We start from the raw sequence: 57,671 nt of genomic DNA on the forward strand, positions 1-57,671 counted from the left end.
ATTCGGTATTGGCAATATTAAAAGATAAAGATATCGATGGTTTTTTATCTCCTTTGCTGCCATTAGTAAATTTTTGGTATTGTGCTAGTTTAGATCATCCAAGAAGTGCATTAGGAAAAAATTTAATTAAATATTTACCAAATTCTGCTAAATTATTTCAAAATATTCCAGATGCTTTTGTTGATGCATTTTATAATGCTTGTCAAGATGATATTATTTTAGTTTTAGGATCTTTTATGACTGTTTCAGAAATATTATTTTTTATAGAAAATGAGCAATTTTTTAAAACAGAACATTTAAAAATATAATGGTAAAATAAAATTTGAAAATATATATATTGATTTAATAATTTTTGTATAGAATTGTATATATTATAAAAAATAAAATATTTTGAATATTAAATTATTAATATTGAATCAAGTCTTAAGATATATTAATATTATCCCAAGACTAGATATAAAAACATGTTTTTTATTATTATATATTTTTAAAATTAATATATTATTTTAAAAAATATATAATATATTGATTATAAATATTTTTATATTTTTTTATATATAAATGAATATAAAAATATTTTTAATGTTCAAACATGGCTGAAATAGATTCTTCATTACTAATTCTTCTGATTGCTTCTGACAACATACCTGCTAATGTTAATGTTCTTACATTTGGTAAATTTTTTATTTCTGCTGTTAAAGGAATAGTATCTGACACAACAACTTCATCAATACATGATTGTTTTAAATTTATTAGTGCATTTCCAGAAAAAATAGGATGTGTTGCGTAAGCAAATACTCTTCTAGCTCCTCTTTTTTTTAACGCTTCAGCAGCATGGCAAATAGTTCCGCCAGTATCAATAATATCATCTACTAGAATACAATCTCGTTCTGCAACATCTCCAATAACATGCATGACTTTTGATATATTAGAATTTGTTCTTCTTTTATCAATTATAGCCATGTCAGTGTCATATAACAATTTTGCAATTGCTCTAGCTCTGATAACTCCTCCGATGTCAGGAGAAACTACAATTGGGTTTTCTAGATTAATTTTTAACATATCTTCTAATAAAATTAAGCTACCAAAAACATTGTCTACTGGAACGTCAAAAAAACCCTGAATTTGTTCAGCATGTAAATCTACGGTTAATATTCTATCTACACCAATACTCGAAAGAAAATCAGCAACAACTTTAGCAGTAATAGGAACACGTGCTGAACGAACTCTTCTATCTTGTCTAGAATATCCAAAATAAGGAATAACAGCAGTAATTCTTCCTGCAGAAGCACGTCTTAAAGCATCGATGATAACTATTAATTCCATTAAGTTATCGTTTGTTGGTGCACAAGTAGATTGAATAATAAAAATATCTCCACCACGAACATTTTCATTGATTTGCACACTTACTTCTCCATCACTAAACCTTCCAACTGAAGCTTTTCCTAAATTAGTATATAATCTATCAGCTATAGATTTAGCTAATTCTGGTATAGCATTGCCAGAGAATAATTTCATATCTGTCATAAAAAACCTTGAATTGTTATCATTAATGATATTTATTATTAAATTTATTTTTGTATGTTATATATGATAAATATATATCAATAACAGATTTATAGAAATAAATTATATTAATAAATTCAATTGTATGTGATTAATATTGTTAAGCGTTATAGATATATATTATGCAATTTTGATATATTTTCTATGATTATTGTATTACTTGATGAATAAATTTTATTTTTTTGATATATATAATATGATGAATTGTGTATTTTATTTTTTTATCTTTGATTATTAATATATATATGAATATATATATTGGATTTTTTAATTAATTATTAATATTCTTATTTTAAAAATATTAATCAAAAAATTATTTTATATTTTATTAATTTTTGAATTATTATTTTATAATATTATTTAATGATATAAAAATATTTTTTCAAAATAATATAGAAATTATATTTATTCTATTTTTATTGCAGTTTGTTTTGATAATAATTGTAATATTACAATTTAATTATTTAAATTAATTTTGATTAAAAATTTAGATTTTCACACGTTTGATTAATTTTATAAATAATCGATTCATTTATTATAAATTATATAATCTTTTGAAATATAAAATATTATTGATATAATTATACTATTTTAGTGATATTAGTATATTCTCCTGTTATATATTGTTGAGTTATTGAGATTTAATATTAACATAATATATATATATTTAGATTTAATTTAATGATGAATGATAGTAATATTAATTCATACACATTACAATGGAATAGGTTATATATAAGAATGAAAAGTTCTATTGTTATAAAGTTAGAAACTTTAATTCATAGATATAAAGAATTAGAACTTATGCTTGCAAATTCTACAATTATTAATAATCAAGATCAGTTTCAATTATTATCTCGTGAGTATTTAGATTTATCAGAAATTTCTAATTGTTTTATTGAATGGAAACAAATAATAAATGATATTCAAACATATCAAGATTTATTAAAAGATTGTGAGTTAGCTACTTTAGCTAAAAAAGAAATTGAAATAGCTAAAAATAAAAAACTGTTATTAGAAAAACAATTAAAAATATTATTATTACCTCAAGATCCAAACGATCAATTAAGTTGTTTTATTGAAATCCGTGCAGCAACCGGTGGTGATGAAGCAGCAATTTTTGCAGGTGAATTGTTTAAAATGTATGCTCGTTATTCTGAATTTTGCCATTGGAATGTAGATATTGTTAATGTTAGTTTAGGAGAAAAAGGTGGCTATAAAGAAATTATTGCTAAAATTCAAGGGAAAAATGTTTGTGGAAGATTAAAATTTGAATCAGGAGGACATCGCGTGCAACGGATTCCACAGACTGAATCACAAGGTAGAATTCATACTTCTACTTGTACAGTAGCTATTATGCCTGTTGTACCAGATACTAAAAAAATAATAATTAATCCAAGTGACTTAAAAATTGATACTTTTCGTTCTTCAGGAGCAGGAGGTCAACATGTTAATACTACTGACTCAGCTATCAGAATTACTCATATACCAACTGGATATGTAGTTGAATGTCAAGATGAACGCTCACAACATAAAAACAAAGCTAAAGCATTATCTGTTTTATCATCTAGAATTTATTCTGCAGAAGTAGCCAATCGTCATGAAAAAAATTCTTTAATTCGTAAAAATTTATTAGGTACTGGTGATAGATCCGATCGTAATAGAACTTATAATTTTCCTCAAAATCGAGTAACAGATCATAGAATTAATTTAACATTGTATTCTTTAAATGAAATTTTAGAAGGTAAATTAGATATTTTAATTGATCCTATTATACAAGATTATCAAGCTAGTCAGTTTTCTTCTTTGTCTCATGTAGATAAAAAATGAATATTTCTAATTGGTCAAAATTAGCTTATCAAAAATTAATAAATGTTCATAATTGTCAATTAGATATAGAAGTATTATTAATGTTTGTATTAAAAAAAAATAAAAGTTGGATCATTGGTTTTAATGATTATCAATTATCTTTAAAAGAAATCAATCAATTAGATCAATTGTTAATAAGACGTTCATTAGGTGAACCGATCGCTTATTTAATAGGTGAAAAAGAATTTTGGTCACTTGTTTTTAGAGTATCAAAAGATACTTTTATACCAAGACCGGATTCTGAGATATTGGTGGAATTATGTTTACATAAATTATGTGATGTAAAGAGAGCAAAAATATTAGATTTAGGCACTGGGTCTGGTGCTATTGCTATATCTATTGCATATAATAAAAATGACTGTCATGTTGTTGGAGTAGATTATCAACAAAAAATATTGTCTGTTGCACAATATAATGCTAATAAATTGAATATCAAAAATATTAATTTTATATTAAGTGATTGGTTTTATTCTTTAAAATCATGTATGTTTGATATTATTGTAAGTAATCCACCATATATTAGTTATAATGAATTTTCTTGCATACAATCTGTTTTAAAGTATGAACCAATGAATGCTTTAGTTTCTAATTATAATGGTTTAGCTGATATTCAATATATTATTAATAATGCTAGTAATTATTTATATAATCATGGATGGTTATTAATTGAACATAGTTGGAATCAAAAAATAATGGTACAAAAAATATTTTTTCAAAATAATTTTATCAATATCAAAACATACAAAGATTTTGGTAAAAATGATCGTGTAACAATTGGGCAAAAAATAATAAATAAATAATTTATTTTAAAATAAAATTTATTTTTTAAAAATTTTCAAAAGGAAATTATATGATACCTATATCTAATATTAATTACATAAAAAAATCTTTATTTGAATCCATCATCGCTGTTTTTACTTCTATTAGAAAAGATTTCCCAGTAGAGTATGTAACATTAGAATTAGAGTCTAGAATTCAAGAAGCTAAAGATTATATTTGTAATGAAATTAAATTAGATAAAAAAATAAATAAATTATTAGAATTATTTTACCAAAAGTGGTGTTTTGGAGCTGCTGGTGGAATATATAAAATTTCGGATGTATTATGGATTGATCATGTATTAAAGACTCGTCAAGGAACAGCAGTTTCTTTAGGAGTAATATTATTACATATTGCAGAACAATTAAGTTTACCTTTGGAACCAGTGATTTTTCCTACTCAATTACTTTTAAGATCTGATTGTTTAGATATTAAAAATTGTTTAATTAATCCATTTAATGGTGATATTTTAGATAAACATACTTTAAGTGTATGGTTAAAAGGTAATATTAGTCCTACATCAGAATTGTGTGAGAATGATTTGCAAAAATCTAGTGTATCTAATGTACTTAAAAAAATATTAGATATATTGAAATCTGCATTAATGGAAGAAAAAAAAATGGAATTAGCATTAAATGTCTCTAATGTATTATTAATAATTAATCCAAATGATCCTTATGAAATTCGTGACAGAGGTTTGATTTATGCTCAATTAGATTGCGATCATATTGCATTAACTGATTTAATATATTTTGTAGAACATTGTCCAGAAGATCCTATTAGTGAAATTATAAAAGTACAAATCCATGCCATTGAACAAAAAAAAATTACTTTACATTAAATTAGATATATATATTGCATATATATTGTATATATGCAATATATATATCTAATTTAAATTTTAATATTATTAAAGAAAATTTTTATTAAAATAAATATTTATTATTTAAGAAGAAATTGATTTATTTTTGTAATTGGCATCATTCTTTTATGTTTGGTTTGATTGTATAATGATTCTATTTTTTTTTTACTAATTTTATTAATGTTTTTTCCTTCTAAATAATCATCAATATCATTGTAAGTAATTTTTAAGATTTCTTCATCTGTTTGATTAGGTTTTTCATCTTCTAAATCAGGTTTTGGATCTTTAAGATATAAATGTGATGGACAATTTAATGTTTGTAGTAATTTTTTACCTTGTTTTTTATTAAATCTAGCAATTGGATTAATATCTGAAGCTCCATCTCCAAATTTTGTAAAAAATCCAGTAATATACTCTGCAGCATGACCAGTCCCTACAACTATACCTTGATACATAGAAGCAATACTGTATTGTATTTTCATTCTTTCTCTTGATTTTTGATTTCCACGCACATAATCTGAAATTGTAATTCCTGATTTTTTTAAAGATAATTCACTCATTAATATTGTATCTTGAATATTTATTGTATATGTATAATTGGGTTGAATATATTTCAAAGCATCTTGACAATCTTTTTCATCATTTTGTATTCCATAAGGCATACGTACAGCAATTAAATTATATGATAAATCATTTTTTTTAGTTCTGATTTTTTGTATAGCCATTTGACATAATTTTCCTGTTAATGTGGAATCTTGACCACCACTAATACCTACTACAAGAGTTTTTATTTTTGGGTTTTGATTTAAATACAATTCAATTAAATTAATACATTTTTGAATTTCTTTTTTTGAATTTATTACTGGTTTTACATTTAATAATTTTATGATGTATTTTTGCAAATTCATGTTTTCTCGTTATAGTTATGTTAATGTATGTTAATTAAAAATATTTTTAATTTTTATATAAAAATTATAGTAATAATAAATAATTTTTTACAAAAAAATTGATTTTAAAAAAAAATAAATTATTGCATATATAAAACATTTTTAAAATTGTATCAATATTTTTAAAAAAGATTTAGTATTGTTATAATATGTATTATATTGCACTAGATTAAAAAAAAATATGTGTTATTATTATTTTTAATAAAGATTTAATGGTTACTAGATAAAAAATAAATTTTATTTATGGTTAATAATTACATATATTTATGAAAAAAAAAAAATTAATATTGGTTTTAAATTGTGGTAGTTCTTCTTTAAAATTTTCTATTATTAATCCAGATAATGAAATCTGCTATCTTTCTGGAATAGCAGAGTGTTTATATTTAAATAATTCACAAATAAAATGGAATTGCAATAATATACAATATCAAAAATTATTTTTAAATCCTATGTCTCATGAAAATATTTTTGATTTTATTTTGAAAAAAATTTTTATTACTGAAAAAGCAATTTTTTCTCAAGTGGTAGCAATAGGACATAGAGTAGTGCATGGTGGTATAAAATTAACAAGTACTACTATTATTAATAATAAAGTCATTAATGAAATTAAAAAAGCAATTATTTTTTCACCTATTCATAATCCTGTAAATTTAATGGGTATTCAATTAACATTAAATACATTTCCTGAATTATCAAAAAAAAATGTAGCTGTCTTTGATACTGCTTTTTACAAAAATATTCCAAAAAAAGCATATTTATATGCTATTCCTTATTATTTATATCATGATTATGGTATTAGAAGGTATGGCGCTCATGGAATTAGTCATCAGTATGTTATGTATCAAACATCAGTCATATTAAATAAAAAAATAAATCAATTAAATATGATTAGTTGTCATTTAGGTAATGGCTCTTCTGTATCTGCAATTTATAAAGGTATTTGTGTAGATACATCTATGGGTTTAACACCATTGGAAGGGTTAGTCATGGGAACTAGAAGTGGTGATATAGATCCTTCTATTATTTTTTTTATGTATAAAAAATTAAAAATATCTATAAATGAAATTAATACTATTTTAACATTTAAATCTGGTTTATTAGGATTAAGTAATATTAGTAGTGATTTCAGGGATGTAGAATCACAATATTATATTAACAAAAAAGCAAAATATGCTGTGGATGTTTTTTGTTATCGTTTAAAAAAATACATTTCTTCATATATTTCTTTAATGAATGGTGTATTAGATGGTATTGTTTTTACTGGTGGAATTGGAGAAAATTCTCCTTTAGTCAGAAAATTAAGTATAGATAATTTGTCATTAATGGGTTTAATCTCTATCGATGAAGAAAAAAATAATAATTTTAAAAAACAAAAAAATCATTTTATTAATACTAATGGTAGTATTCCAATATTAGTTATTCCTACAAATGAAGAACTAGCTATTGCTAAAAAAACAAAAAAGTGTATTAATGTACAATCTATTCAATGAAGTTTATAATAAATTATCTATTGTATAATTATTTTGATTAAGAGAGTTATGATGTCACGTGTTATAATGTTATTGCCATTAGGAGATAGTGTTGGTATAAAAACTATTACTTTAGGTTTAATTCAAGCTATTCAACAACAAAACCTAAATATTACTTTTTTTCAACCTATTTCTAATAATGTTATTTCTAATAATTGTTTAGACACAATTTTAAATGCTATTAAAGATGATAAATCAATTAATATTATTCCATCTATTAAGAAAATTATTTTAAAAAATATTTATGATCGTAATCAATATACTTGCATGATGGATAAAATATTTGAATATTATAATTTAAACATTGGAATTTCAGACGTAATATTAATTAATGGATTAACAGTCAAAAATACTAATCCTTTTATAAATAAAATTAATTATGAAATTGCATGTAATCTTAATGCTGAAATAATTTTTGTATCTGTTTTACAAAATCATAAATATTTTAATTTAAAACAAGAATTAAAAATGATTCATAATTTTTATGGAATTGATAAAAATCTTAATATTATAGGTATCATTGTTAATCAAATTAATCAATGTAGTACAATAAAAAATAATACAAATGATTTTACTGTAGATAATTATTTTAATATTGTTCCATTTAATCACTATGATATTAATTCCTTTATAAAAAATAGTAATATTAAATTATTAGCTCATATTCCTTTGAATATGCAATTGATACGTATTTCAGTTATGAATTTATTAAAATATTTGAAGTTAGATATTATTCATGATAATAGTACGAGTTTGTGTATAATTCAATTTATATTTTTACTAGAATGTTATGCTAGTGATATATTAAAAAATTTAAAGCATAATTCATTAGTAATTATATCTTTTTATAATATTGTTGTTTTAAAAAATTTATTGCATGATTTTCAAACACATCTAAAAATCAGTTTATTAGTTATTACTAATGTTAATTTATCTGAATTTTCATCTCAAAACTGGATTCAACAGATTAAAAAAACGTGTCTTTCAGTTATTATTACTCCTCAAAATACTTTAAATTTTTTATTTGATTTGAAAAAAGTTCATTTTAAAACAAAAGATACTCAATCATTATTTTTTGATGCTGAAAAAAAAATTATTGCTAATTATATTGATAAAGATTGGGTAAAATCATTAAAACAACCAGTTGTTAAAAATAATTCGTATTTGTCACCGATAGAATTTCGTTATCATTTGAGAATGTTAGCAAAAAAATCTTTGTTTAAAAAAATTGTTTTACCTGAAGGACATGAACCTAGGATTATTAAAGCAGCTATTTTTTGCTATAAGAATAATATTGCAGATTGTATTTTATTAGGAGATAGAAAAAATATCTATAATATTGCATCAAAAAATAATATTCAATTAGACGAAAAAATAAAAATTTTAAATCCAAATATAATTAGTAAAAATTATATTGATCTTTTGATAAAATTAAGACAACATAAAGGCATGAATAAAATTATTGCTAATAAACAAATTAAAAATAATATTATTTTAGGAACGTTAATGTTACAAAATGGAGATGTAGATGGACTAGTAGCAGGTTCTGTTACGACAACAGCAGAGAGTATTAGACCAGGATTACAATTAATAAAAATGGATAAAAAGTATTCTTTAGTTTCATCAGCTTTTTTTATGTTATTGCCGAATAGAGTTTGTATTTATGCTGATTGTGCTATTAATGCAGATCCAGATTATAAACAATTATCTGAAATAGCCATTCAATCTGCCGAAACTGCTATTTTATTTGGAATAGAACCAAGAATAGCAATGATTTCTTATTCTACTGGTCAATCAGGTTTTGGTGACAAAGTAAAAATAGTTAATCAAGCTACAGTATTGTTAAAAGAAAAATATCCAAATTTAGTTGTTGATGGACCTATGCAATATGATACTGCTATGACATTAGATATTGCAAAAATAAAATTACCTAATTCTAAAGTAGCTGGAAAAGCTAATATTTTAATTTTTCCAGATTTAAACACAGGCAATACAACATATAAAGCTGTTCAACGTTCAGCTAATATCATGTGTATTGGTCCAATGTTACAAGGTTTAAAAAAACCGATTAATGATTTATCGAGAGGAGCTTCAATAGAAGATATAATTTATACTATTGCATTAACGGTAGTACAATCCAGCTCTTTGGATAAAAATAAGATATAATATCATCAGTTATATTAAATTTAATTTATATTAATTATTTTTATCTATTAAACTACTTTAATTAATTATATTTTTATTTGAATATCACTCATCATAATACAACAACAAGGAAAAACTTCTTCAGGATAAGCAAAAGCTATTGGTTGAGTTATTATATATTTTATTTGACCTTTAATCAAAATGACTTTGCATGCTCCACAAAAACCATATCTGCATTGAGCATTGATTTTAATTTTATAATTTTCTAAAATTTTTAATAGTATTTTGCTATTATGAGAAATAATTTTTTTATTTTGTCCTATTATTGTGATGGAATATTTTTTCATACTATAATTCAAATTTTTTAAAATCATGTTCATGTATAGAAGAATCAATTTGACCGACTAAATAAGAACTAATTTCAGTTTCTTGTGGAGCGACTTGTACATTATCTGATGTTAACCAAGAATTAATCCATGGAATTGGATTGGATGATTGATTATGAAATATTGGTTTTAATCCTATTGATTTCATTCTAATATTAGTAATATATTCAATATATTGACATAAAATTTCTTTATTTAAACCTAACATAGATCCATTTTTAAATAAATACTCAGTCCAGTTTTTTTCTTGATTAGCTATTTTTAAAAATAGTTCCGATGATTCTATTGTTAATTCATCAGCAATATCAGCCATTCCTTCTTTGTTGTAATGGTTTTTTAATATATTAATTATATGTTGTGTTCCTGTGAGATGTAATGCTTCATCTCTTGCAATTAATCTTATAATTTTTGCATTCCCTTCCATTATTTCTCTTTCAGCAAAGGCAAAAGAACATGCAAAACTAACATAAAATCTTATAGCTTCTAGAGCATTAACGCTTACTAAACATAAATATAATTTTTTTTTTAAATCATATAAATTAATATTAATTTTTTTATTATTAATAATATGAATACCTTCGCCTAGTAAATTCCAATATTGAATCATTTTTATTAAATCATCATAATAATCAGAAATATCTTTTGCTCTTACACTAATATATTGATTATTAATAATATCATCAAATATTAATGATGGTTGTGTAACAATATTTCTAATGATATGTGTATAAGATCGAGAATGAATAGTTTCTGAAAAAGACCATGTTTCAATCCAAGTTTCTAATTCTGGGATAGAAATAATTGGTAAAAAAGCTATATTAGGGCTTCTTCCTTGAATAGAATCAAGTAATGTTTGATATTTTAAATTACTAATAAAAATATGTTTTTCATGATCTGGTAATTTTTGAAAATCAATTCTATCTTTTGATAAATCAATTTCTTCTGGTCTCCAAAAAAAAGATAGTTGTTTTTCAATTAATTTTTCAAAAATAAGATATTTTTGTTGATCATATCTAGAGATATTCACTGATTGACCAAAAAACATAGGTTCTTTTAATTGGTTGTTGTTGTGTTTAGAAAAAGTACTATATATCATTTTATTATCCTAATTAATATAAGAATATATAATTTTTATTAAAATATATTTTTTATTCATATTAATATACAATGTTCATATTATATATGACATGATCCACTAGCACAATTATCATCTTTCATAATATTGTTAGAATTGTCTATATGAAAATTATCTTGAGCTCCATCTCTTGTGTTTTGATAATATAGAGTTTTTAATCCTAGTTTATAAGCAGTTAACAAATCTTGTATAAGATTTTTCATAGGTATTTTATTGTGTAAAAATTTTTTTGGATCATAGTTAGTATTTGCAGATATTGATTGATCAATAAACTTTTGCATAATTCCTACTAGTTGAAGATATCCAGTATTATTTGGAAAATCCCATAATAATTCATATTTTGTTTTTAATTTATTAAATTCTGGAACGACTTGTTTTAACATACCATCTTTAGACGATTTTATACTAATATATCCTCTTGGTGGTTCAATGCCATTAGTTGCATTAGATATTTGTGAAGAAGTTTCAGAAGGCATTAATGCTGATAAAGTAGAATTACGTAATCCATATTTTTTAATTTTTTTTCTTAAATTATCCCAATTTAAATGTAATGGTTCATTACATATTGTATCAATTTCTTTTTTATATGTATCTATAGGTAAAATTCCTTTATAATAATTAGTTTGGTAAAATAAAGAACAGGATCCTTTTTCTTTAGCTAATTGACATGAAGCAAGTAATAAATAATATTGAAAAGCTTCAAAAGTTTGATGAGTTAATTTATTTGCACTTCCATCAGAATATTTAACATCATTTTTGGCTAGATAATAAGCAAAATTTATTACTCCTATTCCTAAAGATCTTCTATTGATAGCAGATTGTTCAGCAGCTAATATTGGATATTGTTGGTAATCTAAAACTGAATCTAAAGCTCTTACCATGAGATTAGACAATATTTCAATATCTTGAAGATTATCAATATTTCCTAAATTAATAGCTGATAATGTACATAATGCAATTTCTCCATTTTTATCATTAATATCATTAAGTGGTTTAGTTGGTAATGTTATTTCTAAACATAAATTAGATTGTTTAATTGGTGCCAATTTTGGGTTAAATGGACTATGTGTATTACAGTGATCAACGTTTTGTATATATATTCTCCCAGTAGATGTTCTTTCTTGTAAAATGATTGAAAATAAGTCAATGGCTTTGATTTGTTTTTTTCTTAATTTTGGATCAATTTCATATTGATGATATAATTTTTCAAATTTTTTTTGATTAGAAAAAAAAGAATCATATAGATCTAATACATCTGATGGACTAAACAATGTGATATTTTTACCTAAAATCATTCTTTGATACATTAATTTATTAATTTGTACTGTATAATCTAAATGTCTTACTCGGTTTTCTTCTATTCCTCGATTATTTTTAAGTACTAATAGATTTTCTATTTCTAAATGCCAAATAGGATAAAAAATAGTAGCAGCACCACCGCGCACACCACCTTGTGAACATGATTTTACTGCACTTTGAAAAAGTTTATAAAATGGAATACATCCAGTATGAAATGCTTCTCCTCCTCTAATAGGACTTCCTAAAGCACGTATTTGACCAGCATTAATACCAATTCCAGCTCTTTGAGATACATATTTAATAATAGAGCTAGTAGTAGCATTAATTGAATTTAAACTGTCTGAACATTCAATTAGAACACATGAACTAAATTGTCTAGTAGGTGTTCTTACTCCAGACATAATAGGAGTAGGTAGAGAAATTTTAAATGTAGAAATAGCATTATAAAATTGTTGAATATATTGCATTCTAGTTTTACTAGGGTACTTAGAAAACAAACATGCAGAAATTAAAATATAAAGAAATTGAGCACTTTCATATATTTTTCCAGTAATTCTGTTTTGTATTAAATATTTACCCTCTAATTGTTTTACTGCTGCATAGGAAAAATTCATATCTCTCCAATGATCTATAAAGGAATTCATAATAGAATATTCAGATTTGTTGTAAGATGATAATAATTGTTGATCATAAATTCCTAATTTGACCATTTTTGTCACATGAGTATATAATTTTGGCGGTTCAAATTGATTATATGCTTTTTTTCTTAAATGAAATATAGCTAATCTAGCAGCCATATATTGATAATCTGGACAATTTTGAGATATTAGATCTGCTGCTGCTTTTATAATTGTTTCATGGATATTGATTGTACTAATTCCGTCATAGAACTGTATTCTTGATTTTATTTCTACTTGAGACACTGATACATTTTTTAATCCTGCAGCAGCCCAATTTAAAACTTTATGAATTTTTTCTAAATTAATCAGTTCTTTTTTGTTATTCCTTTTTGTAACAAATAAAGTTTTTTCCATATAGTTAATTCCTATTTATATGATAATTGAATTTCTATTAAAAAGACATTCACATTATTTTTTATTTGATAAAAAATATTAGTGTATTTTTTAAATTGATTATTAATTTTTAATTTGATTAAAAATTATCATATTATGATTTTATAATTAAAAGATTTTTTATTAAAAAGATTATAAAAATTAATATTTTGAAATTAAATTATATATAGTTATATATAATATTTTTTAAAAAATAATAATACTATCATTCAAAATATTATTTATGAATCAAATGATATTGATAGATGTATTATATTTAATTAGTTTAATTATATTAATTAAAAATTGGATATTTTTATTTTTTATGATATTAATATTTTTTATAAAAAATTTTCTTTAACTCTTTGTAAAGCTACAACTTTTTCTTTCATTGATGTTCTTATTAAAATTACACCTTGGGTATTTCTGCCTAATATTCCAATTTCGGATACTCTGATACGTACTAATTTACCTGCATTGGTTATCATCATAATTTGATCTTGTTCTATTACTTGAATTGCTGCGATAACTTTTCCATTTTTTGGTGTAACTTTTATTGCTATTATTCCACGTGTAGCACGAGATTTGATAGAAAATTCAGAAATATTAGTTCTTTTCCCATAACCTTTATTTGTAACAATTAGAATATCATTATTATTTCTTGGAACGATTAATGATACCACTTTATCTTCTTTATTAATTTTTATGCCTTTAACACCGGATGCATTTCTTCCCATTGTTCTTACTGATTTTTCGTAAAATTGAACCGCTTTTCCAGAAGCGGTAAACAGCATAATATTATCATGTCCATTAGTTAAAGCAATACCAATTAATTCGTCATTCGATTTTAAATTAATTGCGATTATACCTTTACTTCTCGGTTTTTTAAATTCTTTTAAACAAGTTTTTTTAACGATACCACAAGCAGTTACCATTAAAATATTAATAATATTATTTTTATATTTATGTATAGGTAAAATTGCTGTAATACGTTCATGAGGTCTTAATGGGAGTAAATTAACGATTGGTCTACCTCTAGCATGTCTGCTAGATTCAGGTAATTGATATACTTTTAATTGGTAAAGAATACCTTTACTTGAAAAACATAGAATTGTATCATGTGTATTAGTTACTAATAGTATTTCAATAAAATCTTTTTCTTTAGTTTTGGCAGCTGTTTTTCCTTTCCCTCCTCTTTTTTGAGCTTCATAATCAGATAGTGGTTGATATTTGACATATCCTGTATGAGATAAAGTAATTACCACATCTTCTTTGTTTATCATATCTTCTATATTGATATCGGTTATATTTGTTTTAATTTCTGTTTTTCTTTGATCTCCAAAGTTATTTTTAATAATTATAAGTTCTTCTCTAATAATCTTCATCATATAATTATTATTATCTAAAATTTTTTCTAAATTATGTATTTTTTTAATTAAAAGATTTTGTTCTTCAAATATTTTTTTATGTTCTAAATTTGTTAATTTATTTAAACGTAGTTCAAGTATAGATTGTATTTGTTGTTCAGTAAAAAAGTAATATGCATGATTTACTGTTCTTTTTTTAAATAATTCTTTATTATTTGATGGTTTATCGTTTAAAGGATAGCGAATATTATTTTTTATTATCCATGATCTTGATAAAAATTTTTCTTTAGCTTCTTTAGTATTATTAGAGGATTGAATTAATTGAATAATTTGATCAATGTTATTTAGTGCAATTATTAATCCTTGTAGAATATGAGTTCTTTCTTTAAATTTTTTTAATTCGAATATACTACGACGAGTGACTATTTCTTGGCGATGATTAATAAAATATTTAATAATTTTCATTAAAGATAATGTTTTGGGTTGACCATGACAAAGTGCTACCATGTTAATACCAAAAGATATTTGCATTGGGCTTAATGAATATAATTGATTTAAAATTATTTCAACAATAGATTCTTTTTTAATTTCTATAACAATTCTCATACCTTCTTTGTCAGATTCATCTCTTAAAGCTGTAATACCTTCAATTCTTTTATCTTTAATTAATTCTGAAATTTTTTCAATTAATCTTGATTTATTTACTTGATAGGGTATTTCATATACTACAATAGAAACTTTTTTTGTTTTTTGATGAGTTTCTATTTTATGTCTAGCTCGAATAAAAATTTTACCTTTTCCTGTTTGATAGGCTTCTTCAATTCCAGTTCGACCATTAATAATACCTGCAGTAGGAAAATCTGGTCCAGGAATATATTTTAGTAATTGTTTTAATGTGATATGATTATTATCAATATATGCAATGCATCCTGAAATAACTTCATTTAAATTATGAGGTGGTATATTAGTTGCCATCCCAACAGCAATTCCTGAAGATCCGTTAATTAAAATATTTGGTATTTTTGTAGGTAGTACATTAGGTATATATTCTGTTTCATCATAATTAGGTATAAAATTTACAGTATTTTTTTCAAGATCGTTAAGTAATTCATGGGATATTTTTGACATACGTATTTCAGTATATCGCATAGCCGCAGCAGTATCTCCATCTACTGAACCAAAATTCCCTTGTCCATCTATAAGTACGTATCTTAAAGAAAATGATTGTGCCATTCTTACAATTGCATCATATACAGCAGAGTCTCCATGAGGATGGTATTTTCCAATTACATCTCCAACAATTCTAGCTGATTTTTTGTATGGTTTATTCCATATATTGTTTAGAATATGCATAGCAAAAAGAATTCTACGATGAACTGGTTTTAAACCGTCTCTAACATCAGGTAAAGCTCTTCCAATTATAACAGACATAGCATAATCTAAATAAGATTTTTTTAATTCTTTTTCGATATTGACCTTTAAAATTTCATTTGATAGGTCTTTCATAGAGTTATAATCTCTTGTTATTTAATTCTTAAAATAAAATATGTTTATTGATAAAAGATCAATATTTTATTTTAAGAATATTGATCGTTAATAATATTTTTATTATTAATTTTTATGTAAACATTTTTATTCATTTATTGGGATTAATTTTATCACATTGCTGTCAAATTTTTCAAGATTAGATAAAAAAGTTATGAAAATATTAATTTATTGATATTTTATTTTTGATTTAATACATATAAATTTTTTGATAAAATTTATATGTATTATTGGTTAATTATTTTATAAATTAGTTTTATTGATTTTTGTTGTGTTTAATATTAAAAATTTATTATTAAAATATTTTATTTATTTTAAATTTTGATATAAATAAAAACTCAATTATTATTGAGTATAGATTTAATATGTATATAATGACATATATCATGATTAGTAATAGTTGAAAAAATTAAAATATTATTTTAATGATTATTTAATTTTTAAATACAATTAATGTAAAAATAAAAATTAATTTTTTAAAAAATTATTTTTTGCTACAATAATATAGTTTTTAATCCTTTTTAGGAATTATTATGAAAAATGAAGAAAAACAATTAATAGAAAATTTATTTCATAAATTGAGCAAAGTAGAACAAAAATCAGATTTAAGAAATAGATCTGCTGAACAATTAATTCATTCTTTTATTAAAAATCAATCTAATGCTCCATATTATATGACTCAAACAATTTTAGTACAAGATACGGTGTTAAAAAAATTAAATAAACGTATTATTGAATTAGAGCAAAAAATATCTGAATATGAAAATGAATTAAGTCAAAAATCAAAAAATACTGGTTTTTTATCTAATATATTTAAAAAAAATTATGATTCAACTACTAAAAACGCATCATATCATCGTGAAGATGATGGTTCTGTTCGATCATCTAATCGTTCTGTTTTACCTTCTAGTTCTAGTGCTTCTAATACTGGTCCCGGTTTATCTTCTATTGGTAATAGTTTTTTAGGTAATGCTTTACAAACAGCTGTAGGGGTTGCAGGTGGTATGGTAGTTGGAAATATGTTAATGAATTTTTTTAAACATGAGAAACCAGAAGAAGAAATATTAACTTCATCTAACGATTCATTAATTGATCATACTGATTATGAAGAGTTTGATATATTAAACAATAATCCTTATAATGTTGTTAGCCAAGATCAAAATTTTTTATCTGATAATAATGATTTTTTTGATTCTAATGATATTCATCATATAGAATCAGACGATTATTATGAAGATAATAATGATGATGATCTTATATAATTTATAGTATATATAATTATTTAATTTATAGAATATATAATTATTTAATTTATAGAATATATAATTATTTGTGCATATTATTTTTAATTATAATTGTTTAAAAACAATTATAATTAAAAATAATATGCACAAATAATTATATATTCTATAAATTAAATAATTATATATTCTATAAATATTTTTTTAAATATAAAGATATTCCTTTTTGACTAGTTTCTATTCCAGGTTCTCCTTTTTCCCAATTAGCAGGGCACACTTCTCCATTTTTTTCGTGAAATTTAACAGCATCAATAATTCTTAATATTTCTTTTATATTTCTTCCAATTGGTAAATCATTAATAGATTGATGTCTAATAATCCAATTTTTATCAATGAAAAAAGTAGCTCTCAGTGCTACACCTAAATCAGGATGTTCAACTCCATATAATTTTTGTATGTCTCTTTTTATATCAGAAATCATAGTGAATTGCATGGGACCTATTCCACCTTTTTGAATATTAGTATTTCTCCATTTTTCATGAGAAAATACTGAATCTATAGAAACTCCAATTAATGTTACTTGTCTTTTTTGAAATTCTGAATATAAAGCATTAAATTCTATTAATTCGGTAGGACAAACAAAAGTAAAATCTAATGGCCAAAAAAATAATACGCATCCTTGATGAGATGAATTTTGTTTTTTAAAATTGTAATTTTGAATAATACTTCCATCATTTAAAATTGCAGGTGCAGTAAAATCAGGAGATAATTTACTAACTAAAATCATATTTGTTCCTTAATGGATAGCAATAATATTTATTTCTATAATATATAATTAGATATCAATCTATACAGTATAATAAATGCTGTTTATTAAATTTGAAAAATATATTTTTAATATTTATTTTGATTATATTGTGAATATAATTATTATTATCATATAATTGTACTATAAAAATAATGTTTTTATATATTTAATATATTTAATTTAGAGTGTATACAATGCTTAAAATTAATAATATGACTTGGCAAGATTTATTTTTGAAAACAAAAAATTGGATAAAATTATTACATATAATTCAAAAAAAAAGAAAACATAAAATTATTTACCCTATAGATTCAAAAATATTTCAAGCATTTTTTTTAACTCCTTTTAATTTACTAAAAGTAGTTATTTTAGGTCAAGATCCTTATTGTCAATTCAATCAAGCAAATGGTTTGGCTTTTTCGGTTAATAAAGGTGTAAAAATACCTCCTTCTTTGATTAATATATATCAAGAATTAAAAAATGATTTAAAACAATCAAACATTGCTCAACATGGTTGTTTAGATTATTGGGCTAAACAAGGTGTGTTTTTATTAAATACTATTTTAACTGTAGAACATGGTAAACCTGGGTCTCATATTGATTTAGGATGGAAATATTTTACAAATCAAGTTATTCGTTTTATTGATCAAAATCATATTGGTATTGTTTTTTTATTATGGGGTAATCAAGCTATTAGTACAAGAAATATTATTTGTTCAGGTCGAAATTATATTTTAACTGCTTCTCATCCATCACCATTATCGGTGTATCGTAGTTTTTTTGGATGTCGACATTTTTCAAAAACTAATAAAATATTAGTCAAAAATAAAATAAAACCAATTGATTGGTTATTAAATTAATTTTTTAAATAGATTTTTAATAATTAATATTATAAATTTAAATATAATATTATTATATAATATATTTAACAATTACAAAATATTTAATATTTTTAACATAAAAAGACATAATTGTTATTTTTATTTATTTTTTTTTTATTCTAATGTTACAATGGCTTTTCTTAATATTTCTTTTTGAAAAATATATCCAATTTTTTCAATAGATTTAATGTATTGAGTATCATTTACATTATTTTCTGTATTTAATATTGTTTGATGTAATTTGGGATTAAATATTTTTTTTTGACAACCTTCTTGTTGTAAGCCATATTTGTTCAATGTATCTAATAAACATTTTAAAGTTAAAATTAATCCTTGATGAATAGTATTATTTTGAAATTCTTTATTTGTATTTAATTGTATAATATTTTGCATATCATCAATGATAGGTATTATTTTTTTGATAAATTTTTTATTTTCATTTAGTTTTAGTTGATTAATATTATTAATTGATTGTTTTCTAATGTTTTCTATTGTAGCTTGTGTTCTTAATTTAGTATCATGAATTTTTTTTTCAAATTTTATAATCTCTTTTTTTAAATTATTTTTTTGTTCTTTTTGAGTAATCAATATCGTTTGTTCTTTTTTTATTGTTTGTTCATCAATATTAGAACAAGAATGTTCATTAATTTTTTCTTTGTTCATATTCATAATAGTTCCTATATTTTTATTTATTTATTATGGGGTTTAGAAGAATTTTTTCAAGAATATTTTTATAATTTTATATATATTTTTATTGAGACAAGTTGTTTAAAATGAAAAAAAAATTCTATTGTATAGGTATTATAGGAAGACCACGAGACAATCGTGCATTCATAATACATAAAAAATTATATTATTGGTTATTAGATCAAGGATATAAAGTAATTATTGAAGATAAAATATCTAATGAATTAACACTAAAAAATTCTCAGATAGCTACATTAACAGAAATTGGTAAATTGTGTAATTTAGCAATAGTAGTAGGTGGTGATGGAAATATGCTAGGAGCTGCACGTATATTGTCTTGTTATCCTATTAAAATTATTGGTATTAATAAAGGAAACTTAGGTTTTTTAACAGATTTAAATTTTAATACTGTATTTCAAGAATTATCTGAAATTTTATCAGGTTCATATATTCTAGAAGATAGATTTATATTAGAAACGATAGTATTAAGTAAATTTTCTCATTCTCAAACAAGTACTGCTGTTAATGAAGTTGTTATACATTCTGAAAAAGTAGCTCATATGATAGAATTTGAAGTTTATATTGATGAAAAATTAGCTTTTTCTCAACGTTCAGATGGGTTGATTATTTCTACTCCAACAGGATCTACAGGATATTCTTTATCAGCAGGAGGTCCTATTCTTTCCACATCATTAGATGCTATTGTATTAGTTCCAATGTTTCCACATACTTTATCAGCACGTCCTTTAGTCATCAGTAATAGTAGTGTGATCTTATTAAAGTTTTTAAATATGCAGAATAGATTAAAAGTAAGTTGTGATAGTCAAATTGTATTATCAGTAGATTTACAAGATATGGTTTTGATTCGTCGAAGTGCTAATTATGTTCGTTTTATTCATTCTAAAAAATATAATTATTTTGATATGTTAAGTAAAAAATTAAATTGGTTTAAAAAAGGTTGAATAATAAATTTTTATTGATCTATATATTTATATGATTATTAAAAGATACTGTTATTTATTGTTTGATAATTTTATTCAAAAATTTTAATTTGATTAATTTTAAAATTTATTTTTATTAAAATTAATATTTTTGAATAAAATTATTTTTAGTATTAAGAAAATATTTTAATATTACATAAAATATTATAAAAATGATTTATAGATAATGGTGGAGCTGGCGGGATTCGAACCCGCGTCCAAAAATTCTTATAACTTTAGTACTACATGCTTATTCTGTATAAATATTTATATTCATTTTTTTTTGTACAGACACATTAAAAAAAATATAACTTAAAAAATATTTTAGTATAATAGCTTATAAGTATCACTAATAATACGATCTCTTGATTAATGACCTTCTTTTTTTCTAATATTAAGAGAAAAATTTAGAAAAGAAGGGCTTTTACAGTTTATTAAGCTGCTAAAGCGTAGTTTTCTTGTTTTTCAGATATTTTATTTTCGGTTTTTAGCGAGGCAACCGATCCTCGGCATGCACTTAGGTTTTCAGATTTTTTGTCAAATCCATAATCAGCCCCTAATCTTTATATTAATTTGATGTTTTATAATAAATTTTTTTTAAAAAATATTCTAACATTTTTTTTTTTTTTTTTCTACAAATAAATTATATTATACATAATATAATTTATTATTATTTTAAACAGGTAATAAGATATATATATATGATATTAAAATTATTTGTAATTTTATTAATTTACTAATATTATTGATTTTAAATAAATTATATTTTATTATTTTTTTAAATATTATCCATGAGAAAAATATATGAATATTAATGAAAAAATTAAAGAACAAATAAATAACCATCCTATTTTGTTATATATGAAAGGTTCTCCTAAATCACCTAGTTGTGGTTTTTCTGCTCAAGCAGTACAAGTCCTTTCTTCTTTTGATAAACGGTTTGCTTATATTGATGTTTTAGATAACCCTGATATTCGAAAAGAATTACCAAAATATGCTAATTGGCCTACTTTCCCTCAATTATGGATTAATGGTGAATTAATAGGTGGTTGTAATATCATATTAGAATTATTTAATAATGGTGAATTAAAAAAAATGATAGATCAAATAGAAATAAAATAATTTTTTATTTTTTTAATTATATTTTTATAGATATGAAATATATATTTAATATGTATAATGATTTTTGGTATTAATTTAATATTTTTTTATAAATAATTTTTATTAATATTTCTATATTTATATTATTGTTTTTAAATATGATTTATATTACATTTTTGTATTTATGGGTATTAGGTTGCACCGGCCAACCACCTAATGTTTTCCATTTATTAACTAATTCACAAAATAAATTAGCCGTTTGTAAAGTATCATAAAGAGCTGAGTGGGCTTGGTTGATATCAAACACCAATCCTACTGCTTTGCAAGCTTTTGCTAAGACTGTTTGACCTACCACTAATCCACTTAAAGATGCAGTATCAAAAGTCACAAAAGGATGAAATGGATGATTTTTAATACCTACTCTATTTATAGCTGCCATAATAAAGTTATAATCAAACATTGCATTATGTGCTACTATAATTGCTTTTTTACATTTTTTTTCTTCTATTCCTTGATGAACTAAATCGCATATTTTTCTTATTGCTTCTTTTTCACTAATAGCTAATCTTAATGGATTAAAAGGATCAATTTTATTAAATGCTAAAGCTTCAGGATTTATAAAAGATCCTTGGAATGGTATAATATGAAAATGTAATAAAGATTCTTTTTTTATCCATCCTTTTTCATCCATATTTAAAGTAATAGCAGCAATTTCTAGTATTGCGTCTTTTTGAGAATCAAATCCAGCAGTTTCCACATCAATTACTACTGGATAAAAATTTCTAAATCGATTTTTTAGACTATTCATTTTTTGATTAATTAACATTATATGCTCTATATTTTTATATATTTTTATAGTAATTATATGTTTAATTTTTTGTTTTTAGTTTTTGAAAATTAACATAATGTAAAAAAAATAACAATATATATATAATAAAATATTTTTTTTAAATTTTTATATTATATAGATTAAGTTGAGAAAAAATATTTTATTTTGATAATTTATTATTATATTTTATATGTAGATAAATTATTTTGTATCTTAATTTCAAGATAATTATATGATACATTTTGTTTTTAATATGATATAATTATTTTAAAAATAAGGCTTTTTATTTTAATCAAATTAGATTTTTATAAAATATTAAATATATCAATTAAATTTAGGATTTAATCATGAGTTACAGTTTACCTGTATTACCATATAAATATGATTACTTAGAACCATATTTTGATGCTTTAACCATGAACATACATTATAATAAACACCATCAAAATTATATTAATAATACTAATAATATATTAGAATCTATGAATTTTCCTAATATTAAAGCTGAAATATTAATTAAAAAATTAGATGACATTCCATTAGTTAGTCAAAATAATTTACGTAATAATCTTGGTGGACATGTTAATCATTGTTTATTTTGGAATGGATTGAAAATTGGTACTGTATTAAAAGGTAATTTAAAAGAAAAGTTAATCAGTACATTTAATAATATTCAACAATTTCAAAGTGAATTTGAAAAGATAGCTTTATCAAGGTTTGGTTCAGGATGGATTTGGTTAGTTTATCATGATAATTGTTTAAAAATCATTTCTACAGCTAATCAAGATAATCCATTGATGGGGGAATCTTTAACTGGAGTATCAGGTGATCCTATTATTTGTTTAGATTTATGGGAACATTCTTATTATTTACAATATCAGAATAGACGTTTAGAATATGTACAGGCTTTTTGGAACGTAGTTAATTGGGATGAAGCATCTAGACGCTACAATGAATGTTTATAATATATAATAATAATTGAATATATATTTTATTAATTGAAGGTTTTTTGAAAAAAATAAAAATGATAGTTGGATTAGCTAATCCAAATAATTTATATTGCAAAACACGTCATAATATTGGATCTGTTTATATTTATTTATTAGCTAATCATTACAAATTAAAATTAAAAGAAGAAAAAAAATTTTTTGGATATACTGAAAATATTTATTTAAATAATGAAATAGTACGATTATTAGTACCTAATATATTTATGAATATTAATGGTAAATCCGTTTTTTTAATGTCATCTTTTTATAATATTAATCTCGATCAAATTTTAATTATACATGATGATCTTGACTTAATTCCAGGAGTTATAAAAATAAAATATGGTTTTGGAACTAATGGTCATAAAGGATTGAAAAATATTATTTCTTATTTTAAGAATGGTGTTAGTTTTTATCGAATAAGAATTGGCATTGGTCGTCCCAATCAATTAGGTGAAATACCGAATTATGTTTTATCTATTCCAAACAAATATGAATTAAATTTAATTTATCAATCAATGAAAAAAACTATTTTTTTTATTGAAAATTTTATTCGAGAACCAAATTTAAAAAATTTTAGTAATTGATTTAATTATTATTTAAATTTAAATAAATACATAAATATTTACTTATAAAAATAATTTACTTATAAAAACATATGATATTGTTATTTTGATATATTATTTAGGTTGATAAAATATATGCATTTTAAGTGTGGAATTATAGGTTTGCCCAATGTAGGAAAATCTACTTTATTTAATGCATTAACTGCTACAAAAATTTTAGTTGCAAATTATCCTTTTTCTACTATAAAACCTAATATAAGTACAGTCCCAATATTAGATCAAAGATTAAATGATATTGCAAAAATTGTTTTACCTAAAAAAATTATAACTAATTTTATAGAATTAGTTGATATTGCTGGTTTAGTAAAAGGAGCTTCAAAAGGAGAAGGTTTAGGTAATAAATTTTTAAATAATATTAAAGATACTGATGCGATCATACATGTTGTTCGTTGTTTTCAAAATCATTCTATTACACATGTTTATGGTAAAGTGGATCCGATTAAAGATATCGAAATTATTAATTTAGAATTAATTTTATCAGATATAGATATTTGTGAAAAATTTATTTTAAGAATTAAAAAAAAAAATAAGCTTGAAAATAAAGAATTTAATATAGAATTAAATATAGTCAATCGTTGTCTAGATCATTTAAAAAAATTTAAAATGTTAAGATTATTAAAATTAACTGTAGAAGAAAAGAAAAGTATTTCTCATTTACGTTTATTAACATTTAAACCAATGATGTATGTAGCAAATATCAGTGAAAAAAAATATGATCATGATTTACTCAAAAATGTTTTACAATTTGCAAAACAAGAAAATTCAATAGTTATTCCAATATTTTTATTACAAGTATCAGAAGAATCAAAAAAAATTAAACATAAAATTATGAATAATAATGATCATTTTAATTTTTTTAGTTCTAATTCTATTTTATCAGAAATTATTTCTTTAGGTTATAAATTATTAAATTTAAGAACATTTTTTACTGCAGGAGTTAAAGAAGTACGGGCATGGACAATGTCACAAGGTAGTACTGCTAAAGAAGCAGGAAGAGTAATTCATAGTGATTTTTATCATGGATTTATTCGTGTCAAAGTTATCAAGTATGAAGATTTTATTTTTTACAAAGGTGAATTAGGAGTTAAATTAGCTGGTAAAATACGCACTGAAGGTAAAAAATATATTGTACAAGATGGAGATATATTAAATTTTTTATTTAATTTATAAATTTATAACGAAATTTATATTTGATAGTTTTGATAGAGAGGATGAATTGTTTTTTCCTCTCTATTTTAATTTGACAGATTTATTTTTTTAATAAAAATTGACGTAATTTATTGAAATCAGGTTTCATTTTATGAGATAATAAAGGTAAATGGTTTCTTTCTTCAAGAGTTTTAGGTAAAATAATTATTTTTTTTAAAATATTTTCTACTGATTGTTTAAACTTAGCAGGATGTGCAGTTCCTAAAAATAAACCAAACTCGTCTTTTTGAACACTTTTTTTTAATAATCTGTAAGCTACAGCAGCATGAGGTTCAGAAATATAACCTAAATGATCTAGTTTTTTTAAAGTTTTTATGGTTTCATTATCTGAAACTCTACCAAATCCTAAATCTTTTAAATTCCAATTATTAATTTTAAATAATTCTTCTACACGAGGCCAGTTATTTGGTTGACTAATATCCATTGCATTAGATAATGTTGAAATTGTATTATTTGGACTCCATTGACCTGTTTCAAGAAATCTAGGAACAGTATCATTGGCATTAGTAGCAGCTATAAAAGATTCTATTGGTAAACCGATAGATTTCGCTAATAATCCAGCAGTTAAATTACCGAAATTACCGCATGGTACTGCGATAATTATTTTTTTTTGTTGTTGAGTAGAGATAAGTGAAAAAGCTTCAAAATAATAACAAATTTGAGCAAGTAATCTGCTAATATTAATAGAATTAGCTGAATTTAATCCTATTTCTATTTTTAGTTCTTGATCATTAAATGCTTGTTTTACAAGTTTTTGACATTCGTCAAAACTACCATTAACAGCAATAGTTGTAATATTTTTACCTAATGTACAAAATAATTTTTCTTGGTATTCACTAATTTTTCCTTGAGGATACAAGATTATTACTCTCACGTTTTTCATCTTATAAAATGCATGAGCTACAGCAGCACCTGTATCTCCAGATGTTGCAGTTAATATAGTCATAACTTCGTTTTGATGATTTAAATAAGATAGAATTTGAGCCATAAAACGTGCTCCAAAATCTTTGAATGCTAATGTAGGACCGTGAAATAATTCAAAACAAGCTATATTTTCTTCTACATATACTATTTTTGGAATAGAACAAGAAAAAGCATTTTTTACAGATTGATATAATTTTTGTTCTTGAATTTCATCTCCAATAAACATTGATAGTATTTTACTACTTCGCTCAATAAAGTTCATATCTAGAATTTTTAAAAGTGTTTTTGAACTTATTTTAGGTATTTGATTAGGGAAAAATAATCCTTGTTTGTTACCTAATCCTAATTTAATTGCTTGCGCAAAATTTACTTGTTCTTGATGATCTTTTAAGTTATATAATTTCATATTTTATCCTATTTTTCTTGTTCCTTTTAAATCTAATTGACAAATATGTACAAAACCATTTTGATTTTTTAAATAATTTTTGCTTAAATAATTTGATATATCTTCAGCTATTTCTAGATTGTCACTAATAGAAAATAAACTAGGACCTGATCCAGAAATACCACAAGCCATAGCACCAATTTTAATTATTTTATTTTTAATTGATAAAAAATTTGGTAATAATTTTATTCTATATGGTTCTGCTATAATATCTTGCATAGATTGAGCTGCTAATTTTTGTTGATTAGTATAAAGAGCATGAATGAAGATTGCTAAATTACGACTATGTTGTATGCAAGTTTCTCTTTGATATTGCATAGGTAAAATAGATCTTGCTTCAGAGGTTGATATATTGATTCCAGGCCAAGCAATAATCCAATACCAATTTTTAAAATATGGTAGTTGTTGACTGATAATTTTTTTACCTTGTAGAATTAATTGCAAACCACCTAAATAACATGGTGAAACATTATCATAATGAACTCCACCAGATAATTTTCCTTCTAATTGACCCATCATTTTTAATAATTCTATTTTTTTGATAGGTTCAGAACAAAATGTATTTAAAGCAACTAATGTAGAAACAATTGAACAAGCACTAGATCCTAAACCAGATCCAATTGGCATATTTTTTTCTAATTTTATAGAAACAGGAATATTTTTTTTTATTTTTTTGCAGAATTTCAACCAACAATGCCAAACAATATTATTTTTTATATCTAAAGGAAGTTGGTGTTCAAATTTTCCTTGATTAATTAAATTAAATTCTTTTGATTTTGTAATGGTAATCACATCACCTAATAAAGTGTTTTTGATAGGTTTTATCGCTACACCTAAAACATCAAATCCAACACCAACATTTCCAATAGAAGCAGGTGAATAAATTTTTATCATTATACTAATTCCTAATATTTATTATAATGTACGAAGTAAGTCAGAAAATACTCCAGCAGCTGTAACATTATTTCCTGCTCCATATCCTCGTAATACTAATGGCATAGGTTGGTAATATTGGCTATAAAATGCTAATGCATTTTCTCCATTTTTAATTTTATATAATGGATCATTTTCATCAATTTCTTCAATTCTTACTTGACATTCTCCGGAGAGATCGATAATTCCGACATATCTTAAAACTTTTCCAAATTTTTTAGCTTGGTTAAATTTTTTATAAAATAAATTATCTAATTTTTTTAGTTCAACCATAAATTGATTAATATCTGATATTGCATCAAAATATTTTGGTAAAATTGATTCTATTTTGATATCATTTAGTTCTATTTTGTATCCGACTTCTCTGGCTAAAATTAATAATTTTCTAGCAACATCTATTCCTGATAAATCATCGCGAGGATCTGGTTCGGTAAAACCAAGTTTTTTTGCTTTAATTGTAGCATTGGAAAAACTAGTATTATTATCTAGTTCTCCAAAAATAAAAGATAGAGAACCAGATAGTACACCACGAAAATGTAGAAATTTATCTCCAGTACTGATTAATTTTTGTAAATTTTCAATTATAGGTAATCCAGCTCCAACATTTGTTTCATATAAAAATTTTTTTTGAAAAACAAAGGCTGTCTTTCTTATTGTTTGATAATATTCGTAACTTTGAGTATTAGCTTTTTTATTTGAAGTTACAACATGAAATCCAGAAGAAAGAAATTCTATATATTGATCTGCAATAATTTGACTTGAAGTGCAATCAATGATAATAGGATGTTGTATATAATTGTTTTTTAATATTTTTTTGATTTCTTGAAAATCAAATAGAAGATTAGATTTGTAAAAATTGTTTTCCCATGCATTCAAATCAATACCTTGTAAATTTAATAGCAATTTTTTTGAATTAGCAATACCACAAATTTTGATTTGAATTTTTTTTCTTTTTAAATAATTTATTTGTTTTTTTAATTGTGATAATAGAACTTTTCCTACACCTCCTATTCCTAAAAGAAAAATTTCCATAACTTGGTTATCATTAAATATTTTTTCATGAATAGCTTTAATGCTATGCATAGTATATTTTTCATTTATTACTATAGATATAGTATGATCGGATGATCCTTGAGCTATTGCGAGAATTTTTACTTGATGATGATTCAAAACAGAGAAAATTTTAGAAAATATATTAGATTGAAGTTTTATTTTTTTTCCAATAATAGATATTATTGATAATTTTTTAATAATTTTTATAGGAGAAACTAAATTATTTTTTATTTCTAATTGAAATTCGTTTTTTAATATATATATAGTTTTTGATAATTGTTTTTCTAAAATACAAAAATTAAGATTAGATTCAGAAGAAGATTGTGTGAGTAACATGATCCATATTTTATGTTTTTCAATGGATGATAAAATTCTGTTTGTTACTTTTGGTATATTTTTTATTTCTAAACTAGAAATATTTAACATAATTACATCATTTAAATGTGTAATTCCTGTAATTGATGCAGGTATTGAATCAATTTTTTCAATTAAATTGTTTGTATTACTAATTAATGTTCCTTCTCCTTTAGGGTTATTAGTATTTTTAATTATGCATGGTATATTAAATTTCATAATGGGAAAAATAGTTTTTGGATGTAAAACTTTTGCACCAAAATAAGACAATTCCATAGATTCTTGATAAGAAATTTTTTTGATTAAACAAGCATTTAATACTATTCGAGGATCACATGTGTAAATACCATCTACATCTGTCCAAATTTCTAATTTTCTTGCTTTTAAACATGCAGCTAGTATAGCAGCTGAATAATCAGATCCATTTCTACCAAGTACAACTAATTCTTTTTTTTTGTTACCTGCAATAAACCCAGGCATTAAAATAATGTTTGTTTTAGGAATTTTGATAGATTCTATATTAATAGATGATTGTTCAATGTCTACGATAGAATCTAATTTATCTCCTGTGGATAATAGTTTTTTAATTGGATTAATTATTGTAACAGCATAATTTTTTTCTGTTAAAATAGCTTCCATAATAGCTATTGATAAAATTTCACCACGGGAGACTATAAAAGCATAAATATTTTTTGGACATGTTTTTAAAATTTGCACACTATATATAATTTTTTTTAATTGAATTAATTGATCATTGATTAATTGTATTATTGGTTGATATAAAAATTTTGGTTTTTTTTGATAAATATCATTGACGATATTATTAAAAATATATTTTATTTCTTGAATATTATTTGATATTTCATCATTATTAATTTTATGGTTGGTCATTTTTACTAAATAATTAGTTATTTTAGAAGGTGCTGATAGAACAATTGCTAACTGTTCCTTTTTGATATCATTGGTAATTATATCCGATACATGTAAAAATTTATCGGCATTTTTTAATGATGTTCCACCAAATTTTAATACTTTCATAATTTAAATTCTCTGAATTAATGATAAATAGTTTTTTTGTTTTTTTTTATATTTTTTAATAATTTTATGATGATTTTATATATATAATAATTATAAAAATAATTATTATTAATTTTTTAAGATAAAAATCGATTATTGATTTTATAGAATTTGTTAATAGATTATTTAAATGATAATCAATTTTTTATTAATTGATTAGGATTGTTGAAATTTTTTATTTTTTAAATTAAAAATTTTAACATATATTTATTTTTTTTACTTAATTTTCACTATTTTTTTATAAAAATATTTGTGTAAATTTTTATTTTTCTAATTATTATATGGTAATTTTTATATTTTTATATTTATTTAATAATTTTTATTCTATTCATGATTGTTTGGATTATTTTAATATATGAAATATTTTTATGAATAAATAAAAAAATTTATTAATTTATTTAATATATTTTTTATCTATATAAAAATAATATTTATTTATATGTTTTTAAAAAATTTCATATTGATATGATCTATAAAAATTTCTATATTAACTTTGTTTGAATAATAAAAATCAAGTAAAATATATATATATTTATTACTATATAATTATTTACTAATATTTATGAAACATAAAATTAAAGTAATTATTCCTGAATTGATGTTACATGCAAGAATAAATGAACTTGGAAAACAAATTACTAAAAATTATAAAAATAGTAATAGTAAAATTTTATTAATTGGATTATTACGTGGATCATTTATTTTTCTTGCTGATTTATGCAGAGCTATTAAAATTACACATGAAGTAGATTTTATGACAATATCTAGTTATGGAATTGATATTGTATCTTGTAAAGATGTAAAAATTTTAAAAGATTTAGATGAAAGTATTTACAATAAACATGTTTTAGTAGTAGAAGATATTATAGATTCAGGTTTAACTGTAAAAAAAGTATTAAATATTTTGCAAGTTAGAGAACCTAAATCCTTATCAGTTTGTACTTTGTTAGATAAACCACAATGTCGTGAAGTGACTATTGCTGCTGATTATGTAGGTTTTTCTATTCCTGATGGATTTATGGTTGGTTATGGTATAGATTATGCTCAAAGATATCGTCATTTACCTTATATTGGAAAAGTTGTTTTTTTGTAAAATAGATGAAATTTTATTTAATCATTTAAAATTTAAATTATTTTACATATAAAAATATATTTTTATTTTTATTATATATTTAATATTTTTATTAAAATTGATATAATTATCTTTTTTATTTAATATTGAATATATTATTATTTTGATTTTTGAATTATCAATGAATTTTTATTTTGATCTATTTTGATAATAAATTAAATATGATTAATTTTAAAAATATTTTTATAGTAATTTTGTAAGATTTTATAAAAAATATATAATAATTTTTATTCATTAATATTTTTATTTATATACATTATTTATGGAATATCAAGGACAAATGAATATAAAATAATTAATTAATTTTTATTTAGATTGATTAATTAAATATTGAAAAATTTTATATAATTGCATATTTTTTTCTGTTTCTGCTCTCAATAATAGTAATTGACAGGATTGATGAAATATTTTTTTATTCGGTAATTTAACATTTATATCATTGAATATTTTTTCTATGTAAAATTGTGATTTCCATATTTCTTTAATCGTAGATATTATTTGTTTTGGTAATGCAAGTAATAAAGAAAATTCTGATAAAATTTTATTAATAGAAAATAAAAATGCTTCTTTTTTTTCTATTTTTTTTTCTTTTTGAATATTCATAGTCATTTCTATTTGTATATACCATAATATTGCAGAAAAGAAAAATTCTGGGATAAAATTATTATTTATTTTTTTTTGTATATTATTATCAATTGTTTTTAAAGTGATAGTACTAATGAGTTGAATTAAATTTTTAGTATGTGTGCTCATTTTTATTTTTGGAAACAGAGACAATAGTTGGAATAAATTAAATTGTTTTATTTTTTGATAAATATCATATGATTTGCCTGTTTCTAATAGTTTAATAATTTCATTAAATAGTCTAGCAGATGGTATATTTTTTAATAAATTAGCTAATCTAGAAATAGGTTCAGCAGTTTTTTCTTCAATTTTCATGTTTAATTGAACTGAAAATCTAATAACTCTTAATATTCTTATAGGATCTTCTCTATATCTTGTTTCAGGATCGCCTATTAATCTAATTGTTCTTTGTTTTAGATCACTAATTCCTTGGACATAATCTCGAATAGAATAATTAGTAATATCATAATATAGAGCATTTATTGTTATATCTCTTCTTTGAGCGTCTTCTTCTATCTTGCCAAAAGTGTTGTCACTTAATAACATACCGTTAATAGTTTTTTTGTTTTTTTTATAATTCTGGTATTTTGAAATATTTTTTTGATTGCCTCTAAAAGTTGATACTTCAATAAATTCAGTTCTGAACATTACATGAGCGATTCGAAATCGTTTCCCAACTAATCTAGAATTACGAAAAATTTTTCGTAATTGTTCTGGAGTGGCATTGGTTGTTACATCAAAATCTTTTGGTTTTTTCCCTAATAACAAATCTCTGACACTACCACCTACTAAATATGCTTGATATCCAGTTTTTTTTAGTCGATTTAATACTTTTATAGCATTTTTGCTAATATTGTTTTTTTTAATATTATAATTTTTTTTATTGATTATATTCATTAGATTAATTTTGTATTGTATATAATATAGTACTATTTTGGTATTTAAGAAATTTTTTGACCTAAATAGTCGATTTTTAATAAGAAGTAAATAATAATTTATTAAATCAAAATAATTTATTGTATAAAAAATTTTTCAAGATATTCATTATTATTAATTAATTTTTTAAAAAAATTGATAATTAAGATTGTTCTTATTATTTAAAAACATGAATTAATTTAATTGTTTGTTATTATTTTTATAAATTTATTGATCAATAACACATAACAAATGTTACTGATCAATAAATTATCATTTAACCAGACATTTGTTTTTCTCGAATCTCATCTAGTGTTTTACAGTCTATACATAAATTCGCTGTAGGTCTTGCTTCTAATCTTTTTATTCCAATTTCAACATTACAAGATTCACAATATCCAAAGTTATTTTCATTGATTTTTTTTAAGGTTTTTTCAATTTTTTTTATTAATTTTCTTTCACGATCTCGATTTCTTAATTCTAAACTAAATTCTTCTTCTTGAGTTGCTCGATCAATTGGATCTGGAAAATTAGTAGCTTCATCTTGCATATAAGATATAGTACGATATACTTCATGTGTCAATTGATGTTTCCAGGCTGTTAATATTTTTTTAAAATGGTTGATTTGATTGGGATTCATATACATTTCATGTTGTGTTTCTTGATAAGGTGTCACTCCTGCAATGGTCAACATACTTAATGAAGAACGTTTAGCATTGTCCGTTTTGTTCATTATTATCTCCTAAAGAATAATTAATTTTTAATTTACAAATTGATTTGTAAATGTAATTAATATTTTTATTGTTTTAGTATTCTCTTTATTTTATGAAAGAATAAAATTTAAAAATAATTTTTTTTGCAAACAAAAATATTTTATACTAAATAATAATTTAATCTAATTAAAATATAAAATATTTTTATATTGTTGTTATTTTAATTTTTATAATTAAATTTTATTAAAAATCAAAATGATTATAACTATATTAAAAATAGATATGGATATATATGATTTCAAACATTAAATTAATCAAATTTGCGTTATGTATTGAGTATAACGGCAATAATTACCATGGATGGCAAAAACAAAAAAATATAGTTAGTATACAGGAAAAAATAGAACTAGCTTTATCTTTAGTAGCCAATCATCAAGTCAGAGTGACATGTTCTGGTCGAACTGATGCTGGTGTGCATAGTATAGGTCAAGTGATACATTTTGAAACGTATGCTATACGTAAAGAAATATCATGGTTGCTGGGTGTTAATTCATATTTACCAAATGATATTGTGATTCTTTGGATTAAACAAGTCCCTATGTATTTTCATGCAAGATATTGTGCTTTTTCTCGTGTTTATAGATATTTAATTTATAATCGTTCTTTTAGATCAGCGATCTTCATAAATTCTATGCATTATATTTTTCATAATTTAGATATTGAAAAAATGCATTTAGGAGGACAATATTTATTAGGAGAACATGATTTTAGTGCATTTAGATCAACTGGATGTCAGTCTAGTACTGCTTTTCGAAATATTCGAAAATTAAATGTGATGAAGAATAATTTTTTAGTTATAATAGATATAGAAGCTAATTCTTTTTTATATCATATGGTTAGAAATATTGTAGGAACATTAATTGAAATAGGGTTAAAAAAAAAAAAGAAATCTTGGATGAAAAAATTATTAAAAAGTAAAAATAGACATTTATGTGGACCAACAGTACAGGCTAGAGGTTTGTATTTGTTACAAGTAAAGTATCCATCTTATTTTGATTTACCTAGTTAATTTATATTTTTATTATTAATGAGTTCATTGTTAATAGTATTTACAATACATATAATTTTTATAACAAAAATTATATTATTATTTATGTATGTTTTATCTATTTTATTAAAATAATAATGTATTAAAAGGTATTATAATGAATAAAAAATATAAAATTGCAGTATTGTCAGGCGATGGTATTGGTCCTGAAATTATGCAAGAAGGATATAAAATTTTAGATGTAGTTAAAAAAAAATATTCATTAAATTTAGATACTATCGAATATGATATTGGAGGTGTAGCCATTGATAAATTTGGAACTGCTTTACCAAAAGAGACCTTACGTGGTTGTGAAAATTCCAATGCTATTTTATTTGGTGCAGTAGGTGGTCCAAAATGGAATAATATCTCTGCAGAATGTCAACCAGAAAGAGCAGCTTTGTTGCCTTTAAGGAAGCATTTTAATTTATTTTCCAATCTGCGTCCAGCAAAATTACATCGTGATTTAATTCATTTGTCACCTCTTCGTGCTGAAATAGTGTCTTCTGGTTTTGATATTCTTTTTGTTCGTGAATTAACTGGAGGCATTTATTATGGAAAACCAAAAGGTAGAAAAAAAACTATTTCTAGTGAATTTGCTTTTGATACATCTATGTATTATGTTTATGAAATAGAACGAATTGCTAAAATTGCATTTGAGTTAGCACGTAAAAGAAATAAAAAATTAACTTCTATTGATAAATCCAATGTATTAGAAACTTCAATATTATGGCGAGAAATAGTGAATAAAATATCAAAAAATTATCTTGATGTTGATGTCACACATTTATATGTTGATAATGCATGTATGCAAATTATTAAAGATCCTCATTCTTTTGATGTAATTTTATCTTCTAATTTATTTGGAGATATTTTATCTGATGAATGTGCAATATTAACTGGTTCTATTGGTATGTTGCCTTCGGCTAGTTTAAATGATAATTATTTTGGTTTATATGAACCAGCAGGAGGATCAGCACCAGATATAGCTGGTAAAAATATTTCTAATCCTATTGCTTTAATTTTATCCATCGCAATGTTATTTAGGTATAGTTTAAAATTATATAGTGTAGCTAATGAAATAGAATGGGCTGTGGATGAGGTATTAAAGTTTGGTTTTAGGACTTTTGATATTTCTAATCAAATTAATTATGTCAGTACTCAAGAAATGGGTAGTAAAATTGCGTTTTTTTTGAAAAACAAGGAGTAGTAATGGGAAAAACTTTATATCAAAAGTTGTATGATCAACATATTATTTATGAATCAAAATATGAACCATCTATTTTATATATTGATTTACATCTAATTCATGAAGTTACTTCTCCTCAAGCTTTTTCTGCATTGCGAAAATATAATAGAATTATTAGACAAACTAGAAAAACTTTTGCAACTATGGATCATAATGTTTCTACTTTAAGTAGTAATATCCAAGCTTCAGGATTAAAAGCACAATTGCAAATGGAAACTTTAATTAAGAATTGTCAGGATTTTAATGTAAAATTATATGATTTAAATAGTTCTAAACAAGGTATAGTTCATGTTATTGGGCCTGAACAAGGTTTGACATTACCGGGTATGACTATTGTTTGTGGAGATTCACATACATCTACTCATGGTGCATTTGGTGCACTTGCATTTGGAATTGGGACTTCTGAAGTTGAACATGTTTTAGCTACTCAAACTCTTAAACAAAATCGTGCTAAAACAATGAATATACAATTAAATGGTATTATTCAAAAAGACATTACAGCTAAGGATATTATTTTAAGTATTATAGGAAAAGTTGGTATTTCTGCAGGAACAGGATATGTTATTGAATTTACTGGTCCTGTAGTTTCTATTTTAAGCATGGAAGCAAGAATGACGTTATGTAATATGGCTATTGAAATGGGTGCTAAATCAGCGATTATTGCACCAGACAATATAACATATAGTTATTTAAAAAATAAATTTTATTCTCCTAAAGGAGATCACTGGCAGAAAGCATTAAATTTCTGGAAAACATTAAAGTCAGACAATAATGCTATTTTTGATAAAACTATTGTCATTAATGTTACTAATATAGAACCTCAAGTAACGTGGGGGACTAATCCTGGACAAGTTAGTGCTATCAGTCACAATATACCTATGATAAATACTTTTTCTAATCCAATTGAAAGGGAATCTGCTAAAAATGCTATTTCTTACATGCAGTTACAACCTGGAATTAAATTAACAGATATTTATATAGATAAAGTTTTTATAGGTTCCTGTACTAATTCTAGAATTGAAGATTTAAGATTAGCTGCTTCAATATTAAACAATAGACGAATAGATAAAAATATACAAGCTATTGTTGTTCCTGGATCTAAAAGTGTTAAAATACAAGCTGAAAAAGAAGGTTTAGATAAAATTTTTATTAATTCTGGTTTTGAATGGAGACTACCAGGTTGCTCAATGTGTTTAGGTATGAATAATGATAGACTTTTACCTGGTGAAAGGTGCGCTTCAACAAGTAATAGAAATTTTGAAGGACGTCAAGGTAGAGGTGGTTTGACCCATTTAGTTAGTCCATCTATGGCTGCAGCAGCAGCTATTTTTGGTAGATTTGTTGATATTAGACAATTAAATTCAAGAGATAAAAATTAATTTTATGGATAAATTTGAAGAACATACTGGTATTATAGCACCTTTAGATATTTCTAATATTGATACTGATGCTATTATTCCAAAACAATTTTTACAAAAAGTTACACGGGAAGGCTTTGGTCAATATTTGTTTCATGATTGGAGGTTCTTAGATACTCAAAGAAAAAAAGAAAATTGTAATTTTATATTAAATCAATCGCCTTATCGTTGTGCTAATGTTTTGTTATCACGTAATAATTTTGGTTGTGGTTCTTCTAGAGAACATGCTGTTTGGGCCCTCATGGATTATGGTATTAAATTAATTATTGCCTCTAGTTTTGCAGATATATTTTATAATAATAGTTTTAATAATCATTTATTATTAATTACTTTAACAGAAGAAGAAATTGATAAAATTTTTTTAGTAGTAAAAAAAATTATAGGTATTAAATGTTATGTAAATTTAGTTAAAAGTACAATTGAAATTAATAATCAATTATATAAATTTTTTATACCTGATTTTTATCGTGTTTGTTTATTAAATGGATTAGATAATGTTGATTTAACTATGCAACATGAATCTTTAATTCAATGTTATGAACAGAAAATACCTATTTTTTTTCGTCATTAATAAATGTTTATGTTGTATCTTATTTTAAAATATTAATTAATATTGATATATAATATATACAACTATTTTTATATATACATAATTTTTTTGTAAAAGATATAATAAAATTTAATTAAATAAATTGTTTTATTATTTATTTTATTTTTTTTAATAAGATAATTTATAAAAATATATTATATTATATAAACTATAATTTACTTATGAAATAAGCATTATTTATTTATATTTCATAAACATGATTTGAATAATTTACATAGAAATAGAGATTCAGTTCATAATATCTGAATCTCTAACATATTTTGATATAAATTATATATTTTAATGTTTTATTATTGTTATAATTTAATTTTTACATATTTTTTATAATTACAATTATATATATTATCATTATATAATTATAAAAGCATATGTATACCTTGTTTGAATTCAATATTAATGTATTTGATGATCTATATTTGCAATAAATATTTTAATATATATTTATATATATAATATTTTTAATAAAAAGCATTTTTATCAAAAATAGTATATTATTTTTGGTTTTATTAAATTTATAAAATAACAGTAGGTATGAACATGAAAGAAAGAATTATAATTTTTGATACAACATTAAGAGATGGTGAACAAGCATTGCAATCTAGTTTAACTGTTTCACAAAAATTAGAGATAGCATTATCTTTAGAAAAAATGGGGGTTGATGTTATAGAAGTTGGTTTTCCTATTTCTTCTCCTGGTGATTTTGAATCTGTAAAAAAAATTTCAAGTGTTATTAAAAATAGTCGAATCTGTAGCTTAGCTCGTTGTGTGGATCAAGATATTGATGTTGCGGCTGAATCTATGAAAGATTCAGAAAAATTTAGAATTCATTTATTTTTAGGAACTTCTAAAATTCATGTTGAATCTAAATTAAGGAAGAATTTTAATGAAATAATAGATATGGCAGTACGTTCGATTATTAGGGCAAGTAAATATACTGATGATATTGAATTTTCGTGTGAAGATGCTGGAAGAACTTCTATTGATAATCTTTGTTTGATTGTTGAAAAAGTTATTAAAGCGGGAGCTACAACTATTAATATACCAGATACAGTTGGTTACACTATTCCAACAGAATTTAGTGAAATCATTCGGTTACTTGTATTAAAAGTACCCAATATTGATTCTGCTATAATTTCTGTTCATTGTCATAATGATTTGGGAATGGCTGTAGGTAATTCAATTAGTGCTATTCAAAATGGAGCTCGTCAAGTTGAAGGCACTATTAATGGTATAGGAGAAAGAGCTGGCAATACGGCATTAGAAGAAGTAATTATGGCAATAAAGACTAAATCCGATGTTTTACAAAAATATACAAATATCAAAATAAATAAAATTTATGCTACTAGTAAAATAGTGAGTCAAATTTGTCAGATGCCAATTCCTGCAAACAAAGCGATAGTAGGTAGCAACGCTTTTTCACATTCTTCTGGTATTCATCAAGATGGTATGATAAAAAATAGAAATAATTATGAAATTATTTTCCCAGAAAGTATTGGTGCAAAAAATATATCACTAAATTTAACTTCACGATCTGGAAGAGCTGCTGTAAATTATAGAATGAAAGAAATGGGTTATAAAGTATGTGACTATAGTATAGATCAATTATATAGTTCGTTTTTAAAATTAGCAGATCAAAAAGGTCAAGTATTTGATTATGATTTAGAAATATTAGCATTTGCAAATGATAAGTATAAAAACTTAGATAATTTTTATCTTAAGTGTTTTACTATACAAAAGGATTATCAAGGGTGTTTTATTGTTTCAGTAATAATATCATGTGATAATAAAGAAATTCAACAAACTTCAACTTCATATTATGGTCCAATAGATGCTATTTATTTAGCTTTAAATAAAATTGTTCAGTATCCAATTCAATTAAAAAAATTTGAATTATTATCTCAAGATTTAGGTGATAATTCTATTTCTCGAGTATCTATTATAGTAGAATATAATAATCGTGATTTTTATGGTTTAGGTATTGAAAAAGATTTTATTACATCTTCTGCTCAAGCTTTAATTAATGTATTTAATTATATATGGCGTTTAAAAACAATCTCGATAAAATTAAAAAATTTGTAAAATTAATGTTTATTTTTTAAAATATTATTTAAATTAATATATCTTTTAATTTAAATAATAATTTTTATAGATAGTTGCAATTTTAAAAAACTATCTATAAATGATTATTAAATAAATATTTTTTTATAAAGAAATATTTATTTTTTCATTTTATCTAAAATAAATTTTTATATTTTATTTTTACATTATGAATTATTTTTTTAATAAATATTTTATTTTTTTGTATTGATATAATAAATACAATATCATTATATTGATATATATATTTAATATGATTCAATATTATTTATTTTTCTATTAATATATTTTTTGATATTTTTAAAATTTAAATCATATTGTTAAATATTGAGTTAAATTAAAATAATTTTTTTATATAATTATTTTAATTTTTTTTTGTAAAAAAAAATATATTTTTATATAAAATGATTTTAATTTTAATTTTATAAAATAATATTTATGAAATAATTAAATATATTTTTTTATATTTTATTTTTATATAAAATCATTTTTTTAAAAATTTTTTAAATTTTATTTTTAATAAAAATATTTTTAACAATATATATTATTATATTGTTTCATGAATAATTAAAATAATTTTTAAATAAAACATTGATTGTAATGAGAATCACAATATGATAATTAAATTACTAACAAAAATGTTTGGTAATCGAAATAATCGGTTATTACGTCGTATAAAACATAAGGTTGATATGATTAATAATTTAGAATCAGATTTTAAAATTTTATCTGATACTGAATTAAAAAACAAAACTAAAAAATTTAAAATTGCTATTAAAAATGGTGTAAAACTAGATATATTATTACCTGAAGCTTTTGCAACAGTTAGAGAAGCTAGTAAACGTGTTTTGAATATGCGTCATTTTGATGTTCAATTAATGGGTGGAATTGTATTACATCAACAATGTATAGCTGAAATGCAAACAGGGGAAGGTAAAACTTTAACTTCTACTTTACCTATTTATCTAAATGCTTTAATGGGTTATGGTGTTCATGTTGTTACTATGAATGATTATTTAGCTAAAAGAGATGCAGAGAAGAATACACCTTTGTTTGAATTTCTTGGTTTATCAGTAGGATTAAATTTATCTGGTTTATCTTTAGAAAATAAACGATTAGCTTATTTATCAGATATTACTTATGGTACTAATAATGAATATGGATTTGATTATCTTAGGGATAATATGGTAGTCAATAGTTATGATAGAGTTCAACGTAAACTATATTATGCATTAGTTGATGAAGTAGATTCTATTTTAATTGATGAAGCTCGTACTCCATTAATTATTTCTGGTCCTATAGAAGAAAATACTGATATATATGTAAAAATAAATAATGTTGTTCCAAAATTAATTGCTCAATCAAAATATGATTTAGAATTGTGTAAAGATCAAGGCGATTATATAATAGATCAAAAAAATCGTCAGATTCATTTGACTGAACAAGGTTTAATTAAAATTGAAAAAATATTTATTAATGAAAAAATAATAGATCATAATGCTTTATTTTATTCATCTAATTATATTATTTTAATGCATTATGTAATTGAGTCATTAAGAGCTCATAAATTATTTATTAAAAACATTGATTATATTGTAAAAAATAATGAAATATTAATTGTAGATGAACATACTGGAAGAATTATGAAAGGGAGACGATGGTCTGATGGTTTACATCAAGCTATAGAAGCCAAAGAACAAGTTTTTATACAAAATGAAAATTATACTCTTGCTGCTATTACTTTTCAAAATTATTTTCGTTTATATGAAAAATTATCAGGTATGACAGGTACCGCTTCTACTGAATCATTCGAATTTTATACAATTTATCGGTTGGATACCGTTATTATACCTACTAATGCTCCTATGATTAGACAAGATTTACCAGATTTAGTATATATGACAGAAAAAGATAAATTTAATGCTATTATATCAGATATACAATTATGTATAAAAAAAAAACAACCTGTATTAGTTGGTACAATTTCAATTGAACAATCAGAAATTATTTCAAAAAAATTAAATATACTAAAGATTAAACATAATGTTTTAAATGCAAAATATCATACTAAAGAAGCAGAAATTATTGCTCAGGCAGGAAAATTAGGTGCTGTTACTATTGCAACAAATATGGCCGGAAGAGGAACTGATATAGTTTTAGGTGGTAGTTTAGAATTGGATAATATAAATATAAAAAAGTCTTGTAATAAAAATATCATATTAAATTTAAAAAACAATTGGACAAAAGAACATAATTTAGTATTAAATGCAGGAGGTTTGCATATTATTGGAACTGAAAGACATGAATCTAGACGAATTGATAATCAATTACGTGGTAGATCTGGTCGTCAAGGTGATTGTGGATCTTCACGTTTTTATTTGTCTATGCAAGATACTTTAATGAGAATGTTTATTTCTAATACTATCATTAATATGATTAAACAGTTAGGTATGAAATCTGGGGAATCTATAGAACATATTTTAGTAACAAAAGCAATATCACGTGCTCAAAAAAAAGTAGAAAATAGAAATTTTGAGATTAGAAAACAATTATTAGAATACGATGATGTGATTAATGAACAAAGACGTGTGATTTATCGTCATAGAAATGAATTAATTGATTCAAAAAATATTAAAAAGATAATATTAAATTTTTTAGATGATATTTTTAATAGAGTGTTAAATACTTATATATCTTATAGCACGTTTCAAAAAAAATGGAAAATAAATGATTTAAAAAAATGTTTAATACAAGATTTTAATTTAAATTTAAAAATTTTTAATGATTCTGAAATAATTCAAACATATAATCAAAATAATATATTTACAAAAATTATCACTGAAATTAAGTTATATTATTTTCATCGAGAAATGTTAATTAGTGCTCCAGTCATGAGGAAATTTGAAAAAATATTATTAATATCTACTTTAGATTCTTTTTGGAAAGAACATTTATCTTCTATGGATTATTTAAAAAAAGGTATACATTTAAGAAGTTATGCACAAAAAGATCCTAAACAAGAATATATACGTGAATCTTTTATTTTATTTAAATCTATGATTGATTCTTTTAAATATGAGGTGATATCAGTTTTATTTACTATTCCAATAAAAAATTTAGATTTAAATTACGATAATGTATTAAAACAGATTAATTTGATTAAATTTAGAAATTCTTAATTAAATCAATCATGATTAAAAATTTATTAAATTATGTTTTTATTATAATAAATTAAAAATATTTTGATGAATTGATTTATTTTAATTAAATAAATATATTTTATTTATTTCAAAATGTATTATATAAAAAAAATAAATTTTTATTTTTATGATTTTGAATTTTGAGACGTTATTTATTTTATAAATAAATTTATAAAGTATATTAATATTAATTAATTTAATTTTTTTATTAAATATAATATTTTTATAACAAAAAATATTATATATATATTTTATATATTTAAAATCAATCAAATAATTTCTTATGTTTTTTTTTGATTTTTTTATTGGCTAAAATTTTATAAGATAAATTTAAGTAATTAATATATAAATTAATTTCCATTTGATTAATATTATTATTGATTATATCATTTGCTAATGATAATCTTTTTTTTCTAGTTGTTTGACATTTTAAAATTTTTTTTACTAATCTTTTTTTAATGTTATCTCTTTTTATAGTTCTTTCTATTTGAACTTTAATAGGTACATCTACTACTAAAATTCGATCTACTGATTTATATAATTTTTTTTCTATTAGTAAAGGGGTAACCCATAAACACCAAATAGATTTTGATGCATTTATTTGTTTTTTTGTTTCGATATGAATGTAAGGGTGCAATATTTTTTCTAACCATACTCGATTGTCAACATAATTAAAAATTTTTTTTCTTAAAGTTAATCGATCAATACAACCATTTTTTTGAAGAATATTTGATCCAAATTTTTTTATGATGGCTTCTATAATGGTTTTATTAGATTTTATAATATTTTTTCCTATTAGATCTGAATCAATCACATCAATCCCTAAATTTTTAAATGCATTGGAAATTGTACTTTTACCACTTCCAATGCCTCCAGTCAGTGCTACAACATAAGTCATAATTTTATTTTAATTTTAATATTATTTTTATATTTTTATATAAATATGATTTTGATAAAATACATTATTGCATTACATAATATTCGTATGTATAACATATATTATATATCATTTTTAATGGTTGGAATATAATACAATGCGTATTGAAGAAGATATCAAATTAAGTTTTAAAGATGTTTTAATACGTCCTAAAAGATCAATTTTAAGAAGTAGATCTCAAGTTGAATTAAGTCGAAAATTTATTTTCAAACATTCATGTATTAGTTGGTCTGGTATACCTATTATAGCATCTAATATGGATACTGTTGGTACTTTTACAATGGTAAAAGTGTTGTCTAAATTTGAAATATTAACAGCTATTCATAAATATTATACTATTGATCAATGGATTAATTTTATCCAATCAGTATCTGTACAAACTTTAAATTATATTATGGTCTCTACTGGTACATCTGATTCAGATTTTTCTAAAATTAAAGCAATTTTATCATTATCAGATGAATTAAAATATATTTGTATTGATGTAGCTAATGGTTATTCAGAACATTTTGTATCTTTTTTAAAAAAAGCTAGAGATACTTTTCCAAATATTATTATTTGTGCAGGTAATGTTGTAACAGGAGAAATGGTTGAAGAATTAATATTAGCAGGTGCAGATATTGTAAAAGTTGGAATTGGTCCAGGATCAGTATGTACAACAAGAAAAAAAACAGGTATTGGTTATCCTCAATTATCTGCAGTCATAGAGTGTGCTGATGCTGCACATGGTTTAGGTGGTAGGATAATTAGTGATGGAGGTTGTATAGTACCAGGTGATTTGGCAAAATCTTTTGGTGGAGGAGCTGATTTTGTTATGTTAGGTGGAATGTTAGCTGGACATGAAGAGAGTGAAGGTTCGGTATTAGAGAAAAATGGAAAGAAATTTATGATATTTTATGGTATGAGTTCTGATATTGCTATGAAAAAATATATTGGTAGTATTGCAAAATATAGAACTTCGGAAGGTAAAATAGTTCTTTTACCTTTTCGAGGTAGTGTTGTTGATACTATTAAGGATATATTAGGTGGATTACGTTCATCTTGTACTTATGTTGGAGCTGAATATTTAAAAGAATTAACTAAAAGAACTACTTTTATTCGTGTATCAGAACAAGAAAATTGTATTTTTAATCATCAAGAAATGATTTAATTGATTTAAAAAAGGATATTTTTTTTAAATAATGCTTTTATGATATAACAAATAATTATTAAAAATATTTATATATGTAGAATATTCATTCTATATCTACATTATATATATACATTTATATTGATATAAATTTTATTTTTAAAAATTTATAATATATTGATCTATGAATATAATTGATTTTTAAATATATTATTTTAGATGTTTGTATTATCTAATTTCATATTGATATATTTTAATAATAAAAAAACAAAAAAATAAAAACACCATAAAAATTTTATATTTTACATCATAGATAACATTTTTGATTACTATAGTTATTTTATGAAAATATATAAATAAAATATTTATTTTAAATATTAATTTAAATTTTATTTTTTAAATATTGCTATTATAAAAATATATCTTTATTGATTGTATTTATTTTATTAAATAAAAATATTTTTTTTAAAAAACTACAATGGTTTTCCCCATTTTTTATTTTTTTGTATTGTCAGATATAATTATTGATTGTACATAAAAATAATATTTAAAAGTTTTAATTTAATATAAGATATATATCTTATAAATTAGTTTGATAAATAGGTAATAAAACATGTTAAAAAATTTATCTAATGATTTAGATCCCATGGAAACTCTTGATTGGGAAGAATCAATCGAAAATGTTATTTGTAAAGATGGTATACATAGAGCTAAATTTTTAATAAATCAATTAATCCGAAAGATTCAAAATAATACGTCCAATAATTTTTGTAAAATAATCAATAGTGATTATATTAACACTATTGATGTTAGTAATGAATTAGAATATCCTGGTGATTTAGACATAGAAAGGAAAATTCGTTCAGCTGTTCGTTGGAACGCTATTATCATGGTTCTGCGTGCTTCAAAAAAAAATTTAGATTTAGGAGGTCATATTTCCTCTTTTCAATCATCAGCTACCATTTATGAAGTGTGTTTTAATCATTTTTTTCGTGCTATGAATAAAAATGATGGTGGTGATCTTGTTTATTTTCAAGGTCATATTTCACCTGGTATTTATGCTAGAGCTTTTTTAGAAGGACGTTTAACTAGATTGCAATTAGATAATTTTAGACAAGAAGTTAACAAAAATGGGTTATCTTCTTATCCTCATCCTCAATTAATGTCAAATTTTTGGCAATTTCCTACAGTCTCGATGGGATTAGGTCCAATTTGTGCGATATATCAAGCAAAATTTTTGAAATATTTAAAATTTCGTGGATTAAAAGAGACATCTAATCAAACAGTATATGCTTTTTTAGGAGATGGTGAAATGGATGAACCTGAATCTAAAGGAGCGTTATCAATAGCTGCTCGTGAAGAATTAGATAATTTAATTTTTATTGTGAATTGTAATTTACAAAGATTAGATGGACCAGTTATTGGTAATGGAAAAGTTATTGATGAATTAGAAAATATTTTTAATGGAGCAGGTTGGGCAGTTATTAAAGTGATATGGGGTAGTGGTTGGGATAAGTTATTACATAAAGATAGTGATGGGAAATTAATACAATTAATGAATGAAACGATTGATGGAGATTATCAGACATTTAAATCTAAAGATGGTAATTATGTTAGAAAAAATTTTTTTGGAAAATATAAAGAAACCTTAGAATTAGTTAAAAATATGTCTGATAATGAAATTTGGAAGTTAAATCGTGGAGGTCATGATCCTAAAAAATTATACAATGCTTTAAAATTAGCATTAAACATTCAAAAACAACCAGTGGTAATTTTAGCACATACTATTAAAGGATATGGTATAGGTCAATTAGCAGAAGGTAAAAATATTGCACATCAGATCAAAAAAATAGATATAAATACTTTATTTTATATTCAAAAACGTTTTGATATTCCATTAAACAAAGAAGAAATAGAATCATTATCTTATTTGAATTTTTCCAAAGACTCTGTAGAATATAAATATTTACATAAACAAAGAAATAAATTAGGAGGATATTTACCCACTAGATTATCTCATTTTACTACAAAAATTATTATACCTAATTTAAGTGATTTTCAAATTTTATTAGATAAACCTAGTAAAAAAATATCTACTACTATAGCATTTGTTCGTTTTCTCAATATTTTATTAAATAACGTTTTAATAAAAGATAGAGTTGTACCAATTATTGCGGATGAAGCACGAACTTTTGGCATGGAAGGTTTATTTAGGAAAATAGGTATTTATAATTTTAAAGGACAGAAATATATATCACAAGATCAAGATATTTTAGCATGTTATAGAGAAGATCAAAAAGGTCAAATTTTACAAGAAGGAATCAATGAATTAGGAGCAGGAGCTTCTTGGATAGCTGCTGGTACTTCATATAGTACTAATAATTTTCCTATGATTCCATTTTACATATATTATTCTATGTTTGGATTTCAAAGAATAGGAGATTTATTATGGGCTGCTGCTGATCAACAAACTCGAGGTTTTTTAATTGGGGCAACTTCAGGTCGCACTACTTTAAATGGAGAAGGATTACAGCATGAAGATGGACATAGTCATATTCAATCATTGACAATTCCAAATTGCAAATCTTATGATCCAGCATTTGCTTATGAATTAACAGTTATTATGCATGATGGAATAAGAAGAATGTATGGTTCTATGCAAGAAAATATATACTATTATATTACTACTGTTAATGAAAATTATGATATGCCTGGTATGATTGATAATATTAGTGATGGAATTTGTAAAGGAATATATAAATTAGAAAGTTTCCCAGGTAATAAAAATAAAGTACAATTATTAGGATCTGGTTCTATTTTGAGAATGGTAAGGGAAGCTGCTAGTATACTATCATTAGATTATAATATTGCTTCAGATGTATATAGTGTAACTTCTTTTACTGAATTAGCAAGAGATGGTCAAGATTGTGAAAGATGGAATTTATTGCATCCAACAAAAAATAGAAAAATACCTTATGTAGAAACAATTATGAATAAACATCCTGCTATTGCTACTACCGATTATATGAAATTATTTGCTGAACAAATCCGAGGTTATGTTCCGGCTGTTTCTTATCATGTCTTAGGCACTGATGGATTTGGCCGTTCTGACAGTCGAGAAAAATTAAGAACTCATTTTGAAATTAATGCTTCTTATATTGTAGTATCAGCATTGTTTTCATTAGTAAAATTTGGAAACATAGATAAAAAATTAGTATCTAACGTGATAGATAGATTTAATATAGATATTAATAAATTAAATCCACGTTTAGTTTAAAAGGTACAATAGATATGACGATTGAAATTAAAATTCCAGATATAGGAGTAGATGCAGTAGAAGTTATTGATATTTTAGTAAAAATAGGTGACTCGATAAATTTGGAACAGAGTTTAATTGTGGTAGAAGGAGATAAAACATCTATGGAAATACCTTCTTCACATACTGGTGTTGTAACTAAAATCAAAGTTAAAATAGGTGATCAAGTAAACACAAATTCGGTTATTATGTTAATTGAAAAAAAAATTGATCAAAATTCAAAAAAAATTATTAATGAATCTAATAAAAAATTATGCTTTCAAGAAAAACCTTTCATTATAGAAAAAAATATTCATGATAATTTTAAAACCATTCTTCAAAACAATGATTTATGTTATACAACACCTCTTATTCGTAAATTAGCTAGAGAGAAAAACATTGATTTATCTTGTATTCAAGGTACAGGGCGAAAAAATAGAATTATAAAAGAAGATTTAGATAAATATATTATAAGTAAAATAATAAATATAGATAATCAGTTGGATGGTAAAAGTTGCAGTCAATCTTATATTAATGAGATTGCTAATAAAAATTCTGTTTTAGATATTAACATAATTAAGTTAAATAAAATTCAAGTGATTGCAGGTAGAAATTTATTAAATAATTGGAAAAATATTCCACATGTTACGCATTTTGATGAAGTAGATGTGACAAATTTAGATGAGTTTCGGAAAAAATATAATTTAGATATTATAGAAAAAACTAAAAGAATAACTTTATTGTCTTTTTTAATAAAAATAATAATCAAAACATTAGAATATTTTCCTAAATTTAATAGTTCGATATCTGTGAATCAAGAAACAATTGAATTAAAAAAATATATTAATATTGGTATTGCAGTTGATACTTCAGAAGGATTATTAGTTCCTGTACTAAAAAATATTCAAGATAAAAATATATTAGAAATTTCTGATTTATTAAGCACAATTTCTAAAAAAGCTCGATCTAATAAATTATTATTATCGGATTTACAAAATGGAACTTTTACTATATCTAATTTAGGCGGTGTGGGTAGTATGCATTTTACACCTATTATTAATTCTCCAGAAGTAGCTATTTTAGGTGTATCGAAATGTTTTATAAAATCTGTATGGATTAAAAATAGTTTTCAACCTAGGTTGATTTTACCATTATCATTATCTTATGATCATCGTGTTATTAATGGAGTAGAAGCTGCTAAATTTATAAATTTCATTACTAAATATTTAAATGATATTAGATTATTAACAATTTAGTTATATTGTATCGATAGTATCTATAAAATAATAAATATATATTATTTAATTGATTCAATATGTATTCAAATTATTTTTTATTTTTGATTGAAGATACTATCTTAATTTTTATTATCTGAAAAAATAAATTGAGATTGTGATTATGAACAAAGAATTACATACACAGGTAGTAGTAATTGGAGCAGGTCCGGCAGGATATACAGCTGCATTCCGTTGTGCTGATTTAGGTTTAAATACGGTTTTAATCGAAAGATATAATACTTTAGGTGGAGTATGTCTTAATGTGGGTTGTATTCCATCTAAATATTTATTAAATATATCTCAAGTGATTAATAATTCAAAAAAATTATCTTTTCAAGGAGTTGAGTTTCAATTTCCTAAATTAGATTTATTGAAAATTAATTTTGAAAAAAATAAAATTATAGATGGTTTGACTAATAACTTAAAAATAATGTCTAAAAAAAGAAATATTCAAATTATACATGGAAAAGCTGTTTTTAATGATAAAAATAGTATTTTCGTAAATGATAATAACGTAAAATATTTAATTTATTTTGACTATGCTATTATTGCTACTGGTTCTAAATCTATAAAATTATCACAATTACCTAATGATGATTCCCGTATTTGGGATTCTACAAATGCATTAGAAATATCTATGATACCAAAACGGTTATTAATTGTTGGTGCTGGTATTATAGGATTAGAAATGGGTACTTTTTATAGTTCAATAGGTTCTAATGTAGATATTATTGATTCATGTGATAAATTACTACCGCTATTAGATCGTGATATTATTAACATTTTTGAAAAAAGTATTAAAAAACAATTTAATATAATTTTAAATAGAACAATTTTATCAGTAGAAAACAAAGTGAATGGAATTTTTGTCACTATGATTGACAAAAAAAATGTAACTCATACTATTTGTTATGATATTATATTAGTAGCTGTAGGAAGAAATCCTATGACACATCATTTAAATCTTGAAAAAATAGGAATTGTATTAGATCAACGTGGTTTCATAAATGTAGATAATCAATTAAAAACAAATATTTCAAATATTTATGCTGTAGGTGATGTAGTAGGTTTTCCTATGTTAGCACATAAAGGAATTTATCAAGCGTCTATTGCTGCAGAGGTTATTTCTGGTCAAAAACATTATTTTAATCCAAGAATAATTCCATCAATAGCATATACTTATCCTGAAATAGCTTGGGTAGGAATTTCTGAATTAGATGCTCAAAGATTAAAAATTGATTATCATAGTGCAAATTTCCCTTGGAAGGCTTCTGGAAAAGCTTTAGCTTCTAATTGTTCAGATGGTATGACTAAATTAATTTTTGATAAAAATACTAATAGAATTATAGGAGGTGCTGTTATTGGTGAGCATGCTGGAGAATTATTAGGTGAAATAGGATTAGCAATTGAAATGGCATGTGATGTAGAAGATATAGCTTTAACAATACATGCTCATCCTACTTTATATGAATCTATTGGTTTATCTGCTAAAATATTTTCAGGTACTATTACTGATCTTCTTAATCACAATAAAAATAAATAAATCTTTTTGATATCAGATATAATAGAGTATTAAAAATATTAATTTATCTGCTTGATATAAGATTATGCAGGTTTAGTACTGCATGATCTTAGTAAATAAGTAATATTGATTTAAATTATAATTATATATATAAAATGATTTTTTTATATTTTAATTAGATGGTTTTAAATAGATATATTATATTTATAATAAAAAACATATCATATAAAAAAATTTATCTTGGTATTCATAATGTTGAATAAAAATAATATTTTTATTCAACATTATGAATACCAAGATAAATTTTTTTATATGATATGTTTTTTATTATTGTTGTCTTGTACATTTTTATTTGCAAATAATATTTATATTTATATTAATAATTTTAAATATTATGAATTTAAAATATGATTGTTTTGATTTAAGTATATAAGTATGTATTCAAGTATATTGAAATTATTTTTGCTAGAAAGAGTAATATATTTTTTAAAATTCATATATCCTGTTTTATTTGCATAATCAGAAATAGATCGAATAATTAAAAATGGAATATTAAATTTATAACATACATGTGCTATAGCAGCACTTTCCATTTCTACTGCAATAGCTGTTGGAAAATTTTTTTTGATAGTTTTTATTATTATTTGATTATTAACAAAAATATCACCAGTAACTAAATCACCTTCCATATACTGAAAATAATTTTTGATAATATTTTTTTTATAAATTTTTAATAATTTATCATTTGCAGTAAAAAATTGAGGACAACCGGGTATTTGCCCTATTTTGTAATTAAAATCAATTAGATTTACATCATAGTAACTAATTAAATTAGGTATGATAAGATCACCTGGTTTAAGTAAATTATGAATACTTCCTGCTGATCCAATATTAATAATAATATTTGGTTTATATAACAAAATTAGTAAAGTAGTTGCAATACTAGCAGATACTTTTCCTATTCCAGTCTGTAAAACAATAATTTTAATTTTATGGTAATATCCAATATGAAATAAATATGAATGATATATTTCTTTAGTTTTGTTATTAATTTTATTAACTAATAATAAGATTTCATCTTGAATTGCACCAACAATGCCAACGATCATATTAATATCTCTGATATTTTATTTTCTATTGTTAATATATTTTTATAACATAAATTAATTTTTATTGATAAAATATTATATACTAAAAGATAATCCACAACCACAAGTAGTTTTTGCATTTGGATTTATAATGATAAATTTAGATCCTTCTAAGTTTTCTTGATAATCTATTTTCCCTCCAATTAAATATTGTAATGTTATAGCATCAATTAAAATTTTTACTCCTAATTTTTCTATTACATGATCATCTTTTTTTATTTTTCTATCAAATATAAAATTGTATTGAAATCCAGAACATCCTCCACCTGTAATATATATTCTTAATTGTATATTTTTATTTTCTTGATTTTTAATTAAATCTTTGACTTTTTCAGCTGCTAAATTGCTAAGATCAATGGGTATATCTAAATTATTCATATTTTTACTTATAATAGTTATATTGGTAATATCATTTTAAAATCAATAATGTCGTGTATTTTTACTGGTAAAAATTAATTTGTTATATATTTTAAAAATTTATTCAAATTAAAATTTTTTTAATAAATTTAATTTATATTTTCAATTTTTTAATATTTTTCATTTTTGTTATTAATTTTGTGATTTTCTTAAAAAAGTAGGAATATCTAAGTAATCTGATTCTTTATGATTTATAGTTTTTTTTAATTCTTGTTTTTTTTTTTCAAGATTATTAACATTTTTATACCGATAGTTCATAAAAACATCTTTTTTTTTGTTTTCATTTAATTGATTGTATTCTTCATTTTGTTGAATTGCAATACCAGTAGCAACAACAGTTACTCGAAGATCATCGTTCATATCAGGATCTAATGATGTACCTATAACTACAGTAGCATTGTCTGATGAAAAAGAACGAATGGTATTACCTACAGATTCGAATTCATCTAATCTTAAATCAAAACCTGCTGTAATATTAACTAAAACACCTTTAGCTCCTGATAAATCAATATCTTCTAACAATGGACTTGAAATAGCTATTGCAGATGCTTCTTCAGCTCTATTATCTCCTGAGGACATACCTGATCCCATCATAGCATATCCCATTTCAGACATAACGGTTCTGACATCAGCGAAATCAACATTCATTAAACCAGGTCTAGTTATTAACTCTGCAATGCCTTGCACGGCTCCTTTTAAAACATTATTTGCGGCACCAAATGCATCTAAAAGAGAAATACCTCGAGATAATACTTTTAATAATTTGTCATTAGGAATAGTAATTAACGAGTCAACATGTTTTGATAATTCGTTTAATCCTTGTTCAGCACAGGTCATTCTTTTTTTCCCTTCAAAATGAAATGGTTTAGTTACTACTGCAACAGTAAGAATTCCTAAATCTTTTGCTATTGCAGCGACTACAGGTGCTGCACCTGTTCCTGTTCCTCCACCCATACCGGCTGCGATAAATACCATATCAGAACCTTCTAAAGTTGATCTTAATTTATCTTTGTCTTCTTCAGCAGAAATTTTTCCTACTTCTGGATTTGCTCCAGCTCCTAATCCTTTTGTAATATTCATTCCTATTTGTATTGTTTGTGCTACTTCTATTTTTCTTAGTGCTTGAGCATCTGTGTTGATTGAAAAAAATTCTACTCCTTCAATTTTTTCTCTAATCATATATTCAACTGCATTACCACCTCCTCCTCCAACACCTATGACTTTTATAATTGCATTATTGCTTAATTCAATAGATTCAAACATATTTTTCTCCAAATATTGTTTTTAATGACATTTTAGTAAATATTTTTATTTAATATTATTTGTTATTATTTTTTTTTTTGGATCCAATAATTAATTTTTTTTAACCATATTTGAAAATAATTTTTTTTATTTATTTTTTTTTGTTGTTTTTGTATATAATGTTTTTTCCCATAATACAATAATCCAATTACAGTAGAATAATTAGGATCATTAAAATTGTTAATCAAACCAGGTATAGGATGAGGTAATCCAATTCTTACTTTTTTTTTAAAAATTTTTTCAGCACACATTTTTAATGATTTTAGTTTAGCACTTCCTCCTGTTAATACAATTCCAGATAAAATTTGATATTTTTTACCATTTTCTTTCAGTTTTTTTTGTATTGCAATAATTTCATTATTGACTATATTGAATAATTCACAACATCTTAGTTCTATTACTTCATTTAAGATACTTTTTTTAAATTTTTGTGTATTAATTCCAGATATATTCATAACTTCAATATGTTCTGAATTTTCTATCATCAAACTATTTTCTATACCGTGTATTGTTTTTATGTTTTCAGCGTTAGTTTGAGAAGTGGATAATGCATATGCAATATCATTGGTAATAATATTTCCAGCATAAGGAATCACTTGACTATGTTGTAGTATACCAGCAATATAAACTGTGATATCTAAAGTACCACCACCCATGTCAATTAAACATACTCCTGATTCTTTTTCTTCATTATTTAAAACTGATTGACTAGATGCTAATCCTGAAAAAATTAATTGATTAACTTTTATTCCACATTGATTAATTGATTTAATAATATTGTTTTTGGTAGTTTTATGACATGTAATTAAATGTACATGAGCTTTCATTCTCATGCCAGACAAACCGATTGGATTTTTAATTTCTATTTGGTGATCTATTTCATATTCTTGAGGAATTACATGTAAAATATGATGTTCATGGTATATTTTTACTGATTTAGCTGTATAAATTACGTGATTAATGTCATTTTTAGTAACTTCTTTATGTCTAATTGGAATCATTCCTATTTCATTTTGACAGTGGATATCTTTATTTGAAAAAGCTAAATAAATAGAAGAAACATGAGTTTTGGACATTATTTCAGCTTGATGAATAGATTTTTTTATGCATTTAGTTATGGATTCTAAATCGTTAATAGTACCATTATGCATTCCACGGGATAGACAATTACCTACTCCAATAATATTAATTGTACCATCAAGTAATATTTCTCCTATTAAAGTTGAAATTTTTGTAGTTCCGATATCTAACCCGACTATTATTTTTTTTTCTGCTGATTGAATCATTTTTATCCTGTTTCTTATTTATAATGATTGTATTAATTAAATTAATTAAATAAATGATATTATTATTAATAATTATCATTCACAGTTAATATAGAATCAAGATTGTTAATATTTATTTTATATTTTTTGATGATTAATGTAATATTGAAGTATTAAAAGAAATGTTCATTTTTTTATATTTTTATTTATAATGTAAAATAGATATAAATTTTATTTATTTTGTTTAAATTATCAGATTAATATAATAAAATTTTTAAAAATATTTTTGCTAAAAAATTATTGAATGAAAATTATTTATTTGTATTATGATCATTTTAATGAAAAAAATAATTTTTTATGAATTAATGTTTTGATATCATAATTAATATTTTTTTCAATTATATTTTTTTTAAAATGGATTTTTTAAGCATTGATTATAATTTTTAATTATGAATATGAAATAAAAAATAATTATAATCAATAAAAATATTAAAAATATTTCATACTGGATATATATAAATATATTTTTTATATTATATCATATATTATATTTATATTCTAAAATAGTTTGAAAATAAATAATTTATTATATCGAACATTTTGATCATTTCATATTTTTAAATATTTTTTTTAAAAAAATATTTTTTTATATTATTTAATGAGTTCAGCAATTCTTAAGGTTGCACTTCTAGATCTTTTATTTGTATTTATTTCTTGTTTGGTTGGATTGATTTTATCTATTTTTTTAAATCTAAAATTACATTTTTCAGATAATATTGTTTCATTGATAGGTAGATTGATTGGTATTATTTTTTGATTACTGTTTTGATTGATAAAATTTTTTACAATACGATCTTCTAGTGAATGAAAAGTAATAATTAACAAACGACCACCAGGGGTTAAAATATTTATAACATTTTTTAATAGTATTTTAATTTCTTCTAATTCATTATTGATGAATATTCGTATAGCCTGAAAACTTTTTGTAGCAGGATGTTTTTTTCGGTATTTTTTAGAAACAATTTTTTCAATTAAATTAGATAATTCTAATGTTCTGGTGATTGGTTTTTTTTTGTTTTGTTGAATAATGGCACATGCTATTTTTTTTGCATATGATTCTTCACCATAATTTTTAAGAATTTTAAATAAATTATTTTCTTTGGTTTGCAACAACCATTTTGAAGCTGTAATGTTTTCTTGAGGATTCATTCTCATATCTAATGGTCCATCTTTCATAAAAGAAAAACCACGTTTTGGATTATCTAATTGTGGTGAAGATACTCCTAAATCTATAATAATTCCATTAATTTTTTTTATAAAATTTAATTTTTTTGCATAATGATATATTTTAGAGAAATTACCATGAATAAAATGCAATCTAGAATCATTTATAGTATTGGAGTATTTTTTACTTTCTGGATCTTTATCAATCGCAAATATTTTACCTTCTTTTCCTAGATTTTGTAAAATTTTTTTAGAATGACCACCATATCCAAATGTAGCATCAAGATAAATGCCATTTTTTTTAATATTTAAAAATTTTATTACTTCATTTAACATTATTGGTATATGTAGTTGTTTATTTATCATGATAAAAATAATAATTTTATATAAAAATATTATTGTATCATAGTTTTTAGAATAGTTGTTTTAAAAATAATTTATTATTTTTAAAA

Annotated in this window: 43 protein-coding genes, 1 other RNA gene and 1 pseudogene (1 of these 45 running past the window's edge); 24 read left to right on the forward strand and 21 right to left on the reverse strand. The window is 23.0% G+C overall.

The annotated features are described in order from the left end of the window. A protein-coding gene (folC, locus tag AB4W51_RS00755; protein WP_367676714.1) for a bifunctional tetrahydrofolate synthase/dihydrofolate synthase crosses the window boundary here: on the forward strand, positions 1-308 show its final stretch. 991 nt of this gene lie to the left of the window's left edge; only the last 308 of its 1,299 coding nucleotides appear in the window; its start codon lies off the left edge, out of view; it ends in the stop codon at positions 306-308. Between the two features lie 271 nt (positions 309-579). Here folC and AB4W51_RS00760 read toward each other — a convergent pair whose 3' ends face one another. Next, entirely contained in the window at positions 580-1,527 is a 948-nt protein-coding gene (locus AB4W51_RS00760) for a ribose-phosphate pyrophosphokinase (RefSeq protein ID WP_367676715.1), read from the reverse strand. A 780-nt stretch (positions 1,528-2,307) separates the two neighbouring features. On the opposite strand from AB4W51_RS00760, the gene prfA reads away from it, so the two are divergent. The 3 genes from prfA to sirB1 are packed head-to-tail and all read left to right on the forward strand — an operon-like array spanning position 2,308 to position 5,095. Beyond that, positions 2,308-3,396, forward strand: coding sequence for a peptide chain release factor 1 (gene prfA / locus AB4W51_RS00765; RefSeq protein WP_367676716.1), 1,089 nt, complete (start codon positions 2,308-2,310; stop codon positions 3,394-3,396). Further along, positions 3,393-4,235 carry a peptide chain release factor N(5)-glutamine methyltransferase gene (gene prmC / locus AB4W51_RS00770; protein ID WP_367676717.1) on the forward strand — a complete coding sequence of 281 codons (843 nt, stop codon included), beginning with the start codon at positions 3,393-3,395 and terminating at the stop codon, positions 4,233-4,235. The genes prfA and prmC overlap by 4 nt, the downstream gene beginning before the upstream one ends. 50 nt (positions 4,236-4,285) lie before the next feature. Continuing rightward, positions 4,286-5,095 (forward strand): invasion regulator SirB1, encoded by an 810-nt coding sequence (sirB1, locus tag AB4W51_RS00775; protein ID WP_367676718.1) that lies wholly within the window; start codon positions 4,286-4,288, stop codon positions 5,093-5,095. 101 nt (positions 5,096-5,196) lie between these two features. Here the strand turns inward: sirB1 and nadE are convergent, their stop codons facing one another. Then, complete coding sequence (gene nadE, locus AB4W51_RS00780) at positions 5,197-6,024, reverse strand: ammonia-dependent NAD(+) synthetase (RefSeq protein WP_367676719.1); 828 nt, start codon at positions 6,022-6,024, stop codon at positions 5,197-5,199. A gap of 305 nt (positions 6,025-6,329) precedes the next feature. On the opposite strand from nadE, the gene AB4W51_RS00785 reads away from it, so the two are divergent. Together AB4W51_RS00785 and pta are read left to right on the forward strand one after the other, a co-directional pair. Further along, positions 6,330-7,553, forward strand: a complete 1,224-nt coding sequence (locus AB4W51_RS00785) for an acetate kinase (protein WP_367676720.1) — start codon at positions 6,330-6,332, stop codon at positions 7,551-7,553. Positions 7,554-7,604: 51 nt separating this feature from the next. Next, positions 7,605-9,758, forward strand: coding sequence for a phosphate acetyltransferase (pta, locus tag AB4W51_RS00790; protein WP_367676721.1), 2,154 nt, complete (start codon positions 7,605-7,607; stop codon positions 9,756-9,758). 65 nt (positions 9,759-9,823) lie between these two features. Here the strand turns inward: pta and yfaE are convergent, their stop codons facing one another. From yfaE to gyrA, 4 genes are all read right to left on the reverse strand, one after another. After that, on the reverse strand, positions 9,824-10,084 hold the full coding sequence (gene yfaE / locus AB4W51_RS00795; RefSeq protein WP_367676722.1) for a class I ribonucleotide reductase maintenance protein YfaE: 261 nt from the start codon (positions 10,082-10,084) through the stop codon (positions 9,824-9,826). 1 nt (position 10,085) lies between these two features. Beyond that, positions 10,086-11,219: a class Ia ribonucleoside-diphosphate reductase subunit beta gene (gene nrdB / locus AB4W51_RS00800; protein ID WP_367676723.1), complete on the reverse strand. Its 1,134-nt coding sequence runs from the start codon at positions 11,217-11,219 to the stop codon at positions 10,086-10,088. Between the two features lie 80 nt (positions 11,220-11,299). After that, entirely contained in the window at positions 11,300-13,591 is a 2,292-nt protein-coding gene (gene nrdA, locus AB4W51_RS00805) for a class 1a ribonucleoside-diphosphate reductase subunit alpha (RefSeq protein WP_367676724.1), read from the reverse strand. Between the two features lie 359 nt (positions 13,592-13,950). After that, positions 13,951-16,482 (reverse strand): DNA topoisomerase (ATP-hydrolyzing) subunit A, encoded by a 2,532-nt coding sequence (gene gyrA / locus AB4W51_RS00810; RefSeq protein WP_367676725.1) that lies wholly within the window; start codon positions 16,480-16,482, stop codon positions 13,951-13,953. A gap of 572 nt (positions 16,483-17,054) precedes the next feature. On the opposite strand from gyrA, the gene AB4W51_RS00815 reads away from it, so the two are divergent. After that, entirely contained in the window at positions 17,055-17,783 is a 729-nt protein-coding gene (locus AB4W51_RS00815) for a DUF2076 domain-containing protein (protein ID WP_367676726.1), read from the forward strand. Between the two features lie 169 nt (positions 17,784-17,952). On the opposite strand, the gene AB4W51_RS00820 is transcribed toward AB4W51_RS00815, so the two are convergent. Further along, on the reverse strand, positions 17,953-18,549 hold the full coding sequence (locus tag AB4W51_RS00820; RefSeq protein ID WP_367676727.1) for a peroxiredoxin: 597 nt from the start codon (positions 18,547-18,549) through the stop codon (positions 17,953-17,955). 233 nt (positions 18,550-18,782) lie between these two features. Here AB4W51_RS00820 and ung point away from each other — a divergent pair, with 233 nt between their 5' ends. Then, on the forward strand, positions 18,783-19,430 hold the full coding sequence (ung, locus tag AB4W51_RS00825) for a uracil-DNA glycosylase (protein ID WP_367676728.1): 648 nt from the start codon (positions 18,783-18,785) through the stop codon (positions 19,428-19,430). 135 nt (positions 19,431-19,565) lie between these two features. On the opposite strand, the gene grpE is transcribed toward ung, so the two are convergent. Continuing rightward, on the reverse strand, positions 19,566-20,114 hold the full coding sequence (grpE, locus tag AB4W51_RS00830; protein WP_367676729.1) for a nucleotide exchange factor GrpE: 549 nt from the start codon (positions 20,112-20,114) through the stop codon (positions 19,566-19,568). A 110-nt stretch (positions 20,115-20,224) separates the two neighbouring features. On the opposite strand from grpE, the gene nadK reads away from it, so the two are divergent. After that, positions 20,225-21,100, forward strand: a complete 876-nt coding sequence (nadK, locus tag AB4W51_RS00835) for an NAD(+) kinase (RefSeq protein WP_367676730.1) — start codon at positions 20,225-20,227, stop codon at positions 21,098-21,100. A gap of 206 nt (positions 21,101-21,306) precedes the next feature. Here the strand turns inward: nadK and ssrA are convergent. Then, positions 21,307-21,675: a transfer-messenger RNA gene (ssrA, locus tag AB4W51_RS00840) on the reverse strand. A gap of 247 nt (positions 21,676-21,922) precedes the next feature. Between ssrA and grxD the strand changes: the two genes are divergently transcribed. Further along, complete coding sequence (gene grxD / locus AB4W51_RS00845; RefSeq protein WP_367676731.1) at positions 21,923-22,240, forward strand: Grx4 family monothiol glutaredoxin; 318 nt, start codon at positions 21,923-21,925, stop codon at positions 22,238-22,240. 142 nt (positions 22,241-22,382) lie between these two features. Here the strand turns inward: grxD and rnt are convergent, their stop codons facing one another. After that, positions 22,383-23,045 (reverse strand): ribonuclease T, encoded by a 663-nt coding sequence (gene rnt, locus AB4W51_RS00850; RefSeq protein WP_367676732.1) that lies wholly within the window; start codon positions 23,043-23,045, stop codon positions 22,383-22,385. A 350-nt stretch (positions 23,046-23,395) separates the two neighbouring features. Here rnt and AB4W51_RS00855 point away from each other — a divergent pair, with 350 nt between their 5' ends. The 3 genes from AB4W51_RS00855 (at position 23,396) to ychF (ending at position 25,833) form a co-directional block, all read left to right on the forward strand. Beyond that, entirely contained in the window at positions 23,396-24,013 is a 618-nt protein-coding gene (locus tag AB4W51_RS00855; protein ID WP_367676733.1) for a Fe-Mn family superoxide dismutase, read from the forward strand. A 59-nt stretch (positions 24,014-24,072) separates the two neighbouring features. Further along, positions 24,073-24,624 (forward strand): aminoacyl-tRNA hydrolase, encoded by a 552-nt coding sequence (gene pth, locus AB4W51_RS00860; protein ID WP_367676814.1) that lies wholly within the window; start codon positions 24,073-24,075, stop codon positions 24,622-24,624. 114 nt (positions 24,625-24,738) lie between these two features. Further along, positions 24,739-25,833, forward strand: coding sequence for a redox-regulated ATPase YchF (gene ychF / locus AB4W51_RS00865; RefSeq protein WP_367676734.1), 1,095 nt, complete (start codon positions 24,739-24,741; stop codon positions 25,831-25,833). Positions 25,834-25,912: 79 nt separating this feature from the next. Here the strand turns inward: ychF and thrC are convergent, their stop codons facing one another. From thrC to thrA, 3 genes are read right to left on the reverse strand one after another with little or no spacing between them, the layout of a single operon-like run. Then, positions 25,913-27,202, reverse strand: coding sequence for a threonine synthase (gene thrC, locus AB4W51_RS00870; RefSeq protein ID WP_367676735.1), 1,290 nt, complete (start codon positions 27,200-27,202; stop codon positions 25,913-25,915). 3 nt (positions 27,203-27,205) lie between these two features. Then, a complete protein-coding gene (gene thrB, locus AB4W51_RS00875; protein WP_367676736.1) occupies positions 27,206-28,135 on the reverse strand; it encodes a homoserine kinase in 930 nt (309 codons plus the stop codon). A gap of 21 nt (positions 28,136-28,156) precedes the next feature. After that, complete coding sequence (thrA, locus tag AB4W51_RS00880) at positions 28,157-30,619, reverse strand: bifunctional aspartate kinase/homoserine dehydrogenase I (RefSeq protein ID WP_367676737.1); 2,463 nt, start codon at positions 30,617-30,619, stop codon at positions 28,157-28,159. Between the two features lie 601 nt (positions 30,620-31,220). Between thrA and hpt the strand changes: the two genes are divergently transcribed. Further along, the gene (gene hpt / locus AB4W51_RS00885) at positions 31,221-31,751 is read left to right on the forward strand and encodes a hypoxanthine phosphoribosyltransferase (protein WP_367676738.1); all 531 of its coding nucleotides are present in this window, start codon (positions 31,221-31,223) and stop codon (positions 31,749-31,751) included. Between the two features lie 345 nt (positions 31,752-32,096). Here the strand turns inward: hpt and pcnB are convergent, their stop codons facing one another. Further along, entirely contained in the window at positions 32,097-33,311 is a 1,215-nt protein-coding gene (pcnB, locus tag AB4W51_RS00890; RefSeq protein WP_367676739.1) for a polynucleotide adenylyltransferase PcnB, read from the reverse strand. Positions 33,312-33,606: 295 nt separating this feature from the next. Further along, on the reverse strand, positions 33,607-34,062 hold the full coding sequence (gene dksA, locus AB4W51_RS00895) for an RNA polymerase-binding protein DksA (RefSeq protein WP_367676740.1): 456 nt from the start codon (positions 34,060-34,062) through the stop codon (positions 33,607-33,609). A 272-nt stretch (positions 34,063-34,334) separates the two neighbouring features. Here dksA and truA point away from each other — a divergent pair, with 272 nt between their 5' ends. From truA to secA, 6 genes and pseudogenes are all read left to right on the forward strand, one after another. Beyond that, positions 34,335-35,111, forward strand: coding sequence for a tRNA pseudouridine(38-40) synthase TruA (gene truA, locus AB4W51_RS00900; protein ID WP_367676741.1), 777 nt, complete (start codon positions 34,335-34,337; stop codon positions 35,109-35,111). 136 nt (positions 35,112-35,247) lie between these two features. Then, on the forward strand, positions 35,248-36,339 hold the full coding sequence (gene leuB, locus AB4W51_RS00905) for a 3-isopropylmalate dehydrogenase (protein WP_367676742.1): 1,092 nt from the start codon (positions 35,248-35,250) through the stop codon (positions 36,337-36,339). A 2-nt stretch (positions 36,340-36,341) separates the two neighbouring features. Further along, positions 36,342-37,757, forward strand: coding sequence for a 3-isopropylmalate dehydratase large subunit (leuC, locus tag AB4W51_RS00910; RefSeq protein ID WP_367676743.1), 1,416 nt, complete (start codon positions 36,342-36,344; stop codon positions 37,755-37,757). Between the two features lie 4 nt (positions 37,758-37,761). After that, complete coding sequence (gene leuD, locus AB4W51_RS00915; protein ID WP_367676744.1) at positions 37,762-38,367, forward strand: 3-isopropylmalate dehydratase small subunit; 606 nt, start codon at positions 37,762-37,764, stop codon at positions 38,365-38,367. Positions 38,368-38,943: 576 nt separating this feature from the next. After that, positions 38,944-40,485 (forward strand): 2-isopropylmalate synthase, encoded by a 1,542-nt coding sequence (gene leuA / locus AB4W51_RS00920; RefSeq protein ID WP_367676745.1) that lies wholly within the window; start codon positions 38,944-38,946, stop codon positions 40,483-40,485. A 632-nt stretch (positions 40,486-41,117) separates the two neighbouring features. Beyond that, positions 41,118-43,622, forward strand: a pseudogene (secA, locus tag AB4W51_RS00925) (preprotein translocase subunit SecA); the annotation flags it as partial. A 346-nt stretch (positions 43,623-43,968) separates the two neighbouring features. Here the strand turns inward: secA and coaE are convergent. After that, positions 43,969-44,601: a dephospho-CoA kinase gene (coaE, locus tag AB4W51_RS00930; protein ID WP_367676746.1), complete on the reverse strand. Its 633-nt coding sequence runs from the start codon at positions 44,599-44,601 to the stop codon at positions 43,969-43,971. Positions 44,602-44,737: 136 nt separating this feature from the next. Here coaE and AB4W51_RS00935 point away from each other — a divergent pair, with 136 nt between their 5' ends. The 4 genes from AB4W51_RS00935 (at position 44,738) to lpdA (ending at position 51,884) form a co-directional block, all read left to right on the forward strand. Beyond that, entirely contained in the window at positions 44,738-45,790 is a 1,053-nt protein-coding gene (locus AB4W51_RS00935; RefSeq protein WP_367676747.1) for a GMP reductase, read from the forward strand. A gap of 592 nt (positions 45,791-46,382) precedes the next feature. Then, positions 46,383-49,046: a pyruvate dehydrogenase (acetyl-transferring), homodimeric type gene (gene aceE / locus AB4W51_RS00940; RefSeq protein WP_367676748.1), complete on the forward strand. Its 2,664-nt coding sequence runs from the start codon at positions 46,383-46,385 to the stop codon at positions 49,044-49,046. Between the two features lie 14 nt (positions 49,047-49,060). After that, complete coding sequence (locus AB4W51_RS00945; protein WP_367676749.1) at positions 49,061-50,320, forward strand: 2-oxo acid dehydrogenase subunit E2; 1,260 nt, start codon at positions 49,061-49,063, stop codon at positions 50,318-50,320. 139 nt (positions 50,321-50,459) lie between these two features. Then, a complete protein-coding gene (gene lpdA, locus AB4W51_RS00950) occupies positions 50,460-51,884 on the forward strand; it encodes a dihydrolipoyl dehydrogenase (protein WP_367676815.1) in 1,425 nt (474 codons plus the stop codon). Between the two features lie 371 nt (positions 51,885-52,255). Here lpdA and AB4W51_RS00955 read toward each other — a convergent pair whose 3' ends face one another. The 5 genes from AB4W51_RS00955 to rsmH all read right to left on the reverse strand — a co-directional run bounded on the left by AB4W51_RS00955 (position 52,256) and on the right by rsmH (position 57,585). Continuing rightward, the gene (locus AB4W51_RS00955; protein WP_367676750.1) at positions 52,256-52,972 is read right to left on the reverse strand and encodes a 5'-methylthioadenosine/adenosylhomocysteine nucleosidase; all 717 of its coding nucleotides are present in this window, start codon (positions 52,970-52,972) and stop codon (positions 52,256-52,258) included. Positions 52,973-53,047: 75 nt separating this feature from the next. Continuing rightward, positions 53,048-53,389, reverse strand: coding sequence for an iron-sulfur cluster insertion protein ErpA (gene erpA / locus AB4W51_RS00960; RefSeq protein WP_367676751.1), 342 nt, complete (start codon positions 53,387-53,389; stop codon positions 53,048-53,050). A 171-nt stretch (positions 53,390-53,560) separates the two neighbouring features. Then, positions 53,561-54,691, reverse strand: a complete 1,131-nt coding sequence (gene ftsZ, locus AB4W51_RS00965; protein WP_367676752.1) for a cell division protein FtsZ — start codon at positions 54,689-54,691, stop codon at positions 53,561-53,563. Between the two features lie 65 nt (positions 54,692-54,756). Next, positions 54,757-56,016 carry a cell division protein FtsA gene (ftsA, locus tag AB4W51_RS00970; protein WP_367676753.1) on the reverse strand — a complete coding sequence of 420 codons (1,260 nt, stop codon included), beginning with the start codon at positions 56,014-56,016 and terminating at the stop codon, positions 54,757-54,759. 630 nt (positions 56,017-56,646) lie between these two features. Beyond that, a complete protein-coding gene (gene rsmH / locus AB4W51_RS00975; RefSeq protein ID WP_367676754.1) occupies positions 56,647-57,585 on the reverse strand; it encodes a 16S rRNA (cytosine(1402)-N(4))-methyltransferase RsmH in 939 nt (312 codons plus the stop codon). Between the last annotated feature and the right edge of the window lie 86 nt (positions 57,586-57,671).

It is taken from the genome of Buchnera aphidicola (Eriosoma grossulariae) (genome assembly GCF_964059045.1).
Classification (GTDB): domain Bacteria; phylum Pseudomonadota; class Gammaproteobacteria; order Enterobacterales; family Enterobacteriaceae; genus Buchnera_D; species Buchnera_D aphidicola_A.

Coding starts and splice junctions, on each gene's coding strand:
- yfaE (WP_367676722.1), bottom strand. CDS start 10,084: ATGAAAAAATATTCCATCACAATAATAGGACAAAATAAAAAAATTATT.
- nrdB (WP_367676723.1), bottom strand. CDS start 11,219: ATGATATATAGTACTTTTTCTAAACACAACAACAACCAATTAAAAGAA.
- nadE (WP_367676719.1), bottom strand. CDS start 6,024: ATGAATTTGCAAAAATACATCATAAAATTATTAAATGTAAAACCAGTA.
- aceE (WP_367676748.1), top strand. CDS start 46,383: ATGTTAAAAAATTTATCTAATGATTTAGATCCCATGGAAACTCTTGAT.
- hpt (WP_367676738.1), top strand. CDS start 31,221: ATGAAACATAAAATTAAAGTAATTATTCCTGAATTGATGTTACATGCA.
- leuD (WP_367676744.1), top strand. CDS start 37,762: ATGGATAAATTTGAAGAACATACTGGTATTATAGCACCTTTAGATATT.
- pcnB (WP_367676739.1), bottom strand. CDS start 33,311: ATGAATATAATCAATAAAAAAAATTATAATATTAAAAAAAACAATATT.
- thrC (WP_367676735.1), bottom strand. CDS start 27,202: ATGAAATTATATAACTTAAAAGATCATCAAGAACAAGTAAATTTTGCG.
- rnt (WP_367676732.1), bottom strand. CDS start 23,045: ATGTTAATTAATCAAAAAATGAATAGTCTAAAAAATCGATTTAGAAAT.
- gyrA (WP_367676725.1), bottom strand. CDS start 16,482: ATGAAAGACCTATCAAATGAAATTTTAAAGGTCAATATCGAAAAAGAA.
- AB4W51_RS00815 (WP_367676726.1), top strand. CDS start 17,055: ATGAAAAATGAAGAAAAACAATTAATAGAAAATTTATTTCATAAATTG.
- thrB (WP_367676736.1), bottom strand. CDS start 28,135: ATGATAAAAATTTATTCACCTGCTTCTATTGGAAATGTTGGTGTTGGA.
- thrA (WP_367676737.1), bottom strand. CDS start 30,619: ATGAAAGTATTAAAATTTGGTGGAACATCATTAAAAAATGCCGATAAA.
- pth (WP_367676814.1), top strand. CDS start 24,073: ATGATAGTTGGATTAGCTAATCCAAATAATTTATATTGCAAAACACGT.
- ftsA (WP_367676753.1), bottom strand. CDS start 56,016: ATGATTCAATCAGCAGAAAAAAAAATAATAGTCGGGTTAGATATCGGA.
- AB4W51_RS00855 (WP_367676733.1), top strand. CDS start 23,396: ATGAGTTACAGTTTACCTGTATTACCATATAAATATGATTACTTAGAA.
- prmC (WP_367676717.1), top strand. CDS start 3,393: ATGAATATTTCTAATTGGTCAAAATTAGCTTATCAAAAATTAATAAAT.
- AB4W51_RS00820 (WP_367676727.1), bottom strand. CDS start 18,549: ATGATTTTAGTTAGTAAATTATCTCCTGATTTTACTGCACCTGCAATT.
- coaE (WP_367676746.1), bottom strand. CDS start 44,601: ATGACTTATGTTGTAGCACTGACTGGAGGCATTGGAAGTGGTAAAAGT.
- ychF (WP_367676734.1), top strand. CDS start 24,739: ATGCATTTTAAGTGTGGAATTATAGGTTTGCCCAATGTAGGAAAATCT.
- AB4W51_RS00935 (WP_367676747.1), top strand. CDS start 44,738: ATGCGTATTGAAGAAGATATCAAATTAAGTTTTAAAGATGTTTTAATA.
- leuC (WP_367676743.1), top strand. CDS start 36,342: ATGGGAAAAACTTTATATCAAAAGTTGTATGATCAACATATTATTTAT.
- ftsZ (WP_367676752.1), bottom strand. CDS start 54,691: ATGTTTGAATCTATTGAATTAAGCAATAATGCAATTATAAAAGTCATA.
- leuB (WP_367676742.1), top strand. CDS start 35,248: ATGAATAAAAAATATAAAATTGCAGTATTGTCAGGCGATGGTATTGGT.
- erpA (WP_367676751.1), bottom strand. CDS start 53,389: ATGAATAATTTAGATATACCCATTGATCTTAGCAATTTAGCAGCTGAA.
- leuA (WP_367676745.1), top strand. CDS start 38,944: ATGAAAGAAAGAATTATAATTTTTGATACAACATTAAGAGATGGTGAA.
- AB4W51_RS00945 (WP_367676749.1), top strand. CDS start 49,061: ATGACGATTGAAATTAAAATTCCAGATATAGGAGTAGATGCAGTAGAA.
- nadK (WP_367676730.1), top strand. CDS start 20,225: ATGAAAAAAAAATTCTATTGTATAGGTATTATAGGAAGACCACGAGAC.
- prfA (WP_367676716.1), top strand. CDS start 2,308: ATGAAAAGTTCTATTGTTATAAAGTTAGAAACTTTAATTCATAGATAT.
- AB4W51_RS00785 (WP_367676720.1), top strand. CDS start 6,330: ATGAAAAAAAAAAAATTAATATTGGTTTTAAATTGTGGTAGTTCTTCT.
- AB4W51_RS00955 (WP_367676750.1), bottom strand. CDS start 52,972: ATGATCGTTGGCATTGTTGGTGCAATTCAAGATGAAATCTTATTATTA.
- pta (WP_367676721.1), top strand. CDS start 7,605: ATGTCACGTGTTATAATGTTATTGCCATTAGGAGATAGTGTTGGTATA.
- dksA (WP_367676740.1), bottom strand. CDS start 34,062: ATGAACAAAACGGACAATGCTAAACGTTCTTCATTAAGTATGTTGACC.
- nrdA (WP_367676724.1), bottom strand. CDS start 13,591: ATGGAAAAAACTTTATTTGTTACAAAAAGGAATAACAAAAAAGAACTG.
- grpE (WP_367676729.1), bottom strand. CDS start 20,114: ATGAACAAAGAAAAAATTAATGAACATTCTTGTTCTAATATTGATGAA.
- grxD (WP_367676731.1), top strand. CDS start 21,923: ATGAATATTAATGAAAAAATTAAAGAACAAATAAATAACCATCCTATT.
- sirB1 (WP_367676718.1), top strand. CDS start 4,286: ATGATACCTATATCTAATATTAATTACATAAAAAAATCTTTATTTGAA.
- AB4W51_RS00760 (WP_367676715.1), bottom strand. CDS start 1,527: ATGACAGATATGAAATTATTCTCTGGCAATGCTATACCAGAATTAGCT.
- ung (WP_367676728.1), top strand. CDS start 18,783: ATGACTTGGCAAGATTTATTTTTGAAAACAAAAAATTGGATAAAATTA.
- truA (WP_367676741.1), top strand. CDS start 34,335: ATGATTTCAAACATTAAATTAATCAAATTTGCGTTATGTATTGAGTAT.
- rsmH (WP_367676754.1), bottom strand. CDS start 57,585: ATGATAAATAAACAACTACATATACCAATAATGTTAAATGAAGTAATA.